This is a genomic window from Streptomyces sp. NPDC059861 (genome assembly GCF_042731435.1).
Classification (GTDB): domain Bacteria; phylum Actinomycetota; class Actinomycetes; order Streptomycetales; family Streptomycetaceae; genus Streptomyces.
In genome coordinates, this window is the sequence record NZ_JBHWJQ010000006.1 from 111,736 (window position 1) to 168,637 (window position 56,902).

The following is a 56,902-nucleotide window of genomic DNA, read 5'->3' on the forward strand; positions in this document are numbered from 1 at the left end:
GCCGGACGGTGATTTGGTGAGACGGGTGGATCCGGGGGCGTTAGTGGAGCAGACTTCCTTGCAGTTCGGCGCGGAGGTCCGGCGTGAGCACTGCTCCCGCGCGGTCCACCAGCAGCGCCATCTCGTAGCCGACGAGGCCGATGTCGCACTCGGGGTGTGCGAGAACGGCGAGGGACGAGCCGTCAGAGACGGACATGAGGAAAAGGAATCCTCGCTCCATCTCCACGACGGTCTGTGCCACGTCGCCGCCTTCGAAGATCCGGGACGCCCCGGCTGTCAGCGAGGTGAGTCCCGACGCGACCGCCGCGAGTTGGTCGGCTCGGTCGCGCGGAAAACCCTCCGACATCGCCAGGAGGAGACCGTCGGCGGACACGACGACGGTGTGGGACACCCCGGGGGTGTTGTCCACGAAGTTGGTGATCAACCAGTTCAGGTTCTGTGCCGCCTGGCTCATCGGACTCAACTAACGCTCCTGCTGGTGAGTGGGGCTCTGGAAACTGCCCGTCTGGCCGGACCCGGCCTGACGGCCCTGTGCGATACCCCGACGGAGGTTGGTCAGCCGGCCGCGCACGTCCTGTGGGGCGCGCGAGACCTGCGGACCGCTCTGGTGCGGCTGCTGCTGTGCGGTGCCCGGGACGAGATTCGCCCGGGGTACGCGGCGCGGCAGACCGGAGGTGGTGACGCCGCCCGCAGCTGGCTGCCGCACACGCTCTGCCTGCCGGACGAGTTCGTCGTTCGGCGAGCTGCGCCATGCGGGGGCGGCGGGACGCTGGGGGGCCGGGGGACCCTGCTGCGCCTGCGGGGCCGGCGCGGAGCCGTTGCCCTGCGGACGCTGGGCCCGGACCGGCGGGGACTGCTGGCCGGCCTGGCCCTGCGGACCCGCCTGACCCTGGGGAGCCGGCTGGCCCTGCTGGCCGTGGAACCAGTTCGTCTCCAGCGTGTCGTACAGCGGCGTACGCCCGTCGCCGGGACCCGAGGCCGGTGGCAGTGCCTCCGGCTCCTGGCGGGCGTGCCGCTGCTGGGGACGCTGCGGGGCCGGCGGCCGCTGGCCACCGAAGTCACCCTGCGGACGCTCGAACTGGCCGGTGGCCGACGGGTTCTGGTGTCCGGGCAGCGAGTGCTGTCCCGTGGACGAGCCGTCGTACCCGGCGTACTGGCCGGTAGCCCCGTTGTCGTAGCCCGACGGAGCCGGGAACTGACCCGTGGACCCGTTGGCGTAGCCCTGCGGCGCGTATTGACCGTTCGCGCCGTTGTCCTGCCGCTGCTGCGGCGCCGGGTACTGACCGGTCGAGCCGTTGTCGTACGCCTGCGGTACGGCGAACTGGCCCGTGTTGGACGGGTTGTTCGGGTTGTTCTGGCCGCCCGGGTTGCCGAAGACGTCCGGGCGGACGAACTGCCCGCCGCTTTGCTGGTTGTTCGCGCCCTGGCGCGGGAAGTCCGCGGGGCCGCCCGGGTTCTGGCGGTCGTCCATGCGGGGAACCGCAGGGATCTCCGCGGTGGCGCCCGGGCCGTGCCGGTCGTCGATCCTCGGCATCGGGGCCGTCTGGGACGGGTCCCGCTGCTCGTCGTGACCGCGCGGGGTGTCGAGCGCGGCACGCGGCACCGGCGGCTGCGCGTTCTCGTCGCTCCAGCTCGGACGCTGCTGCTCGTTGCTGCCAGGCAGTTCGGCCCGTGCTCCGCCACGCGGCGGGAGCTGCGCCTGACGGCCACGCCGGCCGCGCTCGCCACCGGCGTTCCCGTTGCCGCGCTGCGGCCCCACGGGACCGCGGGTCTCCTGGCCCTGCGGGGGAACCGGCGCCTGGGCGTTGCCCGCACCGGCGCCGGGCCGGCCCTGCTGCGGGGCCGGGGGAGTCTGCGGTCCACGTGCCCCGCCCGGGGCACCGCCCGAGTCGCGGCCCGGCAGTGCGGCCCGCGGACCCTGTCCGGCACCGAGCCGGCCACCGCCGGACGCACCGGCGCCGAGAGCCCCGCCGCCCGGCGCACCCGCGGCCAGCGAGGAGCCGTTGCCACGGCGGGCCGCGGCCACACCGGCGGCGGCCTGCGCCGCGGCCGGTCCGCCCGGGCCACCGGGGCCGCCCTGACCGGGCTTGCCCTGCGGCTTGCGGCCGCCCTGGGCCACGTCGACCGGCAGCATGACCAGCGCGGTCGTACCACCGGAGTCGGACGGGCGCAGCTGGATGCGGATGCCGTGGCGCTGCGAGAGGCGGCCGACCACGAACAGACCCATGCGGCGGGAGACGGAGACGTCCACGGTGGGCGGCGAGGCGAGCCGCTCGTTGATCTGGGCGAGGTCCTCGGGGGAGAGGCCGATGCCGGTGTCGTGGATCTCGATCAGCACGCGGCCGTCGGGCAGCGCGTGACCGGTGACCTTGACCTTGGTCTGCGGCGAGGAGAACGAGGTCGCGTTCTCCAGCAGCTCGGCGAGCAGGTGCACGAGGTCGTTGACCACACGGCCGGCCACTTCGGTGGTCGGCACCGAGGCCAGCTCGATGCGCTCGTACTGCTCCACCTCGGACGCGGCGGCGCGGAGCACGTCGACCAGCGGGACCGGACGGGTCCAGCGGCGGCCGGGCTCCTCACCGGCGAGGACGAGGAGGTTCTCACCGTTCCGGCGCATACGGGTGGCGAGGTGGTCCAGCTTGAACAGCGAGGCCAGCTGGTCCGGGTCCGCCTCGCGGGACTCCAGCTCGGAGATCAGCGACAGCTGGCGCTGGATGAGACCCTGGGAGCGGCGCGAGAGGTTGGTGAACATCGCGTTGACGTTGCCCCGCAGCAGGGCCTGCTCGGCGGCGAGGCGGACCGCCTCGCGGTGCACGTCGTCGAAGGCGGTGGCCACACGGCCGATCTCGTCGCGGGAGTGCACACCGACCGACTCCACGGACGTGTCGACGTCCTGCGGGTCGGACTCGGACAGCTGCTTGACCAGCTCGGGCAGCCGCTCCTGGGCGACCTTGGTCGCGGTGTCCTCCAGGCGCCGCAGCGAGCGGATCATGGAGCGGGCCACCACGAAGGCACCCACCAGTGAGACGCCGAGCACGATCAGGACCAGCGCACCGGAGATGATCGCTTCGCGCTCCGACTCGCTGCGCAGCTCGCGCGCCTTCTGCTCCATGTCTTCCAGCAGCGTGCGCTCGATGTTCTTCATCTGCTGGATCTTGGTGGAGCTGTCGTCCAGCCAGTCCAGGTACGACCGCTTCTCCAGGCCCGCCAGGCCGTTCTCACGGCTGAGCGCGCGGCTGGCGTACTTGTCGGTGGCCTCGATGGTCGCGTTGCCCTGGTCGATGGGCTTGAGCAGCTCCTCGGCGCCGTCGCCGTAGATGCTGGAGAAGCTGCGCAGTTCGGAGACCTGGCTCTCCAGCCCCGACTCGGCGTACAGCCGGTCGTTCTCGGAGAGGTCACCGAAGGTCTTTTTGTTGGCGGGCAGGGCCGCCGCCAGGACCGCGCGCTGGATCGACGCGTACTCCTTGGCGGAGGAGAACGCGGACAGGGCGCGGGTGCGCTGGATCATGTCCGGGTTGCTGGTCGCCTCGGCCATGTCCTGCGAGAGGTCCAGCAGGTGCGTGATGAGGCGGTGGTAGGCCTCCACGGTCTGCGTGGAGTTGTCCTCGGCCTCGTAGGCGTTGTTGCGGATCTCGTTGAGGCTGTTCAGGTCGCGGGCGAGGCCGACGAGGCTGTCGCGCACACCCTGGAGGTTGCCGTCCTTGCTGGCGGAGTCGACCTCCTCGGACGCGGCGAGGAAGTTGTCCAGCGCCCGGTCCGTCTTGTCCTGGAAGCCCTTGACCGTGATCGCGCTCGCGGTCGAGCCGTGCGCCAGCGGGCCGGCGGACTGGTCGCGCTCCTCCTGGAGCGCGGCGGCCAGTTCGGTGGCCTGCTTGGTCATCTCGGTGAGCAGCTTCATGTTGTCGAGCTGCTCGATGTCGTCCATGGACTGGCTGATGCGCAGCGCGCCGAGCGAGGTGGCCGCGACCACCGGGAGCGTCAGCAGAGCCACCAGGCGGGTCGAGATGCGCCAGTTGCGCAGCGCTATTCGTGGCCCTGGACCCGTCGCGCCCTGCGGTGGCTTCACCGCCGGAGCGGACGCCGGTGAGCCCGTGGACGCCGAGGCGCCTGGGCGACCGGAGGCCGTGGACGCACCGGAGCGCCCGGAGCGCGGACCGCCGTCACCGGACGAGGCCGGGCCCTGGCCCTGGGCGTGCTGGGGCGAGGAACCGCGGTCGGTCCCGCCGTGCGGCTCCGGCTCCGCCGAAGCACTGCCATCCCTCTTGAAACGTCCCTGCACTAGCGTCGCAACCTCTGGACCAGGCGCCCCTCCGCGTGAACGGAAGGACGGTGTCGGCGTAGTCGGGAGCGCCCTGAATACGCACCCGGGTGGTCGTGAGTGACCGGCGCTGGATTCCCCCTCTCGCCGCTCACTCGTCAGGGGCGACGCTGATTCGCGCCCCCTGCGCGCCGGCTCGATCCTGCGGCGGTCCGTGGAATTCCAGCACAGTGCAGGATCTCCAACAAGGCCAGTTGGTCAGGCTGTGACCTCCGTGACACCACGTGAGGGTGACGTCACGACTTGTAGAGCGGGCTCCGCCTTATAGCGGACATACCCCAACGAGTCGTCGGAGCTCGCCGGGTGTCCCAGTCGCCATGATCAGGAGCGGAATGCGCGCTTCAGGGATCCAATGTCCGTTTCGTTGGTATGAGTTGCGAGCCGGAATTGACCGTTTTGGGCTCAGGTTCGTGAGGAAACTCACACCGAACTCGGGGACCCTTCCCGCCGTCGGCGGGGAAATCGGATGTTTAGCCTGACGCTTTACAAGAGACAACGTTCTGCCAACCGGCGCTTCCGGCGCCCCGCACACGACAGGGTCGAGTACAACCGTGAAGACGACGACGATGTTCCGCACGACTGCCAACCCGCGGCGTACCACCCTGGCGCACCTCGAGGGCACCGACGACCTGGAGCCCCTGGACCTCCCCGAGCACTCCGTCGACCTCCCCGCCCAGACGGCCAACCCCCGGCGCACGATCCTCATGGACGTCCCGGTCGGGGCCGCGGTGGCCGAGTAGCGCCGACCACCCCACCGGGCGCCCCGCACGGCAATTGCGCGGGGCGCCTGCCCTTTGCCGCGTTAGCCTGGAGCGATCAGACTCCACCCAGCTCAGGTAAGGGGCGCAAGGATCCCGTGCGCATCGCCAGGTTCTCCATCGACGGGAACGTCGCCTTCGGCGCGGTCGAGGGCGACAAGCCGGACGAGCTCGTTCTCGACATCATCAGGGGCATCCCGTTCGCGGACTTCGAGCTCTCCGGCACCAAGGTGCCGCTGAGCAAGGTACGGCTGCTGCCGCCGGTCCTGCCCAACAAGGTCGTCGCCTTCGGCCGCAACTACGCCGAGCACGCGCGTGAACTCGGCAACGACGTGCCCGACGCGCCGTTCGCCTTCTTCAAGCCGTCCACCTCGGTGATCGGCTCCGGGGACGAGATCCAGTACCCCTCCTTCTCCGAGGAACTCCACCACGAGGCCGAGCTGGCCGTCGTCATCGGCCGCCTGTGCCGCGAAGTCCCGCGCGAGCGCGTCAGGGAAGTCATCCTCGGCTACACCTGCGCCAACGACGTCACCGCCCGTGACGTCCAGCGGCGCGAGAAGCAGTGGGCCCGGGCCAAGGGCTTCGACACCGCCTGCCCGCTCGGCCCCTGGGTGGAGACCGACCTGGAACCGGGCGACCTGACCATCCAGCTGACCGTCAACGGGCAGCAGCGCCAGCTCGGCCGCACGAGCGAGATGATCCACCCGATCGAGGATCTGATCGTCAACATCTCCGAGGCCATGACGCTGCTCCCCGGCGACGTGATCCTCACGGGCACCCCCGCGGGGGTCGGCCCCCTCGCTGTCGGCGACGAGGTCTCCGTCAGCATCGAAGGCATCGGCACTCTCACCAACAAGGTTGTCAAGCGTGGCTAGCGCACCCGGCTCCCCCTCCCCCAAGTCCTCGACTCCGCTCGGACAGGGGGTACCCCCACGCGTCCGTTTCTGCCCCTCGCCCACCGGTAACCCGCACGTGGGCCTGGTCCGCACCGCCCTGTTCAACTGGGCGTTCGCCCGGCACCACGGCGGCACCCTGGTCTTCCGCATCGAGGACACCGACGCGGCCCGCGACTCCGAGGAGTCCTACGAGCAGCTGCTCGACGCGATGCGCTGGCTCGGCTTCGACTGGGACGAGGGCCCCGAGATCGGCGGCCCGCACGCGCCGTACCGCCAGTCGCAGCGCATGGACCTGTACCAGGACGTCGCCCACAAGCTCCTCGACGGTGGCTACGCCTACCACTGCTACTGCTCCCAGGAGGAGCTCGACAGCCGCCGCGAGGCAGCCCGCGCCGCCGGCAAGCCGTCCGGCTACGACGGCCACTGCCGCGAGCTGACCCCGGCGCAGGTCGAGGAGTACAAGGCCCAGGGCCGCGCGCCCATCGTCCGCTTCCGGATGCCCGACGAGGTGATCACCTTCACCGACCTGGTCCGCGGCGAGCTGACCTTCACCCCGGAGAACGTCCCGGACTACGGCATCGTCCGCGCCAACGGCGCCCCGCTCTACACGCTGGTCAACCCGGTCGACGACGCCCTGATGGAGATCACCCACGTCCTGCGCGGCGAGGACCTGCTCTCCTCCACCCCTCGGCAGATCGCCCTCTACAAGGCGCTGACCGAGCTGGGCATCGCCAAGCGCACCCCGGAGTTCGGCCATCTGCCGTACGTGATGGGCGAGGGCAACAAGAAGCTCTCCAAGCGTGACCCGCAGTCGTCGCTCAACCTCTACCGCGAGCGCGGCTTCCTCCCGGAGGGCCTTCTCAACTACCTCTCCCTCCTGGGCTGGTCGCTCTCCGCCGACCAGGACATCTTCACGACGGACGAGATGGTCGCGGCCTTCGAGGTCACGGACGTGAACCCCAACCCGGCCCGCTTCGACCTCAAGAAGTGCGAGGCGATCAACGGCGACCACATCCGGCTGCTGGACGTGAAGGACTTCACCGAGCGCTGCCGTCCGTGGCTGCAGGCCCCGTTCGCCCCGTGGGCCCCGGAGGCCTTCGACGAGCTGAAGTGGCAGGCCGTCGCGCCGCACGCGCAGACCCGCCTGAAGGTCCTGTCCGAGATCACCGACAACGTCGACTTCCTGTTCCTGCCGGAGCCGGTGTTCGACGAGGCCAGCTGGACCAAGGCCATGAAGGAGGGCTCCGACGCCCTGCTGCGCACCGCGCGCCAGAAACTGGACGCGGCCGAGTGGGCCGACCCGGAGTCGCTGAAGACGGCGGTCCTCGAGGCCGGCGAGGCCCACGGCCTCAAGCTCGGCAAGGCCCAGGCCCCGGTCCGCGTCGCCGTCACCGGCCGCACGGTCGGCCTGCCGCTCTTCGAGTCCCTGGAGATCCTCGGCAAGGACAAGACCCTGGCCCGCATCGACGCGGCGCTGGCGAAGCTCGCGGCGTAGCCCCCGCACAGGTGAGGGGCGGCACCCGGCAGCGGGTGCCGCCCTTTCGCCGTATCCGCCCGGAACCCGTGGTCGCCGGGTTACCGTCGGACGATGAGCATTCGGGCCGTGGTCTGGGACGTCGACGACACGCTGTTCGACTACACGACCGCGGACCGCGCCGGTATGCGCGCACACCTGGCGGCCGAGGGCCTGCTCGACGCGTACGAGAGCGCCGAGCAGGCCCTCGCGCAGTGGCGGGCGGTCACCGACACCCAGTGGGCGCGGTTCGCGGCCGGCGAGGTGTCCTTCGAGGGGCAGCGATGCGACCGGGTGCGGGTGTTCCTGGACCGGGAACTCACCGACGCCGAGGCGGAGGCCTGGTTCGAGCGGTACATCGGGCACTACGAGGCCGCCTGGGCGCTCTTCCCGGACGTCCTGCCCGTCCTGGACACCCTCGCCGCCAGTCACCGGCACGCGGTGCTGTCCAACTCCAGCCTGCACGTCCAGGACCGCAAACTGCGCGTGCTCGGCGTCCACGACCGCTTCGAGGCCATCCTGTGCGCCGCCGAGCTCGGCGTCTCCAAGCCGCAGGCCGGCGCCTTCCTCGCGGCCTGCGAGGCACTGGACCTGCCGCCGCACCTGGTCGCGTACGTGGGAGATCACCCGGAGATCGACTGGCGCGGCGCCGCCGACGCCGGACTGGTGTCCGTGTGGATCGATCGCGACGGCGCGCACACCTGGGCCGACGCTCCGGCCGGCCCGCACCGGATCGCCTCGCTCGCCGAACTCCCCGCCATCCTCGGCTCCGATACTCGTTTTGGAGCCCTGTCCACCTTCAGGTAATGTTCTTCCTGCGCCGCCGGGGAGCGGGCCGAGAGGCCGGAATCCGGGGGAGCAAACTAGAACAAGATCCCCCGCAGGGGCTTGCGTTCCAGTGGCCTATGGTGTAATTGGCAGCACGACTGATTCTGGTTCAGTTAGTCTTGGTTCGAGTCCAGGTAGGCCAGCTCGCAGAGCTCATCTGCAAAGCCCCCGTTGTGTAGCGGCCTAGCACGCTGCCCTCTCAAGGCAGTAGCGCCGGTTCGAATCCGGTCGGGGGTACAGATCCTTCCCGCGAGGGCGGTCCGGGTAGCTCCCGCCGCCCTTGATGCAGGATCGCTAGGGCCCCCGTTGTGTAGCGGCCTAGCACGCCGCCCTCTCAAGGCGGTAGCGCCGGTTCGAATCCGGTCGGGGGTACTGACTGGTCTAAACCACATTGGTCTATGGTGTAATTGGCAGCACGACTGATTCTGGTTCAGTTAGTCTTGGTTCGAGTCCAGGTAGACCAGCTCGGGCCTGCGGCAACGCAGAGTCCACGCCCCCGTTGTGTAGCGGCCTAGCACGCCGCCCTCTCAAGGCGGTAGCGCCGGTTCGAATCCGGTCGGGGGTACGTGATCGAGGGGCCTCCACTTCGGTGGGGGCCCCTCGTCGTGTGGTCAGTGCGTGCCGAACCTGCGGCGTGACTCCTCCGCCTCCGCCAGCCTGCGCAGCGCGAGCAGCACCGGCTCGTACAGCACGGTCAGCGCCACCGCCGCCTCCACCTGCTCGTCCGCCGTCCCGCCGTACCGTTCCACGAGGTCCAGATCGTTGACGGCGAGCTGTTCCATGGCGCGGGCGTACGGCTCCAAGTCCTCGATGGCGCAGGGGTATCCGAGCCGCTCCAGGGTGGCTATCGCGTTCACCAGCATTCCGTACGCCGGGGGCGTCACATCGGCCAGGGGGCCGTAGCCCCAGCCGAGCCGTTCCAGCAGACGGTCGGCACGCTGCCGGGCCGTCTCGGTCGCCGGGTCGTCGGGGTCGGCGGGCTTGCCGTGGGGGAGTGCCCAGACGGCGGTGCCGAGGCGGTCGTTCTGATCCAGGGAGTCGTTGTCCAGCGCGGCGAGCACCTCGCGGGCGGAGGCCACGGAGACCCCGCCGACCTGGATCAGGGCCCGCACCAGACGCAGCCGGCGTAGGTGCTCCTCGCCGTACTCGGCCTGGGTGGCGGTGATCCGGCGGCCCGGCGGCAGCAGCCCCTCGCGCAGATAGAACTTCACCGTGGCGGTGGCGACGCCGCTTCGTCTGCTCAGCTCCGACAGCCTCATGGCCGTGCGACTCCCTTGCTCTTTCCCCTTGCGGTGCGCGTTGGAGAGTGTCACTATCCAATCATGGATAGCGGCACTATCCAATCGCTGTCCTCAAGGACCATTCGCTGGGGGAAGGTGGGTTTCGTCATGGCTGACAAGCCGATCGCGGGGCGTATGACCGCGGACGCGCAGGGGGACGTCGTGGTGTTCCTGATCGGGATGCGCTTCAACAGCCTTCTGGCGGTGCGCAGTTGGTTGCCGGTGATGCGCGCCATGCCGCGCATGCTGCGGGAACTGTCACGGGAGCGGGAGCGGGGCATGCTCGGCGCGCAGACACTGCTGGGGCCGCGGGTGCTGTACGTGGTGCAGTACTGGGAGTCGACCGACAAGCTCTTCGCGTACGCCTCGGCCGCGGACATGGAGCACCGGCCTGCCTGGGCGGCGTTCAACCGGCGGATACGCGAGGGGAAGAACAAGGTCGGTTTCTGGCACGAGACGTACGTCGTGCCGGCGGGCGGCTACGAGTCGGTGTACGTGAACATGCCCGCCTTCGGGCTGGGTCGGGCGACCGGCGTGGTGCCGGTCGGGCGACGCGGCGAGCGGGCGGCCGAGCGGCTTCGGCCGGTCTGAGCAGAACCCGAGGCGCTGGGCGGGCTTGGAGGCGCCGGCGGAAGTGCCGCCCGCGGCGCCGCCGGAACCGCTGAAGCACTGGGCGCCCTGGAGGCCTGCCGCGGCGTTGAGGCCGGCCCCCGGGGCGCCTTTCGTGCGCTCCGTCCTGCTGTGTGTGTGGCTGGTGTGACGGGTGCGTCCTGTGCGTCCTGTGCGTCCTGCGTGGCTGTGTGGCTGATGCGATTGGTGCGTGCCGACCGGCCTGTGTGTCCCGTGCGGCATGCGGCTCGTGCGGTCTCTGCGCCCCGCGTGGCCGTGCGGTTGGTGCGTCCCGCGTGGCCGTGCAGCTCGTCTCGGTCGCTGCGTCCCGCGTGGTCTTTCGGTCCCGAGCCGGCTCGTGTGGTCCCGTGCGGCGTGCGGCTCGTGTGTCACTTGCCGCCCGCGCGTGACCGTGCACCTCGTCTCGGTCGCTGCGTCCCGCGTGGTCTTTCGGTCCCGAGCCGGCTCGTGTTGTCCCGTGCGGCGTGCGGCTCGTGTGTCACGTGCCGCCCGCGCCAGGCCTGTTCGTCCCGCGTGGCCTGGGCGTCGTGCGGCCTGTGCGACCCGTGCCGCCCGCGCGACCGGTGCAGCCTGTGTCTCCGCGCGGCCTCTGTGGCCTCGCTGCGCGGCCCATGCGGCCTCGGTCTGGCTTATCTCCCGGGTCAGCCGGTGCGGCGCAGGGCCTCGGAGAGGCGGGCCGCGGAGTCGATGACCGCCTGGGCGTGCATCCGGCCGGGGTGGCGGGTCAGGCGCTCGATGGGGCCGGAGACGGAGACGGCGGCCACCACGCGGTTCGACGGGCCGCGCACGGGCGCGGAGACGGACGCGACGCCCGGCTCCCGCTCGCCGATGGACTGGGCCCAGCCCCGGCGCCGCACGCCGGACAGTGCCGTCGCCGTGAAGCGGGCGCCCTGCAGGCCCCGGTGCAGGCGCTCCGGCTCCTCCCAGGCCATGAGGATCTGTGCGGAGGAGCCCGCCTTCATCGTGAGCGTCGAACCGACCGGGACCGTGTCCCGCAGTCCGGACAGGCGTTCCGCGGCGGCGACGCAGATGCGCATGTCGCCCTGGCGGCGGTAGAGCTGCGCGCTCTCGCCCGTGATGTCACGCAGGTGCGTGAGCACCGGCCCGGCGGTGGCCAGGAGGCGGTCCTCGCCGGCGGCCGCGGCCAGCTCGGCCAGGCGCGGTCCGAGGATGAATCGGCCCTGCATGTCGCGCGCCACCATCCGGTGGTGTTCCAAAGCCACGGCCAGGCGGTGAGCCGTGGGTCGTGCCAGTCCGGTGGCCGCGACCAGACCCGCGAGGGTGGCCGGACCTGACTCCAGAGCGCTCAGGACGAGTGCCGCCTTGTCCAGAACGCCGACGCCGCTACTGTTGTCCATGAAACGATACTTGCGTCTCACTCTGTGAAACGCAAGTTCAATTTTCGGTGGAACGCGCCACCCTTGATGTCACGAAGTCACAGCGGCCCGGTGGATGAAAGGGCCTCGCGGCGGACGCGCGGAAACCGGTGCGCCGACCGCCGCTCCTCAAGATCTCTAGTTGGGTCGGCACACCTTATGTGCCGTCCGGAGGGAAAGCGATGGGTAGGACACTCGCGGAGAAGGTCTGGGACGACCATGTCGTCCGGCGCGCCGAGGGCGAGCCCGACCTCCTCTACATCGATCTGCACCTGCTGCACGAGGTGACCAGCCCGCAGGCCTTCGACGGCCTTCGCAAGAGCGGCCGGAAGGTGCGCCGTCTCGACCTGACCATCGCGACCGAGGACCACAACACCCCGACCCTCGACATCGACAAGCCCATCGCCGACCCGGTCTCCCGCGCCCAGCTGGAGACGCTGCGCAAGAACTGCGCCGACTTCGGGGTGCGCCTGCACCCGCTCGGCGACGTCGAGCAGGGCGTCGTCCACGTCGTGGGCCCGCAGCTGGGTCTGACCCAGCCCGGCACCACCGTGGTCTGCGGTGACTCGCACACCTCCACGCACGGCGCCTTCGGCGCGCTGGCGTTCGGCATCGGCACCTCGCAGGTCGAGCACGTGCTGGCCACGCAGACGCTGCCCATGGCCCGCCCGAAGACCATGGCGATCACGGTGGACGGCGACCTGCCCGAGGGCGTCACCGCCAAGGACCTGATCCTGGCGATCATCGCCCGGATCGGCACCGGCGGCGGCCAGGGCTACATCCTGGAGTACCGCGGCGAGGCCATCGAGAAGCTCTCGATGGAGGCCCGGATGACCATCTGCAACATGTCGATCGAGGCCGGCGCCCGCGCGGGCATGATCGCCCCCGACGAGACCACGTTCGCCTACCTCAAGGGCCGCCCGCACGCCCCCGAGGGCGCCGACTGGGACGCCGCGGTCGCGTACTGGAAGACCCTGAGGACCGACGACGACGCCGAGTTCGACGCCGAGGTCGTCATCGACGCCGCCGCGCTGTCGCCGTTCGTCACCTGGGGCACCAACCCCGGCCAGGGCGCGCCGCTTTCGGCGTCCGTCCCCGACCCTGCTTCGTACGAAGACGCTTCGGAGCGCTTCGCCGCCGAAAAGGCCCTGGAGTACATGGGGTTGGAGGCCGGGCAGCCGCTGCGGTCCATCAAGGTGGACACCGTCTTCGTAGGCTCCTGCACCAACGGCCGCATCGAGGACCTGCGCGCCGCCGCGGACCTGCTGCGAGGCCACAAAGTCGCCGACGGCGTACGGATGCTGGTCGTGCCGGGCTCCGCACGGGTGGGTCTGCAGGCCGTCTCGGAGGGCCTGGACGTCGTCTTCAAGGAGGCCGGCGCCGAATGGCGGCACGCGGGGTGCTCGATGTGCCTGGGCATGAACCCCGACCAGCTGGCCCCCGGTGAGCGCTCGGCGTCCACCTCCAACCGCAACTTCGAGGGCAGGCAGGGCAAGGGCGGCCGTACGCATCTGGTGTCGCCGCAGGTCGCCGCCGCGACGGCGGTCCTGGGGCACCTGGCCTCCCCGGCCGACCTGGCCCACGTCGAGACCCGTACGCCCGCTGGAGTCTGAGGATCATGGAAGCATTCACCACGCACACCGGCCGGGCCGTCCCGCTGCGCCGCAGCAACGTCGACACCGACCAGATCATCCCCGCCCACTGGCTCAAGAAGGTGACCCGGGACGGGTTCGAGGACGGGCTGTTCGAGGCCTGGCGCAAGGACGCGGAGTTCGTGCTCAACCGGCCCGAGCGCCAGGGTGCGACCGTGCTGGTCGCCGGCCCCGACTTCGGCACCGGCTCCTCCCGTGAGCACGCCGTCTGGGCGCTGCAGAACTACGGCTTCAAGACCGTGATCTCCTCCCGCTTCGCCGACATCTTCCGTGGCAACTCGCTGAAGAACGGCCTGCTCACGGTCGTGCTGGAGCAGAAGGTCGTGGACGCGCTGTGGGAGCTCACCGAGCGCGACCCGCAGGTCGAGGTGACCGTCGACCTGGTCGAGCGTGAGGTGCGGGCGGAGGGCGTCACCGCCTCCTTCGAGCTGGACGAGAACTCCCGCTGGCGGCTGCTGAACGGGCTGGACGACATCTCCATCACGCTGCGGAACGAGGACGACATCGCCACCTACGAGGCGGTGCGGCCCGCCTACAAGCCGCGCACGCTGAAGGTCTGAACCTTCGCCCCCCCGGCGGTCGACTTTCGGCCACCCCAACACCCCGGCTGTACCCCCGATCGGCCCGATCGGGGGTACAGCCTTTTTTCGCACCCGGATGGCCGCACCCGGCACCCCCTGTTCCTTCAACTCGCCACGTTATGACGGTTGTTGTTGGGGTACGCGAGACTTGACAACGTGGCTTCGGCCGCGTGCCGGAGGGCCGTTCGCGGCGCCAGTTGCCCCCCGGGCAGGCGACAACTCGCCCCAGATGGCACAATCTGTGCATGGAACACGACGGCCAACTCAAGCTCTATGCGGCGGTCGCGGACCAACTCAAGGAAGCGCACGCAAGGGTGCGCGCACTGCAAGTCCCGGAGGGCGTACGGATGGCGCTGACCCGGAAGCTGCTGGTCATCACGGCCGCGGCCAAGCACGACCTCGCCGATGCAACAAAGCGTCTGGAGCGGTTCATCGCCGACCTCGACGCGGGGCGATTCCCCGAAGAGGAAGGCTGAATCACGTCAGAAGCAGCCGAGTCGGTTGCGGCACAAGGGTGATTAGCCCGTTTCGTGTTTGATTTGCGGTATATATCTGCCTAACGTGCGAAAAAGCTTGAACACTTTCGTTCTGGCGATGTCTCCGAAGGGGAAGACGTGAACAAGGCGCAGCTCGTAGAAGCGATTGCCGACAAGATGGGCGGCCGCCAGCAGGCCGCCGAAGCTGTCGACCATGTACTGGACGCCATCGTCCGCGCCGTTGTCGCAGGTGAGCGGGTGTCGGTCACCGGTTTCGGCTCGTTCGAGAAGGTCGACCGTCCGGCTCGCTACGCCCGCAACCCCCAGACGGGCGAGCGGGTTCGGGTCAAGAAGACCTCGGTGCCGCGATTCCGCGCCGGCCAGGGCTTCAAGGACCTGGTGAGCGGCTCGAAGAAGCTCCCGCGCGGTGGCGAGGTGGCCGTCAAGAAGGCGCCCAAGGGCAGCCTGACCGGCGGTGCCGCGGCCACGGTCAAGAAGGCCGCGGCCAAGAAGACCACCAAGGCGGCCGCGAAGAAGGCAGTCACGGCGAAGAAGGCGACGGCCAAGAAGACCACGGCCGCCGCGAAGAAGACCACCCCCGCGAAGAAGACGACCGCCAAGAAGACCTCGGCGACCGCCAAGACCACCGCCGCGACGAAGACCACCGCCAAGAAGGCGACGGCCAAGAAGGCCCCGGCGAAGAAGGCGACGGCCAAGAAGGCCCCCGCCAAGAAGACGTCGGCACGCAAGACCACCGCCAAGAAGGCCACCGCCCGCAAGTAGACGAGGGCGCAGGGTACTCACGCGCCGGGCCGGACTCCGTCGAGGAGCCCGGCCCGCGGCGTGTTCAGGGGCAGGTCAGAGGGTCTGCAGCGTCACCAGCGTGATCCTCGGGCTCTCCTTCGGCCCCTCCACCTCGATCCGGACCCGCTGCCCGGGCCGCAGCAGCCGCAGCCCGCCCGCGTCGAACGCGGCGGCGTCGAAGGGCACCGGAGTCCCGTCGTCGAGCAGAACCTGCCCGCTGCGCGTCCCGGCGTCGTAGGTGTAAGCGGTGGCGTGCATGACCGCAGCCTACTGCCCGGAAATCAGCAGCCGCGCGGTCGCCGCGGTCGTACGCGGCCCCACCCCGAGCGCGAGTGCCGTGCGCAGGTCGTCGGCGGTGTCCACGTCCTGGCGTACGGAATCCACGCCCGCGAGACCGAGTTCCACCGCTCCGCCGCCGCGATGGCGGGCCCGCGAATCCGTACCGAATGCCGGGAGCAATTCCCGGCCCGGTGCCGCCGCCAGCAGGGTCGTACCGATTGCCGCCGCATCCGCGAGAAATGCCCGCGGAAATTCCGCGGCCGCGGTCAGGACCTGGGCCAATTCCGCCGGGCGCAGTGCCGGGAGATCGGCGTTCAGGACCGCGACCGGGCTTTCCGGACGCCAGGCCCGTACGGCCGCCGCCCCGTGCGTCAGAGCCGCGTTGAGACCGCCGCCCGGTTCGTCGGAGACGATGCGGGCGCCCAGCGCGGCCAGCTCCCGGCCGGCCAGTTCGTCGTCCGTGACAACTGCCACATCGCGCACCGCCGGGCTGGCCAGCGCCGCGGCCACCGTGTCCTGGGCGAAGGCGAGGGCGAGGCCCGGACGCAGGGCGTCGGCCGCGGCGTCCGCGAGCCTGCTCTTGGCCCGCGCCAGCGACTTCACAGGTATCACCAAGGTCCACAGCACGGGCGTTCGTCCCTCTCTTGTCACGGTCATTGTCACCCGGCCCACCCGGCGGGCGCAGGGTCGGGGCGTACGGTGTTCTCGACAGACCGACGGCCTGGGGCGACACTTGTGCGGCCCCCAGGCCCCAGAAGGAAGGTGTCCGTGTGCCCCGCCGCAGAATCGGCTTCTGGTACCGCCTCGCAGCGGTGATCTGTAAACCGCCGCTGGTGGTTCTGCTCAAGCGGGACTGGCGCGGAATGGAGCACATTCCGGCCGCGGGTGGCTTTATCACCGTGGTGAACCACAATTCGCACGTCGACCCCTTCGCGTACGCGCACTTTCAGTACAACACCGGACGGGTTCCGCGATTCCTGGCGAAGAGCGGCCTTTTCAGGAAGGGATTCGTCGGCACCATGATGCGTGGCACCGGCCAGATCCCCGTCTACCGGGAGAGCACGGACGCGCTGAGCGCCTTCCGGGCCGCGATCGACGCCGTGGAGCGCGGTGAATGCGTCGCTTTCTATCCCGAGGGCACCATCACCCGGGACCCGGACGGCTGGCCCATGACCGGCAAGACAGGTGCCGCGCGCGTCGCGCTGAAGACCAGGTGCCCGGTCATCCCGGTCGCCCAGTGGGGCGCCAACGAACTGCTGCCGCCGTACGCCAAGAAGCCCAACCTCCTGCCGCGCAAGACCCACCAGGTGCTGGCGGGCCCTCCGGTGGACCTCTCGCGTTTCTACGGCAAGGACATGACCGCGGACGTCCTCAAGGAGGCCACCGAGGTCATCATGGCCGCGATCACCGGCCACCTGGAGGAGATCCGCGGCGAGCGGGCCCCCGAGTCGCCGTACGACCCGAGGGGCGAACGCATCGAGCAGCGGCGCCGGACGGAGGCGCAGAAGCTCGGCCGGGCGGCCGTCATCGAGACGGGCGGGGACGCGCTCGGGCGGCCGATCCGGGAGACTGCCGGGGACACCGGCCGTGAAGCGGCTGGTCAGGCGGGTCGGGAAGCGGCCGGGCAGGCCGGTGGCGAAGAGGGGCAGGGCAAGTGAGCAAGCCGGTCAAGGCGGCGGTCTTCGCCGCCGGTTCGTGGGGTACGGCCTTCGGAATGGTGCTCGCCGACGCGGGGTGCGAGGTCACCCTGTGGGCGCGCCGGGCGGAGGTCGCCGAGGCCGTCAACTCCGGCCGGACCAACCCCGACTACCTCCCTGGCTTCGAACTCCCCGGCAACCTGCGCGCCACCACCGACCCGGCGGAGGCGGCCGCCGGTGCCGACTTCACGGTGTTGTCCATCCCCTCGCAGACGCTGCGCGGCAATCTCGCCGCCTGGGCGCCGCTGCTCGCCCCCGACACCGTGCTGGTCTCGTTGATGAAGGGCGTCGAACTCGGCTCCGCCATGCGGATGAGCGAGGTCGTGATGGACGTCGCCGACGTGCCCGCCGAGCGGGTCGCCGTGGTCACCGGGCCCAACCTCGCGCGCGAGATCGCCGCCCGGATGCCGGCCGCCTCCGTGGTCGCCTGCACCGACGAGGCGGTCGCCCAGCGGCTCCAGACCGCCTGCCACACGCCGTACTTCCGCCCGTACACCAACACCGACGTCGTCGGCTGTGAACTCGGCGGCGCGGTCAAGAACGTCATCGGCCTGGCCGTCGGCATCGCGGACGGCATGGGGCTCGGCGACAACGCCAAGGGCTCGCTGATCACCCGCGGCCTCGCCGAGACGACCCGGCTGGGCCTGGCGATGGGCGCGGACCCGCTGACCTTCTCCGGGCTCGCGGGCCTCGGCGACCTGGTGGCCACCTGCTCCTCGCCGCTCTCGCGCAACCACACCTTCGGCACCAACCTCGGCAAGGGCATGACCCTGGAGGAGACCATCGCGGTCACCAAGCAGACCGCCGAGGGCGTCAAGTCCTGCGAGTCGGTGCTGGATCTGGCGCGACGGCACGGCGTCGACATGCCGATCACCGAGACGGTGGTCGGAATCGTGCACGAGGGCAAGCCTCCGGTCGTCGCCCTCAAGGAGCTGATGTCGCGCAGCGCGAAGGCGGAACGACGCTGAGCGACGCGGGCGTACGGACGCTGTATCCGGCCCTTACCACCGGGTACTCTCAACGCGATATGAGCACCGAGAACCTCCCCCAGAGCCCCGAGCAGCCGTCTCGCAAGCCGCGTGTGGCCGTCGTGTTCGGCGGGCGCAGCTCCGAACACGGGATCTCCGTGGTCACCGCCGGCGCCGTACTGCGGGCTGTCGACCGGACCAAGTACGAGGTCCTGCCGATCGGCATCACCCAGGACGGCCGGTGGGCGCTCACCGCCGACGAGCCGGAGCGGATGGCGATCAGCGACCGCCGTACGCCCACCGTCGAGGACCTCACCGACTCGGGCGAGGGTGCCGTCGTGCTCCCCGTCGACCCCGCCAACCGCGAAGTCGTCTACAGCGAGCCGGGTTCGGTGCCCAAGGCCCTGGGTGAGGTCGACGTGGTCTTCCCCGTGCTGCACGGCCCCTACGGCGAGGACGGCACCCTCCAGGGCCTCCTGGAGCTCTCCGGGGTCCCGTACGTCGGTTCGGGCGTGCTCTCCTCGGCCGTCGGCCAGGACAAGGAGTACATGAAGCGGGTGTTCACCTCGTTCGGGCTGCGAGTGGGCCCGTACCTGGTGGTCCGGCCGCGCGAGTGGCAGCAGTCCGGCCCGGACGGGCAGCAGGGCGCCGGGGCGCGGCGGCGGATCGCCGAGTTCGCCGGCGAGCACGGCTGGCCGCTGTTCGTGAAGCCCGCGCGCGCGGGGTCGTCTATCGGCATCACCAAGGTCGAGTCCTTCGAGGGCCTCGACGAGGCGATCGCCGAGGCCCAGCGCCACGACCCGAAGATCATCGTCGAGGCGGCGCTGCGCGGCCGCGAGATCGAGTGCGGCGTCCTGGAGTTCGAGGACGGCCCCCGGGCCTCCGTCCCCGCGGAGATCCCGCCGCCGGACACGCACGCGTACTACGACTTCGAGGCGAAGTACATCGATTCGACCCCCGGCCTCGTCCCGGCCCCCCTCACCGACGAGCAGACCGCCGAGGTGCAGAAGCTCGCGGTGGACGCCTTCGAGGCCGCGTCGTGCGAGGGCCTGGTCCGCGCGGACTTCTTCCTCACCGAGGACGGCGAGTTCGTGATCAACGAGATCAACACGATGCCCGGCTTCACGCCGATCTCGATGTACCCGCAGATGTGGCAGGCGAGCGGTGTGACGTACGCGGAGCTGGTGGACCGCCTGATCCAGGCAGCCCTGAACCGCTCGACGGGCCTGCGCTGACCCGCCCCTGAGAGGTGCGGCTCGGTCAGTCGGCGATTCCCTCGGGGATCGCCGACTTCACCGCCGGGGCCAGATCGACGAGAACCCCCGCGCTGTCCTGCCCCTCGGGCACGCTCACCTCGACGTACGCCTTGCGGTTCGCGCTGGTGAACCGGTAGCCCCCGTCGTGCTCCTCCTGCAGCCAGTCGACGCCGTTCACACCGCCCGCCACGGCATCGGGATCCCCGCCCTCGGCCACCTTCGGGTCGACCATCTTCGGCGGCCGGACGACCCCGCAGCGCAGTATGATCACCGGGCTTCCCCAGCCCGCCGTGAGTACGGAACCGGGCTCGGGGTCGTTCCGGCTCAGACCGTCCACCTTGCGGGGCAGCGCCCCGTCCAGGTTCTGGCACAGCTTCGTGACCGCCGGGGAGGGGCTGGGAACCGCGACGCCCGCGCTGTCGTCTGCTGAGGAGCAGCCCGCGACAGTGATCAGCAGCGCGGACGCGGGCAGACCGATGAGCCGGTGACGGGAAATCTTCACCGGCCAAGGGTAGACGGGGACTACAGATGGACGACCGGGCAGGTCAGGGTGCGGGTGATGCCTTCCACTTGCTGGACCTTGGCGACCACCATGCGGCCCAGGTCGTCGACGGTGTCGGCCTGGGCGCGCACGATGACGTCGTACGGTCCGGTCACGTCCTCGGCCTGGATCACCCCAGGGATCTTGCTGATTGTCTCGGCAACAGTCGACGCTTTGCCGACCTCGGTCTGGATCAGGATGTACGCCTGTACCACGGAACCTCCAGGGCGGCCACGAGGATCATGTGGGGAAAAGGAACGCCACGGTATCGCGTCCCCGCTCGCCGCGGGGAGACCTGCGGTGTCCGGGGCACGCGCGCCGGGTACGGGCACGACGGATGTTGACGTACGGGTGGGCCGGAAAGACCGCCATGGGGGGCCGGTCGGCGGTCACTACGACCGTATCGAGGACACTGATGGCCCGCGACCGGGCACGCACAGGGACAGAAGGGGCGTAAGGGACATGAAGGGGACTGTTGGTGAGCTCGGGGAGTTCGGGCTCATCAGGGAGCTCACCTCCCGCCTCACCACCACCCCGGCGGTGCGGGTCGGGCCGGGGGACGATGCCGCCGTGGTCGCCGCACCCGACCGCCGGGTCGTGGCCAGCACCGACATCCTGCTGGAGGGACGGCACTTCCGCCGCGACTGGTCCACGGCGTACGACGTCGGGCGCAAGGCGGCCGCGCAGAACCTCGCGGACATCGCCGCCATGGGTGCCGTGCCGACCGCGCTGCTGCTGGGCCTCGTCGTGCCGGCCGAACTCCCGGTGACCTGGGCGACCGAGCTGATGGACGGGCTGCGCGACGAGTGCCAGGTCGCGGGCGCGTCCGTGGTAGGCGGCGATGTCGTCCGCGGGGACACCATCACGGTGTCGATCACCGCGCTCGGCGATCTGCGCAACCAGGAGCCCGTGACGCGGGCCGGCGCACAGCCCGGCGACCTCGTCGCGGTGACCGGCTGGCTGGGCTGGTCGGCGGCCGGATACGCGGTGCTCTCGCGGGGTTTCCGCTCGCCGCGCGCCTTCGTCGAGGCCCATCGGCGCCCCGAACCGCCGTATCACGCGGGTCCGGCGGCCGCCGGGCTGGGCGCGACGGCGATGTGCGACGTCAGCGACGGGCTGATCGCTGACCTCGGGCACATCGCGGAGGCGAGCAAGGTCCGGATCGACGTGCGGTCCGGCGCGGTCGACATCCCCTCGCAGATGCACGACATCGGGCAGGCGGTGGGCGTCGACCCGCTCCAGTGGGTGCTGACCGGGGGAGAGGACCACGCGATCGTGGCGACCTTCCCGCCGGACGTGAAGCTGCCCGCCCGCTGGAAGGTGATCGGCGAGGTGCTCAACCCGTCCGCGCTGCCCCAGGTGACCGTCGACGGGGCACCCTGGACCTCCAAGGGCGGTTGGGACCACTTCGGAGGGATCGAGTCATGAACGCACCACCCAGGGTGCTGACCGTCGCCGGATCCGACTCGGGCGGCGGCGCCGGCATCCAGGCCGACCTGAAGACCATGCTCGCGCTCGGCGTCCACGGCATGAGCGTGATCACGGCGGTGACCGCGCAGAACAGCCTCGGCGTGCAGGGCGCCTGGGAGCTGCCCGTGGAAGCCGTGCGGGCCCAGTACCGCAGTGTCGTCGACGACATCGGCGTACAGGCCGTGAAGACCGGCATGCTGGCCTCGGCGGAACTGGTCGAGGCGGTGGCCGAGTTGATCACCGGTACGGACGCGCCGGCCGTCGTCGACCCGGTGGGCGTCTCCAAGCACGGCGACTCGCTGCTGGCGGCCTCCGCGCTGGACTCGGTACGGACCAAGCTGCTGCCGGCCGCGACCGTGGTGACACCGAACCTCGACGAGGTGACGCAACTGACCGGGGTACGGGTGGAGTCCGAGGCCGGGATGCGCGAGGCGGCCGCGGCCGTGTTGGCGTACGGGCCGCGGTGGGTCGTGATCAAGGGCGGACATCTGCGCGGGGAGGCGGTGGACTTGCTGTCCGACGGCTCCGAGGAGCTCTGGCTGCGCGCGCCCCGCCACGACAACCGGCACACGCACGGGACGGGCTGCACGCTGGCCTCGGCGATCGCGTCCGGGCTGGCGCGGGGGCTGGCCGTGCCGGAGGCGGTACGGGCGGCGAAGGAGTACGTCACCGGGGCGATCGCGGCCGGCTTCGCGCTCGGCGGCGGGATCGGGCCGGTGGATCATGGCTGGCGGTTCCGGAACTGAGCCGGCCGCACTTGAAGCACCCGGCGGAAGAGCACGGGGGGAAGAGCACGTCGGCAGAGCACGCCGGGAGAACACAGCAAAAAGCCGGCCCACCTGAGGTGGACCGGCTCATGCAGCGAACCAGCAGTGGCCGCGCGCGATGGGGGTCCCCCTGCTCGAGCGAAGCCGAGAGCCAGGGGGATGTGCGTCAGCGCGAGACCTTGCCGGCCTTGATGCACGAGGTGCAAGCGTTCACGCGCTTCGGCGTCCCGCCCACCACGGTACGCACACGCTGGATGTTCGGGTTCCAGCGGCGGGACGTACGGCGGTGCGAGTGCGAGATGTTGTTGCCGAAGCCCGGCCCCTTGCCGCAGACGTCGCAGTTGGCAGCCACGGGTCACTCCAAAGACTTCAGATGCACTTACGGATGATCCCGGCATGCCGGGACCGAAATCTTAGACTCTTGCGAGCCGTCTGAGATCCGAGTGGCGCTGCCAGGGGAATGGCCCGATCAGGATCGGGCAACCGGAGCAGCATACAACGGCTGCGCCCGTACAACGAAATTACCATGGCTGCTCAGGGGCCCGCCCCGCCCTCTTCCGGTGGTCACGGGCCCCAGGGCTACGCTGCGTCCCAGTCCAGCAGTCAGACTCCGCGTCTGCGACATGATCGGCCGGGCAGGTCCTAGGAGGCGCAGGTGGCGCAGACGTTCCTCGATGCTCTCGCGGTGCGCACCTGGTGCGGTCTCGCGCTGGAGACGCTCGGGCGCGCGCGTGAGGAGATCGACGCGATCAACGTGTACCCGGTCGCGGACGGGGACACCGGCACCAATCTGTACCTGACCGTCGAGTCGGCCGTGGCCGCCGTCGAGGCCGTGTTCGCCGCCCACGAGGTCGACGCGGGCAACCCCGGGCGGCCCTCGCTGGCCGAGGCCGCGCAGGCGATGGCCCACGGGGCGCTGATCGGCGCGCGGGGCAACTCCGGGACGATCGTCGCGCAGCTGCTGCGCGGCATGGCGCAGGTGCTCGCCGCCGGCAGTGACGACGCCCACACCGACGGGGAGGGCCTGCGACTCGCCCTGCGCCGCGCGGCGGACGCCGCCCGCCAGGCCGTGGCACACCCCGTGGAGGGCACGGTCCTGTCGGTGGCCTCGGCCGCCGCCGACGCGGCCGGGGGAGCGGAGGGCGACTGCGGGACGGTAGCGCGGGCCGCCTACGAAGGGGCCCGAGCGGCCCTGGCGGCGACCCCGGGGCAGCTGGCCGTGCTGGAGCGTGCCGGGGTGGTGGACGCCGGTGGGCGCGGGCTGGTCGCGGTGCTGGCGGCGCTGGTGGAGACGTTCACCGGGGAGGTGCCCGGGGCGGTCGCGGTGGCGGCCGAAGCACGGCACACGCGCGTGCGGACGCCTCACGACGACGAGAGCCCCGGCGACGGGACGACGGAATGCGCGGACGGCGCCGAGGAGGACGGTCCGGCGTACGAGGTGATCTACCTCCTGGAGGCCGGCGATCTCGCCGTGGCGCGCCTGAAGAAGCGACTCGACGCCCTCGGGGACTCGCTCGTCGTGGTCGGCGGCGACGGGCTGTGGAACGTCCACGTGCACGTGGACGACGCCGGAGCGGCGGTCGAGGCGGGCGTCGAGGCCGGACGTCCGTACCGGATCAGGATCACGCACTTCGGCGCCGGCGACGTGCACACGGTACGAGGCGAAGTGCGCCCCCGGGAGCGCGTCCAGCGGGCCGTGGTGGCCGTCGTGCCGGGGGAGGGGCTGGCCGGGCTGTACGCCGAGGCGGGTGCCACGACCGTGCTGGCGCGCCCCGGGGAGCCGCCCGTGAGCGGGGAGCTTGTCGAGGCCCTGCGGCGGGCCCACGCGCGCGAGGTCGTGCTGCTGCCCAACGATCCCGAGCTGCGCCACACCGCCGCCGCGGCGGCCGAGCAGGTCCGTGCCGAGGGCATCCGTGTCTCCATGATCCCGACCCGGTCCGCGGTGCAGGGCATCGCGGCGCTCGCGGTGCACGAGCCGGAGCGCCGCTTCGACGAGGACGTCGTGTCCATGACCTCCGCGGCGGGAGCGACCCGGTACGGCGAGGTCGCCCTCGCGGAACGCCAGGCCTGGACCATGGCGGGCATCTGCCAGGCCGGTGACGTCCTCGGGCTCATCGACGGGGATGTGGCCATGATCGGGACGGATGTCACGAGCGTCGCCGCGACGGTGCTGGACCGGATGCTCGCGGCCGGCGGGGAACTGGTGACGCTGGTGGTCGGGGACGAGGCCCCGGAGTCCGTCGCCGAGCACCTGGAGGGCCGGGTACGGGAGGCCTATCTCGCCGTCGACACGGTGGTGTACCGGGGTGGGCGGCAGGGGGCGTTGCTGCTGATCGGGGTGGAGTAGACCGGCTCGCCGGGTTGCTGCCCGCCGGGGTGCTCGCCAGTGGGCGGGCCGACGGCCGGCGCTCGGCCTGCTCGTCAGCAGCCTTCCTCCTGTCCCTCCCGCACGACCCGCAGCATCTGCTCCGCCTCCGCCTGCCGCTCTCCTGCCCCCTCGTCGTCCTCGTCGGTGTCGGCGTACTCCTCCAGGACCGCCCGCGCGCGGGCCGCCGCCTCGCTGGTGCGGCCCAGGTCGGCCGCCAGCCAGCCCGCGGCGAGCTCCGCGCCGGTACGGGCGTGCCGGGCGTCGGCGCCGAGCGAGGCGAACACCGAGATGGCCTCCTCGACCTCCGTCAGCGCGTCCTCGAACGTGGCCCGGATCGAGCCGTCCTCGGCGTCCTCGGCCGACGAGCGGGCGAGCAGGTCGCCGAACTGACGGTGGGTGTGCCCGAGTTCGGCGGTGAGCCGCTGCCGGGACTCCTCGTCGCCCGCGGTGCTCAGGGCGCCGGCGCACTCGCGGACGGCCGCCGCCATCAACTCCCGCGCGGCCTCCGTGCCGTCGTCCGTGCGCAGCGCGAGCCACGCGCGGGCCCGCAGGGAACGGACGAGGCCGTGGACGTTGCCCAGGGAGCGCCACAGCTCACCCGCGCGCGCGTAGGCCTGGTCCGCCTCGGCCGGCATCCCGGCGTGCCCCAGGGACTCGGCGGCGAGGTGGGCCAGGGTGGCGTGGTCGTGCTGCTCGGGCCAGTGCCGGGCGATCGCGGCGGCCTGCAGGCGGCGTTCGGCCGACGCGCGGTGCTCGCCGAGCTCGCTCAGGCAGTCACCGAGCCACCACTGCGTCTGCACGATCGCGCCGTCGCCGTGCGTCTCGGCGCTCAGATCGGGCAGCGCCGACTCCAGCACCTCCGCGGCCTCGGCCCACCGGCCCTGCCGCAGCAGGAACCCGCCGAGCAGGTGCCGGGCCCAGACGCCGAAGGTCGGGCCCTCGCCCGCCTCGTCGGCCCAGTGGGCCGCCTCCAGGGCGTGCTCGGCGGCCTCGCCGGACTGCCCCCGGCCACCGAGGACCTCGGCCAGCTGAAGATGCAGCTGGGCCCGTCCGGTGGCCTCCAGATGCGGTCCCCCGTGCTCCAGGGCCGCCCGCAGCGCCCGCTCGGCCTCCGTGGTGTCCCCCAGGTGCTGGGCGAGGCCGGCCAGCCGGGCCTCGTACTCCACCGCGAACCACGGCAGCCCCGCCTCCACGTACGCCGTCGCCGCCCGCGCGAACAGCACGGCGGCCTTCTCGACGTCCCCGTGGTGCACGGCCAGCTCGGCGAGCATCGCCCGCGACTCCGCCGCCCGCGAGGCCAGCCGGACGTCGTCCCCGCTGTGGCCCTCGACGAGCGCCAGCACCTCCCGTACGGCGGTTTCGGCCTCCGCGAGGACGGTTTCCTGCGAGGCTCCGGCCGCGTCGTCGGCCTCGTGCACCCGCCGCATCAGGATCCGCGCCCGGCCCATCAGGACGGACGCGGTCTGCCGTACGCCGGTGCCGTCCTCGGCGTACAGGGCGAGGACCTCGTCGTAGGGCCCGGCGACCGCCTCGACGGCCTCGTCGACGCGGCCGGCGAGCGCGCGGACGTACGCCGCACGCGCGCGTGCCGCCAGGGCCTCGCCCGGGTCGCCGGCCGCCACGTACAGGCCGGCGGCCTCCTCGAAGAGTTCGGCGCCGGCGGGACCCAGGTCCATCGCCTCGTGGTCGGCGATCTCCGCCCGGTCACGGGCGTCCAGCTCGGCCCCCTCGGCGGCCCGCGCGACGGCCGCCCAGGCCTCGACGGCGTTCGGCCGCAGGGTGTCCGACAGGTGCCGCGCCTCGGCCAGCAGCGCGGCCAGGTCGGGCTCCTGCCCGGACGAAGCGGACGCGGGCGTCACGGGCGCCGGGGTGACCGGACGCGCGGTGTACCCCAGCCGGTCCGAGCGCACCCCCAGGGCGAGCCGCTCCACCAGCGGACGTTGCCCCATGCGCGCGCGTACCCGCTCGGTGACGTGCGCCGTGCCGTTGCGCACGTCGAACCGCGCCGCCAGGGCGAAAGCCTCCCCACGGGCGTGGGCGGCCAGTTCGCGCGCGGTCCACGACCGGTCGGCCGGCCCCGGCACGCCCTGGTCGCCGAGGCCCAGCTCGGTCAGCCGGTCCATGAGCAGGGCCACCACGCTCATGAAGTCCATCCGGCTGCGCGGATGCCCGGTGTCGGTGAAGTACGCCGGGCGCTCGGCCAGCAGCTCCAGGCCACGCGCCTCGTTGCCGGTGAGCGCGCAGAACTCGACGTGGTCCGCGTACGCGCCGCGCATGCTCTCCATGGCCCGCACGAGCCGGAACCCTCGCAGATGGTGGGCGCGCGCCTCGTCGAGGCGGCCCAGCCGCAGCAGGGGCGACAGGGAGGACGCCAGGACGGTGTGCGGCTCGTGGGCGCACGCGAACTCGCCCTCCAGGACCGGCGCCCACAGCTGAAGGGCCACGGCGTCCCGGCCGCGCTCCACCTGCCACCAGCCCTGCCCGTGCAGCTCGCAGGCGTGGCAGTCGGCCATGCCGTCCCGGTCCGCCGCCAGCCACGCCGCGTACGCCCGCTCCGCGCGGTCCACGTCACCGACGTGCGCGGCCACGCTGAACTCGGCGCTGCGTACCGCCCGTTCGGAGTGCCCGGCGAGGCGGTAGCGGTGCTCCATCTCGCCGAGCCACTTCTCGATGGAGGCCAGCGGCACATGCGGCTGGTCGAGCATCCCGGCCGACATCCACTTGAAGACCCAGTGCAGCGACAGGGTCTCGTACTCGTCGAAGTCCTCGGGATGCTCGTCCCACATGCGCAGCAGGCGCGCGAAGGGGACGAACATCTTGTCCTTCTCCAAGCTGTAGTTGTAGACCTTGAGCTGGTGTCCGAGCGCCTCGATCACGGCGAGCGGGACGTTCAGCTTCTCGGCCTGGGCGAGCAGCTGCTCCGCGCGTGCGTTGCGTGCGGGCCCCTCCGGCTGCTCGGAGTTCTCCGCCATCGCCCGGCGCAACGCGTCGAAGTCCGTGATCTCACTCATCGGTGACCGTCCCCCGGGGAGTCGGAGTCGCTGTGGGTGGCCCATTCCAGCAGGCCGATGAACGCCCGGTTGAGCAGCGCGGAGTCGGCGGGCCGCAGCGGGCGCTGCGCCATCAGCAGGGCCTGGCCGTACAGCGACTCCGTGGCGGTGCCGACGAGTTCCGGATCCTTCACGGAACTGATCCTGCGGATCAGCGGGTTGAGGTGGTTCAGCACCAGACGTGCGCGGGGGGCGCTGCCGCGCAGCGAGCCCAGGATGCCCGCCCACAGGTCGTCGGCCTCCTCCTCGGCCACCGCCCGGGCCTGCTCGTGCCGGGCCGCCCGGTCGTCCAGGTGCAGCGCGGGCACGGACAGCGGGTGGAAGGCGCGCAGGACGACGTCGCAGCCCAGCGGGTCCAGCTTGGCCCGCGCGGCCGCCAGGAAACCGGACAGGGCCAGTTCCTCGGCCGGGTCGACGGCGTCCAGGTGGGCGGTCACGGTGTCCGCGTCCAGCTCGGCGACGACCGTGCCCGGGCGCACCGACGGCAGCGCCTGGACCAGCTCGCTGTCGTAGGTGTAGCCGCCGTTGACGACCCCGACGCCCTGCGCGGAGGCGATCGGGGCGACCTGCCGGTACTCCTCGACCGTGCGCGTGAAGTGCACCACCGGGTGGCGCAGCGCGAACTCCTCCAGCGACAGCTGCCCGTCCGTCGTCTCGAACGGCAGCCATGGCAGCATCGTGCGCAGCATCTCCGTGTCGTGCCGCGCCAGGGACTTCACCCCCAGGTGATGCACCGACAGGAAGGCCGCCAGCCGCTCCGGGTCACCGGCGGCGAGGCCGGTCAGCCAGGACCGGATCCTTTCGCCCAGGGCGTCCCGTACGGCGGCCAGCGTCTCGTCCTCGTACAGCGACTCGCGCGAGGCCGTGGGCCGCAGGCTGTCGGTGTCGAGCACACAGCGCACGAAGAACGCCCAGTCGGGCAGCAACTGCTCGGCCCGCTCGGTGAGCAGCATGCCCTTGAGGTGGACGCGGTGCCGCGCGCGCTGCGCCGGACTGACCGCGGAGGGCAGCACGTAGGCCACCCCGCGGATCCCGGCGAGCGGCACGTTCAGCTCGATCGCGTCGAGCGGGGTGAAGCCGAACAGGTCGTGACAGTGCCGGGCCAGGGCCACCCGCCGGGTGGCAGGGGAGGGGTAGGGCCGGTCCCATGGCGCGGGCAGGTCGGTGACCTCCTCGTCGCCCACCCGCACGTCGTACGGCAGCAGCGAGCCGAAGTCCCGCGCCAGCGCGAGCACCCGCTCCTCGCTGAGCCACTCTCCGGCGCCCGCCCGCGCCTCCAGGTACACGGTGGTGCCCGGCTCGGGCCGGGCCGCGTCCGGCAGCGTCCGCACGGTGTACGAGCCGTCGTCCGTCGCCGTCCACTCCACGGGCCGGGCATCCGGCGTACGGGCGCTGCGGCTGACGACCCGGATCCGCTCGGCCACCACGAAACAGGCGAGCAGCCCGATGCCGAACTGCCCGAGGAACTCGGCGCGCACCTCCTGGATGCCGTCGGCCCGCTTGGAACTGCGCCCGATGGTCGCCAGCAGGTTGTGCACGTCGGCCTCGGTGAGCCCGATGCCGGAGTCCTCCACCCGCAGGGCGCCCTCCTCGGCGTGCAGCCGCACTCGCGCCGGGGCGTCGGGCTGCTCGGCCCGGCGGGCGGTGATGGCGTCGACCGCGTTCTGCAGCAGTTCGCGCAGGTAGACCTTGGGGCTGGAGTAGAGGTGATGGGAGAGCAGGTCCACCAAGCCACGCAGGTCGACCTGGAACGTATGAGGTGAAGGGGAGGCCTGTGATGCCTGTGAGGTCTGGGAGTCCATCGTCACAGCGCCGGTGGGGGGAGCGCTTCGGCGCGGGGTCGGGCGGTCCCGGTGAGGCGGTGACCGCGAAAGGATGGCCGGAGCGCGTCATCCTAGAGCCGGAGCGAACCGTCTGACCAGGGGTTTCCCAAGACGTATACGGATCTGCGGCCGGGGCGTATGCGCCGTTGTCAGTGCCGTGGTGTGCAATGGATCTCGTGCCCGCACTGGAAGAACCACTGAAGAAGGTGCTCGGCCCCGCCACCGCGAAGGTGATGGCCGAGCATCTCGGCCTGCACACCGTCGGCGACCTCCTGCACCACTACCCGCGCAGATACGAGGAGCGGGGCCAGCTCACCCACCTCGCCGACCTCCCCATGGACGAGCACGTCACGGTGGTCGCCCAGGTCGCCGACGCCCGTCTGCACAGCTTCGCCTCCGCCAAGGCGCCCCGCGGCAAGGGCCAGCGCCTGGAAGTGACGATCACCGACGGCAGCGGCCGGCTCCAACTGGTCTTCTTCGGCGCCGGAGTGCACAAGCCCCACAAGGAACTGCTGCCGGGCACCCGCGCGATGTTCGCCGGCAAGGTCTCCGTCTTCAACCGCCGTCTCCAACTGGCACATCCGGCGTACGAGTTGCTGAAGGGGGACGCCGAGGAGGCGGTCGACACCTGGGCGGGCGCCCTTATCCCGATGTACCCGGCCACCGCCAAGCTGGAGTCCTGGAAGGTCGGCAAGGCCGTCCAGACCGTGCTGCCCAGCGCCCAGGAGGCCCTCGACCCGCTCCCGGACTCCTTGCGCGAGGGCCGTGGCCTCGTCTCCCTCCCCGAGGCCCTGCTCAAGATCCACCGCCCGCACACCAAGGCGGACATCGCCGCCGCCCGTGACCGCCTCAAGTGGGACGAGGCCTTCGTCCTCCAGGTCGCCCTGGCCCGCCGCCGGTACGCCGACGCCCAGCTCCCGGCGGTGCCCCGAAGCGCCGCCCCGGACGGCCTCCTCGCGGCCTTCGACGACCGCCTGCCGTTCACCCTCACCGAGGGCCAGCAGAAGGTCTCCCGAGAGATCTTCGACGACCTGGCCACCGACCACCCGATGCACCGACTGCTCCAGGGCGAGGTCGGATCGGGCAAGACGATGGTGGCCCTGCGCGCCATGCTGGCCGTCGTCGACGCGGGTGGGCAGGCCGCCATGCTCGCGCCCACCGAGGTGCTCGCCCAGCAGCACCACCGGTCGGTCACCGAGATGATGGGCGAGCTGGCCGAGGGCGGCATGCTCGGCGGCACCGAGCACGCCACCAAGGTCGTGCTGCTCACCGGCTCGATGGGGGCCGCCGCCCGGCGCCAGGCCCTGCTCGACCTGGTCACCGGTGAGGCCGGGATCGTGATCGGCACGCACGCGCTGATCGAGGACAAGGTGCAGTTCCACGACCTCGGCCTGGTCGTCGTGGACGAGCAGCACCGCTTCGGGGTCGAGCAGCGCGACGCCCTGCGCGGCAAGGGGAAGCAGCCGCCGCACCTGCTGGTCATGACGGCGACCCCGATCCCGCGCACGGTCGCCATGACGGTCTTCGGTGACCTGGACACCTCGGTCCTCGACCAGCTCCCGGCCGGCCGCTCCCCGATCGCCAGCCATGTCGTCCCGGCCTCCGACAAGCCGCACTTCCTGGCCCGGACCTGGGAGCGGGTGCGCGAGGAGGTCTCCCAGGGGCACCAGGCGTACGTCGTCTGCCCACGCATCGGCGACGAGGAGGACGACCCCAGGGCCGCGAAGAAGAAGTCCCCCGAGGACGACGCCGAGAAGCGCCCGCCGCTCGCCGTCCTCGACATGGCCGCCCAGCTCGCCGGCGGCCCGCTCCAGGGGCTCAAGGTCGAGGTGCTGCACGGCCGGATGCAGCCGGACGACAAGGACGCCGTGATGCGCCGGTTCGCCGCCGGTGAGACGGACGTGCTGGTGGCCACGACGGTCATCGAGGTCGGTGTGAACGTGCCGAACGCCACCGTGATGGTGATCCTGGACGCGGACCGCTTCGGCGTCTCCCAGCTCCACCAGTTGCGTGGCCGCGTCGGCCGTGGCTCGGCCCCCGGACTCTGTCTGCTGGTCAGCGAGATGCCCGAGGCGAGCCCGGCCCGGCAGCGACTGAACGCGGTGGCGGCCACGCTCGACGGCTTCGAGCTCTCCCGGATCGACCTCGAACAGCGGCGAGAGGGCGACGTCCTCGGCCAGGCCCAGTCCGGCGCCCGCACCAGCCTGCGGGTGCTCGCCGTCATCGAGGACGAGGAGATCATCGCCGAGGCCCGCGAGGAGGCCGCCGCCCTGGTCGCCGCCGACCCCGACCTCACCGGTCTCCCGGGCCTGCGCACGGCACTGGACGCCCTGCTGGACGAGGAGAGGGAGCAGTACCTGGAAAAGGGCTGAGCGGTGTCGTCGTCGCCGGGTCGGGCGGCGTCCCCGGAGGCGCGCGGAACCGCGCGAGCAGCCACGACGGAGCCGCGGAAGCCCACGACGGAGCGAGCGGAAGCCCACGACGGAGCGAGCGGAAGCCCACGACGGAGCCGCCGACGCCCACGACGGAACCCACCCCCTTCCCCCGCCTGCCAGACTGAACCCGTAAAGGCACCCACCTCAAGGACCCAAGATGACCCGCGTGATCGCCGGTGCCGCCGGCGGACGCCGCCTGGCCGTCCCGCCGGGGACCGGCACTCGCCCCACCTCCGACCGCGCCCGCGAGGGGCTCTTCTCCACCTGGCAGTCCCTGCTCGGCGGCCCCCTCGACGGCGAACGTGTGCTGGATCTCTACGCAGGTTCCGGCGCCGTCGGCCTGGAGGCGCTCTCGCGCGGCGCCGGCCACACCCTGCTGGTCGAGGCAGACGCCCGGGCCGCGCGCGTCGTCCGGGAGAACGTGCACAACCTCGGCCTGCCCGGCGCCGAGGTCAGGTCGGGCAAAGCGGAACAGATCATCCGTACCTCCCCGCCGAGCGAACCGTACGAACTCGTGTTCCTCGACCCGCCGTACGCGGTCACAGATCACGATCTCCGGGAGATCCTGCTCACACTCCGTTCGGAGGGGTGGCTCGCCGGAGAAGCCCTCGTCACCGTGGAGCGCAGCACCAGAGGCGGCGAATTCGGGTGGCCGGAGGGCTTCGAAGCCCTGCGTACCCGTCGGTACGGTGAGGGAACGTTTTGGTACGGTCGCGCCGCCTCCACGTGCGAAGACGCACCATGACCGGACCTGAGAGCGAGGGATCTCAAGTGCGCCGAGCCGTCTGTCCCGGGTCGTTCGACCCGATCACCAACGGTCACCTGGACATCATCGCCCGCGCGTCCCGTCTTTACGACGAGGTCTACGTCGCGGTGATGATCAACCAGTCGAAGAAGGGCCTCTTCGAGGTCGAGGAGCGGATCGAGTTGATCCGCGAGGTCACCGCCGACTACGGAAACGTGCGGGTCGAGGCCTTCCACGGCCTCCTCGTCGACTTCTGCAAGCAGCGCGACATCCCCGCCATCGTCAAGGGCCTGCGCGCGGTCAGCGACTTCGACTACGAGCTGCAGATGGCCCAGATGAACAACGGCCTCTCCGGCGTGGAGACCCTCTTCGTGCCCACCAACCCGACGTACAGCTTCCTGTCGTCCTCCCTGGTCAAGGAGGTCGCGGCCTGGGGTGGCGACGTCTCCCACCTGGTGCCGCCGCAGATCCTGGCCGCCCTCACCGAGCGCCTCCGGAAGGACTGACCCCGCGGGCCCCGGCTGACACCCCGTCACCCGGTGTCCCGCGGGTACCCCGTGGCCGTACAGTCGTCCCGTCCGTCTCCAACACAGCTGTAGAGAGTGGCGAGCAACCGGTGGACGTACAGAAGAAGCTCGACGAGATCGTGGCGGCGGTCTCCACCGCCCGGGGCATGCCCATGTCGGCCTCGTGTGTGGTCAACCGCGCCGACCTGCTCGCCCTGCTGGAAGAGGTGCGCGCGGCGCTGCCCGACTCCCTGGCCGAGGCCCAGGAGCTGATCGGCGGCCGAGAGCAGATGGTCGAGCAGGCCCGCCAGGAGGCCGACCGGATCATCCAGGGCGCGCACGCCGAGCGCGGCTCGCTGATCTCCGACACCGAGGTCGCCCGCCGTTCCCAGGCCGAGGCCGACCGGATCCTCGCCGAGGCCCGCCAGGAGGCCGAGGAGATCCGCGCCGAGGCCGACAACTACGTCGACTCCAAGCTCGCCAACTTCGAGGTCGTCCTCACCAAGACCCTCGGCTCCGTCGGCCGCGGCCGGGAGAAGCTGCTCGGCACCGGCCCCGGCCTCGACGAGCAGGGGTACGAGGACGAGGACGCCCCCGAGCGCAGCCACGACCCGGAGACGCTGCGCCGCACCGCCGACGAGTACGTCGACATCAAGCTCGGCGCCTTCGAGGCGGTCCTCGCCAAGACCCTGGAGGCGGTGGGCCGCGGCCGGCAGACGCTGCACGGCCGGATCGCCAGCGACGACCTGGGTTCCCTGGACACCGGCACCGTCCAGCACAGCAGCGACGCCGACTACCTCGCCGACCTCGCCGCCATGGCCGAGACCCCGGCCGAGCCCGCCCCGGCCCCGGCGATCCCCTCCCAGCAGCCCTACGCGCCCCAGGACGCCTACGCCTACCAGCAGCCGCAGCAGCAGGATCCCTACGGCTACCAGCAGCAGTACGCCCAGCAGGACCCGTACGGCTACCCGCAGGCCGATCCGTACGCCGCGTACCCGCAGCAGCCCGCCTACGATCCGCATCAGGGCCAGGCGCACCCCGGCTACCAGCAGCAGCAGGCGCTCGACGAGATCAGCCTCTTCGACACCGGCATGATCAGCGCCGAGCAGTTGCGGGCCTACGAACAGGGTCGCGGCAACGGCTGAGGCCTCCGATTGGGCCGTCAGCGAAAGGTCCAGTATCCTGGCTGTTCGGTCGCGCCTACGTCCGCGATCAGCGCTGCCCCGGGCCATCGCAGGGCGGCGTCTCCAGTGAGTTCACAAGATCGAAAGCAGGAATGGCTCTGAACGCCCGCCTCGACCACCGCAACCCTCTCGTGTTCGACACACACGAGCTGGGGCGGCGTCCTGGTGCGCTCCAGCGCCTGACCCGCACGGTCGACGCCCCGAAGGATCTCGGTCTGAAGGACGTCATCGGAGTGCCGGAAGGCGCGCCGGTGGAGCTCGACCTCCGTCTGGAGTCCGTCATGGAGGGTGTGCTCGTCACAGGCACCGCCCGTGCACGGGCGGAGGGGGAGTGCGTAAGGTGTCTGGAGCCGGTCGAGCAGCAGCTCGAAGCGGCATTCCAGGAGATGTTCTCGTACCATGACGCCGACGACCGGGGCCGTGTGATCGCGGAACCCGGCGACGACGCCGAGGACGACGAGGGCAGGCTCTTCCTCGAGGACGGCATGTTCGACCTCGAGCCCGTGCTGCGTGATGCGGTGGTGCTCGCACTGCCGATGCAGCCGGTGTGCCGGGAGGACTGCCCGGGTCTGTGCTCCGAATGCGGAGCACGGCTCGCGGACGACCCGGACCACCACCATGACGCCGTCGACATCCGTTGGGCGGCATTGCAGGGACTCGCCGGTTCACTCGAAGACGGCGAGAAGGACGAGATGAGCGGCGGCGCGCTTCCATCAGCGCACGCCGACGAGAAGCAGGAGAAGTAGCCGTGGCTGTTCCGAAGCGGAAGATGTCGCGCAGCAACACGCGCCACCGCCGGTCGCAGTGGAAGGCTGCGGTCCCCACCCTGGTTGCGTGCGAGCGCTGCCACGAGCCCAAGCAGCAGCACATCGCGTGCCCGTCTTGCGGCACCTACAACAAGCGCCAGGTCCTCGAGGTCTGAGCGGCTGGTGAGAGGCACTGTGTCCACACCGAAGAAGCAGTCTTCCCGCGCGAGCGGGGGTGGACCGGACAACCAGGCCTCGTCCCACACCCTTCTGGAAGGGCGGCTCGGCTACAAGGTCGAGTCCGCCCTTCTGGTGCGAGCGCTGACCCACCGTTCCTACGCGTACGAGAACGGCGGTCTGCCGACGAACGAGCGGCTGGAGTTCCTCGGGGACTCCGTGCTCGGCCTCGTCGTCACCGACACGCTGTACCGCACCCACCCCGACCTGCCCGAAGGCCAGCTGGCCAAGCTGCGGGCCGCGGTGGTGAACTCGCGTGCGCTGGCGGACGTGGGGCGGACGCTGGATCTCGGCGCCTTCATCCGGCTCGGCCGCGGTGAAGAGGGCACGGGCGGCCGGGACAAGGCGTCCATCCTCGCCGACACCCTTGAAGCGGTGATCGGCGCGGTCTATCTCGACCAGGGCCTGGACTCGGCGGCGGAGCTGGTGCACCGCCTGTTCGACCCGCTGATCGAGAAGTCCTCCAACCTCGGAGCCGGCCTGGACTGGAAGACCAGTCTCCAGGAGCTCACCGCGACCGAGGGGCTCGGCGTACCCGAGTACCTGGTCACGGAGACCGGCCCCGATCACGAGAAGACCTTCACTGCTGCCGCCCGCGTCGGAGGCGTCTCGTACGGCACCGGCACCGGCCGCAGCAAGAAGGAGGCGGAGCAGCAGGCCGCCGAATCCGCCTGGCGGTCCATCCGCGCGGCAGCGGACGAGCGTGCCAAGGCCGCCGCGGACGCGGGCGTCGGACCGGCCGTCGACGCGGTCCCGGTCGACGGTGTGCCGTCCGGCGAGGCCGTCGACGCGGCGGTCGACAGGGCGGCAGCGGCCGGCCGGGCCCCCGAGGCCCCAGCCTCCAGGACCGTCGTGAACGGCGACAGCACGGACGCCCCCTCGGCGTCGGGCTGACCCGCTCCGGCGGTACGACACCCGCGGGAACGCGGGGAGAACAGCAGACCCGAGCGCCCGCCCCAGCCCCGGGGCGGGCGCTCGGCTCGTACGACCGTATGGACGGGGGAGGCGCGATGCCCGAGTTGCCCGAGGTGGAGGTCGTCCGGCGCGGACTGGAGCAGTGGGTCGCCCACCGGACGGTCACCGACGTCGAGGTGCTGCACCCGCGTGCCGTGCGCCGTCACCTCGCCGGCACCGACGACTTCGCGCACCGCCTGAAGAGCCACGGCGTCGGCATCCCGAGCCGGCGCGGCAAATACCTGTGGCTGCCGCTGGAGGACACCGGCCAGGCGATCCTGGCGCACCTCGGGATGAGCGGTCAGCTCCTGGTCCAGCCGCACTCGGCGCCCGACGAGAAGCATCTGCGCATCCGCGTCCGGTTCGCCGACGCCCTCGGCACCGAGCTTCGCTTCGTCGACCAACGCACCTTCGGTGGGCTGTCGTTGCACGACACCACTCCCGACGGCCTGCCCGACGTCATCGCGCACATCGCCCGCGACCCGCTGGATCCGCTGTTCGACGACGAGGCGTTCCACCAGGCGCTGCGCCGCAAGCGCAGCACCGTCAAACGCGCCCTGCTGGACCAGTCGTTGATCAGCGGCGTCGGCAACATCTACGCGGACGAGGCCCTTTGGCGCTCCCGCCTCCACTACGACCGTCCGACCTCCACCTTCACCCGCCCCCGCACGCTCGAACTCCTCGGCCACATCAGGGACGTGCTGAACGCGGCCCTGTCGGTGGGCGGCACGAGCTTCGACAGCCTGTACGTCAACGTCAACGGCGAGTCGGGCTACTTCGACCGCTCGTTGGACGCGTACGGACGCGAGGGGCTGCCGTGCCGGAGGTGCGGCACGGCGATGCGCCGGCGCCCGTGGATGAACCGGTCCAGCTACTACTGCCCTAAGTGTCAGCGACCGCCCCGCATCTCGTCGTAGCGCTCCCGGGCGGCGAGTACGTCGCCCATCCGCCCCTCCAGGTGACGGATGAGCGCCAGCAGGCGCTCGGTGACCTCGTGCCCGAGGGGCGTCAGCTCGTAGTCGACGCGGGGCGGGTTGGTCGGCTGGGCCTCTCGGTGCACCAGGCCGTCGCGCTCGAGCGCGTGCAGGGTCTGGGAGAGCATCTTCTCGCTCACCCCGTCGACCCGGCGCCGCAACTCGTTGAAGCGCAGCGACCCCTCGTGCAGCGCGCCGAGGGTGAGCGCGCCCCAGCGTCCCGTCACGTGCTCCAGGGTGCCCCGGGAGGGGCAGGCCTTGGAGAACACGTCGTACGGGAGATCCTGCTCCGGTGCGCGCTCGGCGGTCATGCCTGAAGCGTACGCGTGCACAGCGCTGCCCGACAGGTTGCGCTCACCAGGAGTAAGCGCGGGGCGGCTAGTAACCGAAGTTCTGCGTCCACCAGGGCCCGCCCGACCCGTAGTGCACACCGACGCCGAGCGTCTTGAAGTCGCAGTTCAGTATGTTGGCGCGGTGGCCGGGGCTGTTCATCCAGGCTTCCATGACCGCTGCCGCGTCCGCCTGGCCCCGGGCTATGTTCTCGCCGCCGAGGTTGCTTATGCCCGCGGCCTCGGCCCGGTCCCACGGCGTGTTGCCGCTGGGGTCGGTGTGGTCGAAGAAGCCCTGCTCGGCCATGGCCTCGCTGTAGTCCCCGGCCAGATCCGCGAGCGCGCTGTTCGCGGCCAGCGGGCTGCACCCGGCCTGGGCGCGCTCGTTGTTGACGAGCCGGAGCACCTCGGTCTCGACGGCGGTCTCCGGGGAGATCGTCACCGGCGGGGTGGTCTGCTGCGTGGGCACCTTCGAGGGCGTGCGCGACGGGGTGGGCTTCGGCGCCGGCTTCTTCGTCGAGGGGGTGGCCGACGGCTTCTTGGAGGGAGCCTTGCGAGCCGGCGCCTTGGTGGTGGGCCTGGCCGACGGGGTCGACGCGGACGGCGAGGTGCTGCGCTCGGCGTCGCGGCTGGTCGATGGGCTGCCCTCGCGGCTGCCGGCCTCGGCGGTGCCGGAGGTGCCGCCCTGCTGGGACTCGGTGTTGCTCGGCGAGTCCCCGACCTGCACCTTCTCGGCGCCGCCCCCGCCCAGCGTGTAGGTGTCGCTGCCGGGCAGGACGCCGGTGGCGACGGCGACCGTGCCGATGGCGACCGCCGCGGAGACACCGAGCAGGCCGTTGCGGACGGGCGCCATGTTCTTCTTCTTGCGGCGGCGCGAGCTGCCGTGCCCGGATCCGCCGTCGAGGCTGGGGCCGTCCGGGCCGTAGCCGCCCAGGCCGTGGGGCTCAGGGCTTCGGCCGCCCGGGCCGTAGCGCTCAGGGCCGAGGCCGTCGTGGCCGTAAGCGTCAGGGCCGAGGCCGTCGTGGCCGTGACCGCCGGAGCCGTAGCCGTCGTGGCCGTAGCCGCCAGAGGTGTAGCCGGCCTGGCCGTGGTCGCCGAAGCTGGGGCTGTGGTGGCGGTAGCCGTCGGCCACCGGGAAGGCCGCCGTGTCGGAGGACGCGGCGCCGGCGTGGGCGCCGACCGGGGCGTGCGGGCGGTCCGGAGCGAAGAGGTAGGCCTCGCTCTTCGAGACCGTCTCTGCGTACGCCTCGGGGTTGAGATACGGCGCGATGCCCCGGGCGGGGCCGGCGTCGTGCGAGTGCTGCGGGTCGAGGCCCCCCACGTCGGAGCCGTGCGTCTCGTGGTCCCCCGTGGTGGCGCGGCCGGCGGCGGAGCGTCGGTGGCGTCCCATGTGATGGCCTTCCTCTGTCTCGCGGTCGACTCGTCCCCCTCGGTCAACCAAACCCACTCGATCGAGTGAGTTTCATATGAGATTCATTGGGGCTGGACGGTACCGCATGGCGCTCGGGGAGGAAGTGTCCCCAGGGACATTGGCCGGTTAGGTTGCAGCCATGAGTGAGGATGTGCGACTGGTCGCCTGGGTGCGAGGACGTGTCCAAGGTGTGGGTTTTCGCTGGTTCACGCGGGCCAAGGCCCTGGAGATCGGCGGCCTGAGTGGTTTTGCTCTCAATCTGGGCGACGGTCGGGTCCAGGTGGTCGCGGAGGGGCCTCGTCAGGGCTGCCAAGGGCTCCTTGACTGGCTCCAGGGGGACGACACGCCCGGGCGGGTAGATGGCGTCACCGAGATCTGGGACACACCTCGCGGCGGCTACGACGGCTTCGCCATCCGCTGACATCACGCGGGCGCGGTGACCGCAGGCCGGTCCGGAGTGCGCCGGCGGCAGCCGCCCGGAGGGGAAACGAGCAGGTGATTGCCGAGAACCGCTTGCCTTGGCAGGCGCCACACGCAAGGATGATCGCCACGCCCTGAGTGCCCCGCGGAAGTCACCGCGCCGCCGTGTCCGGCCGCGCGCCAGCGGGTTGCCCCCCAATACAGGGCGTGATCGTGTTGACCGTCAAACTTTTTGGTGAGACGCTGAAAGCCCCGCGCACCTTAGCTGTTTGGCATGTATGAACGCCAGCACAACTCCACAGTGCCAAGCGGCCGCGGGTGCGAATCCCTCACGACCCACACCGCATCGGTCGGTCACTCAGTGTGGAGGACCATCCATCATGGCAAAGGCGCTTCTCGGTTACGTCGGCGGCTCCGACCCTCGACTCCTCGCCGAGATGCGACGGCTCCAGCAGCGCGTACAGGACCTGGAATCCGAGCTTGTACGGATCCAGGCCGAGAACGAGGCGCTGACGGCTGCCGCTTCTCACCACGACAGGATCATGGAGAGCGTCGACGCACACCAGGCGGAGCCTGCGCTCACCTGATCACTGCATCGCACGACGACACGCAGTGGTTGGGCTGCCCGTATCAACCGCTAAGTTGTCAGAAGTCGCAAGGGACGCTTCGGCGTCCCTTCTTTCTTGCCCTGTGCGCTTTCTTGCCCTGCGCATCCTTTCACCGTCTTTAACGTTTGGTGTGCCCTGCGCGTTGAGCGGTGAAACCGTGGGTTCATGGAGTGAGACAACCCCGGAAGGTAGAGTCCAGCGGCGTGCACCTCAAGGCCCTGACCCTCCGAGGGTTCAAGTCGTTCGCCTCCGCGACCACGCTCCGGTTCGAGCCGGGCATCACGTGCGTCGTCGGACCGAACGGCTCGGGCAAGTCCAACGTCGTGGACGCGCTCAGCTGGGTCATGGGCGAGCAGGGCGCCAAGTCGCTGCGCGGCGGCAAGATGGAGGACGTCATCTTCGCCGGCACCACCGGCCGCCCGCCGCTCGGCCGCGCCGAGGTGTCGCTGACGATCGACAACTCCGACGGGGCGTTGCCCATCGAGTACGCCGAGGTCACCATCACGCGGATCATGTTCCGCAACGGCGGCAGCGAGTACCAGATCAACGGCGACACGTGCCGGCTGCTCGACATCCAGGAACTGCTCTCCGACTCCGGCATCGGCCGCGAGATGCACGTCATCGTCGGCCAGGGCCAGCTCGACTCCGTTCTGCACGCCGACCCGATGGGCCGCCGCGCCTTCATCGAGGAGGCCGCCGGCGTCCTCAAGCACCGCAAGCGCAAGGAGAAGGCGCTGCGGAAGCTGGACGCGATGCAGGCCAACCTCGCGCGTGTGCAGGACCTGACCGACGAACTGCGGCGCCAGCTGAAGCCACTGGGCAGGCAGGCGGCCGTCGCCCGCAGGGCCGCCGTCATCCAGGCCGATCTGCGCGACGCCCGTCTCCGGCTGCTGGCCGACGATCTCGTCCGGCTCAAGGAGGCGCTCCAGGCGGAGGTCGCCGACGAGGCCGCGCTGAAGGAACGCAAGGAGGCCGCCGAGCAGGAGCTGCGCAGGGCGCTCCAGCGCGAGGCGCTCCTGGAGGACGAGGTCCGCCGCCTCACCCCGCGTCTGCAGCGTGCGCAGCAGACCTGGTACGAGCTGTCCCAGCTCGCCGAACGCGTCCGCGGCACCATCTCGCTGGCCGAGGCACGGGTGAAGAGCGCGACCTCCGCCCCGCCCGAGGAGCGGCGCGGCCGTGATCCCGAGGACATGGAGCGCGAGGCCCACCGCATCCGTGAGCAGGAGGCCGAGCTGGAGGCCGCCCTGGAGGCGGCCCAGCGTGCCCTCGACGACACGGTCGCCCACCGCGCCGAGCTGGAGCGCGAACTGGCGTCCGAGGAACGCCGCCTGAAGGACGTGGCCCGCGCCATCGCCGACCGTCGCGAGGGGCTTGCCCGGCTGAACGGCCAGGTCGGCGCGGCCCGTTCACGCGCGGCCTCGGCCCAGGCCGAGATCGACCGGCTCGCCGCCTCCCGCGACGAGGCACAGGAGCGGGCGGTTGCCGCGCAGGAGGAGTACGAGGCGCTCAAGGCCGAGGTCGACGGCCTCGACGCCGGCGACGCCGAACTCGCCGAGCGGCACGAGGCGGCCAAGCGGGAACTGAACGAGGCGGAGTCCGCCCTGGCCGCGGCCCGGGAGGCGGCCACGGCGGCCGAACGCAGTCTCGCCGCGACGCAGGCCCGCCACGACGCCCTCGCCATGGGCCTGCGCCGCAAGGACGGCACCGGAATACTGCTGGGAGCGCGCGACCGGCTCACCGGAGTCCTGGGCCCTGCGGCGGAACTGCTTTCGGTCACACCCGGCTACGAGGTACCGCTCGCCGCGGCATTCGGCGCGGCGGCCGACGCGATCGCCGCCACGACCCCGGCCTCGGCGGCCGACGCGATCCGCCTGTTGCGCAAGCAGGACGGTGGCCGGGCGGCCCTGCTGCTCGCGGGCGCACCGGAAGAGCCGACGCCGGGGGCCGAGGGCCCGCAAAGGGGCGCCGGGAACGGCGCGGACGGCTACGACGGGCCCGCGCACGACCGCCGGCCTGCGACGGCGCCGTCTTCGCGGCCCTTCGCCGCCGACCTTGTCCGGGGCCCGGCCGAGCTGATGCCCGCGGTACGGCGGCTGCTGCGGAACATCGTCGTCGTCGGCACCCTGGAGGACGCCGAGGACCTCGTCTACACGCGGCCGGACCTGACCGCCGTCACCGCCGAAGGGGACCTGCTCGGGGCGCACTTCGCGCACGGCGGTTCCGCCGGCGCGCCGAGTCTGCTCGAAGTGCAGGCGTCCGTCGACGAGGCCGCCGCCGAGCTCGAAGAGCTGGCCGTCCGGTGCGAGGAGCTCGCCGAGGTACAGCGGGCGGCCGGTGAGCGGCGCAAGGAAACCTCAGCGTCCGTCGAGGAGCTGGGGGAGCGGCGGCGGGCCGCCGACCGGGAGAAGTCGGCCGTGGCACAGCAGCTCGGGCGGCTCGCCGGGCAGGCCAGGGCCGCTGCCGGGGAGGCCGAGCGGAGCGTGGCCGCGGCCACGCGGGCGCAGGAGGCGCTCGACAAGGCCCTCATGGACGTCGAGGAACTCGCCGAACGGCTCGCCGTCGCCGAGGAGATGCCGATCGAGGAGGAGCCGGACACCTCCTCGCGGGACCGGCTCGCCGCCGACGGCGCCAACGCCCGGCAGACCGAGATGGAGGCCCGCCTCCAGGTCCGTACCCATGAGGAGCGGGTCAAGGGGCTCGCCGGACGGGCCGACTCCCTCGACCGGGCCGCACGCGCCGAACGTGAGGCACGCGCGCGTGCCGAGCAGCGCAGGGCGCGTCTTCGGCACGAGGCGGCCGTCGCGGAAGCCGTCGCCTCCGGTGCCCGTCAGCTGCTCGCGCACGTCGAGGTCTCCCTCGCCCGCGCCGACGAGGAGCGCACCGCCGCCGAGGCCGCCAAGGCGCGCCGCGAGCAGGAACTCACCGCCGCCCGTACCCAGGGCCGTGACCTCAAGGCCGAACTGGACAAGCTCACCGACTCCGTGCACCGGGGTGAGGTGCTCGGCGCCGAGAAGCGGATGCGGATCGAGCAGCTGGAGAGCAAGGCGCTGGAGGAACTGGGCGTCGAACCGGCGGGGCTGATCGCGGAGTACGGCCCGCGTCAGCTCGTACCGCCCTCCCCGCCCGCCGAGGGCGAGGAGCTGCCGGAGGATCCCGAGCACCCGCGCAACCAGCCGAAGCCCTTCGTGCGCGCCGAGCAGGAGAAGCGGCTGAAGTCGGCGGAGCGGGCCTACCAGCAGCTCGGCAAGGTGAACCCGCTGGCGCTGGAGGAGTTCGCGGCGCTGGAGGAACGCCACAAGTTTCTGAGCGAACAGCTGGAGGACCTGAAGAAGACCCGCGCCGATCTGCTGCAGGTCGTCAAAGAGGTCGACCAGCGGGTGGAGCAGGTGTTCACCGAGGCCTACTGGGACACCGCCCGGGAGTTCGAGGGCGTCTTCAGCCGGCTCTTCCCGGGCGGCGAGGGGCGGCTGGTGCTGACCGATCCCGACAACATGCTCACCACGGGTGTGGACGTCGAGGCGCGGCCCCCGGGCAAGAAGGTGAAGCGGCTGAGCCTGCTCTCCGGCGGTGAGCGGTCGCTGACCGCCGTCGCGCTGCTCGTGTCGATCTTCAAGGCGCGCCCCAGCCCGTTCTACGTGATGGACGAGGTCGAGGCGGCGCTCGACGACACCAATCTGCAGCGGCTGATCCGGATCATGCAGGAGCTGCAGGAGGCCTCGCAGCTCATCGTCATCACGCACCAGAAGCGGACGATGGAGGTCGCCGACGCGCTGTACGGCGTCTCAATGCAGGGCGACGGTGTGTCGAAGGTCATCAGCCAGCGGCTGCGGTGAGGCCGACGAGGCTCAGTCGTTCAAGTTTTGAACACAAGCTCTCCACTCTTAGGGCTGCGCTTCTTAACATCGTCTTATTGACTTCGAAACTTGAACGCATAGTCTCTGCAGCGTTGTTTTCACCTTCAGGTTCCGCCACCTGCGAGGGCTGACCCCCCACTCCGGCAGTGTCGCCGGTGGCCCGAGGAGTACACGTGACCAGCACACCGCAGGCACCCCAGTCAGGAGCCAAGCCGGCTCAGCCCGAACACCTCGGGCACGTCATCTTCATCGCGGCGGCGGCCGCGATGGGCGGCTTCCTCTTCGGCTACGACAGTTCCGTGATCAACGGCGCCGTCGAGGCCATCAGGGACCGCTACGACATCGGCTCCGCGGCGCTGGCGCAGGTCATCGCCGTCGCGCTGATCGGGTGCGCGATCGGCGCCGCGACGGCGGGCCGGATCGCGGACCGTATCGGCCGTATCCGGTGCATGCAGATCGCCGCGGTCCTGTTCACCGTGAGCGCCGTCGGATCCGCCCTGCCCTTCTCGCTGTACGACCTCGCCTTCTGGCGGGTCATCGGCGGCTTCGCCATCGGCATGGCCTCCGTGATCGGCCCGGCCTACATCGCCGAGGTCGCCCCGCCCGCGTACCGTGGCCGTCTCGGCTCCTTCCAGCAGGCCGCGATCGTGGTCGGCATCGCCATCTCGCAGCTGGTCAACTGGGGCATCCTGAACGCGGCCGACGGCAACCAGCGTGGTGAGCTGCTTGGCCTGGAGGCCTGGCAGCTGATGCTCGGCGTCATGGTCGTCCCGGCCGTCCTCTACGGCCTGCTCTCCTTCGCCATCCCCGAGTCCCCGCGCTACCTGCTCTCCGTCGGCAAGCGTGAGCGCGCCCGCGAGATCCTCGCCGAGGTCGAGGGCCACGAGATCGACCTCGACGTCCGCGTCGCCGAGATCGAGCACGCCATGACGAGCGAGCACAAGTCGACGTTCAAGGACCTGCTCGGCGGCAGCTTCTTCTTCAAGCCGATCGTCTGGATCGGTATCGGCCTGTCGGTCTTCCAGCAGTTCGTCGGCATCAACGTCGCTTTCTACTACTCCTCGACGCTGTGGCAGTCGGTCGGTGTGGACCCGGCGGACTCGTTCTTCTACTCGTTCACGACGTCGATCATCAACATCGTCGGCACCGTCATCGCGATGATCTTCGTCGACCGCATCGGCCGCCGGCCGCTCGCGATCATCGGCTCGGTCGGTATGGTGGTCGGCCTCGCGCTGGAGGCCTGGGCCTTCTCCTTCGATCTCGTCGACGGCAGGCTCCCCGAGACCCAGGGCTGGGTCGCGCTGATCGCGGCCCATGTGTTCGTCCTCTTCTTCGCCCTGTCGTGGGGTGTGGTCGTCTGGGTCATGCTCGGCGAGATGTTCCCGAACCGGATCCGTGCCGCCGCCCTGGGTGTGGCCGCCGCCGCGCAGTGGATCGCCAACTGGGCCATCACCGCGAGCTTCCCGTCGCTGGCCGACTGGAACCTGTCCGCGACCTACGTGATCTACACCGTCTTCGCGGCGCTCTCCATTCCGTTCGTCCTGAAGTTCGTGGAGGAGACGAAGGGCAAGTCGCTGGAGGAGATGGGCTGAGCCTCACCCGAGGCCCCCGATCCCGAGGAGAAGGGCCAAGTCCCCGCTGCCCCTCTCCTCGTCTCGTGAGAGACGTGCCGCCCCGGCTCAGCCACTGAGCCGGGGCAGCACGTATTCGCAGAACAGCCGAAGACTGCGCCAGCCCTCCTCCAGCGGCATCCCGCCGACCAGCGGATGCAGTACGAGGTTGTTCAGGCCCTGCGCCACGCACTCGTCCGGCGTGAGCACCCGGTAGACGCCCTCGGCGCGCAGCTCCGCCACGGTCGTGGCCGCCGACCGCACGGCCGAGCGGATGTCCGCCGACTGCCAGGAGGCGTACGTGCGCGCCTCGTGCAGGAAGTGCCCGCCATGCTCCGCCCACGTCCGGTCCGGGTCCTCGGCGAGATGCAGCAACGGCGTCTGCGCGGCGGGCATCATGGTCCAGCCCTCGGTGCCGTACTCCACCAGGCGTTCCTTGTAGTACGCCTCCAGCTCGGGCAGGTGCGCGCTGGGGAAGAACGGCAGGCCGAGGCGGGCGGCCCGGCGGGCGGCGGCCCGCGAGGAGCCGCCGACCAGCAGCAGCGGGTGCGGGTCGGAGTACGGGCGGGGCGTGACGCGCACCGTCCGCCCCCGGTAGGTGAACTCCTCCCCGGTCCAGGCCTTCAGGACCGTCTCCAGCACCTCGTCCTGCAACCGCCCGCGCCGTGCCCATTCCACGCCGAACAGCTCGTACTCCTGCGGCCGGTACCCGATGCTGGCGACGGTCACCAGCCGCCCGCCGCTCAGCAGGTCCAGTACGGCGATGTCCTCGGCCAGCCGCAGCGGGTCGTGCAGCGGGCCGATCACCGCCGAGACGGTGACCGCGAGGTGCTGGGTGGCGCCGAGCACCGCTCCCGCGAACGCGAACGGCGAGGGCAGCCAGTTGTTCGGCACACCGTGGTGCTCCTCCGTCTGCACGGTGGTGATCCCCTGGTCGTCGGCGTACCTGGCCATCTCCAGGGCCGTCCGGTACCGATCGCGCAGGGACGCGGGGGTGGCGTCGGGTTCGACGAGGTTGAAACGGACGACCGAGACGGGCATGGGGGTCCCCTTCGCCGGGCGGGTGTGGAGGGGGACGGTAGCTGACGGGGCGTCAGGTCGCCAGATGTGAGGCGCCGGGCGGGGCCGCCGGGGCCACACGTCACTTGTACGAACGCACAAACTGGGTCCGCCGGAGCCCCATGGCTGATACTGGACGGGTTATGGAAATCGTCATCCTTGCTGTAGTCATCGCCGTGGTCGTGATCGGCGCGATCGGCGGGCTCGTCATCGGCAGCCGGCGCAGGAAGTCGCTGCCCCCGCCGCCGCCCACGACGCCCGACATCACCGCACCTCCGGCCGAGCCGCATGTCGGCGACGAGGCCGAGACGCCGCGGGAGGAACCGCGCCGCACGATAGAGGAGGTGGACCTCCCCGACGGCTCGGCCCCGGTCGCCGTCGAGGAACCGCCCGTCGTCGAGCTCCCGCCGACCGAGATCGAGGTCCCGGAGCCCACCGCGGGGCGGCTCGTCCGTCTCCGCGCCCGTCTGTCCCGCTCCCAGAACGCCCTCGGCAAGGGGCTGCTCACGCTGCTCTCGCGCGAGCACCTCGACGAGGAGACCTGGGAGGAGATCGAGGACACCCTGCTCACCGCCGACGTCGGTGTGCAGCCCACCCAGGAGCTGGTCGAACGGCTGCGCGAGCGGGTGAAGGTGCTCGGCACCCGCACCCCCGTGGAGCTGCGCGGCCTGCTGCGCGAGGAACTGCTCACCCTGGTCGGCACCGACCTCGACCGGGTCGTGAAGACCGAGCCCGAGACCACCAAGCCCGGCATCGTGATGGTCGTCGGCGTCAACGGCACCGGCAAGACCACCACCACCGGCAAGCTCGCCCGCGTCCTGGTGGCCGACGGCCGCAGCGTCGTCCTGGGTGCCGCCGACACCTTCCGGGCCGCCGCAGCGGACCAGCTCCAGACCTGGGGCGAGCGGGTCGGCGCGTACACCGTGCGCGGACCGGAGGGCGGCGACCCCGCCTCCGTCGCGTTCGACGCCGTCAAGGAGGGCAAGGAGATGGGCGCCGACGTGGTGCTCATCGACACCGCCGGACGACTGCACACCAAGACCGGCCTCATGGACGAACTCGGCAAGGTCAAGCGCGTCGTCGAGAAGCACGCCCCGCTGGACGAGGTGCTCCTCGTCCTCGACGCCACCACCGGCCAGAACGGTCTGGTCCAGGCCCGCGTCTTCGCCGAGGTGGTCGACATCACCGGCATCGTCCTCACCAAGCTGGACGGCACCGCCAAGGGCGGCATCGTCGTCGCCGTGCAGCGCGAACTCGGCGTCCCGGTCAAGCTCATCGGGCTCGGCGAGGGTGCCGACGATCTGGCACCGTTCGAGCCGGAGGCCTTCGTGGATGCGCTTATCGGAGAGTGAGCCCCCACGGACATCCGTACACCAGGAAGCGCCCGCCCCAGTTGTCATCGGGGGTGGGCGCTTCGTCGTGGACGGGGACTGTCGGCGCGGGCGCCGGGCAGGGACGCGGGGCCCGCACGGGCGTCGGGCGTGTTCGCGAGGCCCGCACGGGCGTCGCGCAGGGGTGCCGTGCCCGCCGGGCGTCACGTCCGGCCGCGATCGTGGCACAGGGGAGCCGTCTGTCCGAGCCGGGGGCGAGGGGCCATCCCCCCGCCTCCGGGGGCGAGGGGGCCCGCCCGCCCGGAGCCGGGTAGGACTACGCCCGCGACCGGTGTGCCACGTAGGCCAGCGTCCCCAGCAGCAGCCGTGCCGCCGGCGGCTTGCGTGCCGAGTCCAGATCCGGCGGGCGCAGCCAGCGCACCGGGCCGAGGCCGCCGCGGTCCGAGGGCGGGGCCGTGATGTGCGTACCCCGGCCGAGGCCGCGCAGGTCGAGGTGCGGGTCGTCCCAGCCCATGCGGTACAGCAGCGCGGGCAGCTCGGGCGCGGAGCCCGGGGCGACGAGGAAGTGGGCGCGGCCGTCGGGGGTGGCGGCGACGGGGCCGAGGGGGAGGCCCATGCGTTCCAGCCGGACCAGGGCGCGCCGCCCCGCGGGCTCGGCCACCTCGATCACCTCGAACGCCCGCCCGACGGGCAGCATCACCGCCGCGCCCGGGAACTGGGCCCAGGCGGTGGTCACCTCGTCGAGCGTCGCCCCGGCCGACACCTCCGGCGCGAAGTCCAGCGGATGCGCGCCCGGCGCGCGGCAGTCGGCGCGCCCGCAGGAACAGGCGCCCGCGGCGGCCCGTGCGCCCGGGATCACGTCCCAGCCCCACAGCCCGGTGTACTCCGCCACGGCGGTGCACTCCGACGTGCGGCCGCGGCGGCGCGAGCCGGACCGGATGTCGCGGATCCCCCGACTGCTGCCGATCGTGAAGCCCATGCCCCCTCCAACGGGTCCGACACATCGGTGGTTACGAGGCGGAACCAGAACGTGACTCTCCGTTTCCGACTTCCCGCCTGCCACACGATCCAGACGGCTTGCAGAAGCATCACGGGTGGTGTGCTCAGGGCTGCGCGCCCCTGCGCGCACCCGTCCGCCCATTTCCGTCCGGCCTATGTCAAGTGAATCGTGCGGAGGCGACTGCGAGTTCATTCGAAGGGGTGGCGAATGGTGGCGTTTCCGGGATCGCCGTGGCCGGGCGGGTGATCGTAGGATTACCGTGTGTGCACGGCGACCGGGGCACATGCATTTGTGGGTATGCCGGAGGCAAGCAGGTTCCTCGTTCGAAGACTGAGAAGTACCGGACGGGCGACCGTACTGACGGGCATTCTGATAGGGCTTGGCGCAGTTGGTGGCAGGCGATCCGAGGGATGGGGGCGTTCCAGTGGGCGGCAGCGGCGGAAGCGGGACGAACGCTGAGAAGCGCCCGAATGAGCTGTTGGGCTCGTGGTTCGTGCGCAGTGGCTGGTCGAAGGGCGAGCTGGCGCGTCAGGTGAACCGCAGGGCACGCCAGTTGGGCGCCAACCACATCTCCACCGACACCTCGCGCGTCCGCCGCTGGCTGGATGGTGAGAACCCCCGCGAGCCGATCCCGCGCATCCTGTCGGAGCTGTTCTCCGAGCGGTTCGGCTGCGTCGTCTCCATCGAGGACCTCGGCCTGCGCGCCGCCCGCCAGTCGCCCTCCGCCCACGGCGTGGACCTGCCCTGGACGGGCCCTCAGACGGTCGCGTTGCTCGGCGAGTTCTCGCGCAGCGACCTGATGCTCGCCCGCCGCGGCTTCCTCGGCACCTCGCTGGCGCTGTCCGCCGGACCGGCGCTGATCGAGCCCATGCAGCGCTGGTTGGTCCCCGCGCCACCCTCCCCGCGGCCGGAGCCCTCCTCGGTGCCGTCCACCCGCGCGCGGGGCCGGCTGTCCAAGCCGGAGCTGGATCTGCTGGAGTCCACCACGGTGATGTTCCGGCAGTGGGACGCCCAGTGCGGCGGCGGCCTGCGCCGCAAGGCGGTCGTCGGCCAGTTGCATGAGGTGTCCGACCTGCTCCAGGAGCCCCAGCCCGAGTCGACCACCCGCAAGCTGTTCAAGGTCGCCGCCGAGCTGGCCGAGCTGGCTGGCTGGATGTCGTACGACGTGGGACTCCAGCCCACCGCCCAGAAGTACTTCGTGCTCGCCCTGCACGCCGCCAAGGAGGCCGGTGACCGCCCCCTCGGCTCGTACGTGTTGTCCAGCATGAGCCGCCAGATGATCCACCTCGGGCGCCCCGAGGACGCGCTGGAGCTGATCCACCTCGCGCAGTACGGCAGCCGGGACTGCGCGAGCCCGCGCACCCAGGCGATGCTGTATGCGATGGAGGCCCGCGCGTACGCCAACATGAGCCAGCCCGGCAAGTGCAAGCGGGCCGTGCGCATGGCCGAGGACACCTTCGGTGAGGCCGACGACTGGGACGAGCCGGATCCCGACTGGATCCGCTTCTTCTCCGAGGCCGAGCTGTTCGCCGAGAACAGCCACTCCTTCCGCGACCTCGCCTACGTCGCAGGCCGCAGCCCCGCCTACGCCTCCATGGCCGAACCCCTGATGCGGCGGGCCGTGGAGCTGTTCGCGCAGGACAGCGAGCACCAGCGGTCGTACGCGCTGAACCTCATCGGCATGGCCAGCGTGCACCTGCTCCAGCGGGAGCCCGAGCAGAGCGCCGTCTTCGCCGATCAGGCCATGACCGTCGCCAAGAACGTCCGTTCCGAGCGCGTCAACACTCGTATCCGAAAGACCGTCGACACCGCGGCCCGTGACTTCGGTGACGTCGCCGAGGTCGTGGACCTCACCGACAAGCTCGCGATCGAGCTGCCGGAGACCGCCGAGGCGGTCTGAGCACAGCGGCGAAACCCCTGACCCCGGCCGCGGCCGGCCCTCCCGAACTGCCCGACTCGGCTCCCCCATGCCAGGTCGTCGGAAGGCCGCCCGCGGCCGGTCCTTCCCCCCGGAAACGCAGCGGGGAAAGGTTGCGCCACGATAACGATCGCGCGGCCCGGTAGCAGGCAGTTCATTGACGCGTAACACGCGCGGCGCCTTCGTCACCCCGGCGAAACATCGAGGGGCTTCCACCGAAACGGCGCTGCGCCAATGTCGTGGCGCATAACCGGCCCACCCCTCATCCCGCTCAAGGCTTCGCCCGCACGGGCCGTATCCAACGACGAGGAGACGCCGATGGCTCCAGCCATCACGCTTGCGGCGGACGCACCCACGCTGTCGTCCGCGAACACAGGCTTCATGCTCATCTGTTCCGCCCTGGTGATGCTCATGACCCCGGGCCTGGCCTTCTTCTACGGAGGCATGGTCCGCGTCAAGAGCACCCTGAACATGCTGATGATGAGTTTCATCAGCCTGGGAATCGTCACCATCCTGTGGGTGCTGTACGGCTTCTCCATGGCGTTCGGTACGGATTCCGGCAGCCTCATCGGCTGGAACTCCGACTACGTCGGCTTCACGGGGATCGGCATCGGCGACCTGTGGGACGGCTACACCATCCCGGTCTACGTCTTCGCCGTCTTCCAGCTGATGTTCGCGATCATCACGCCCGCCCTGATCAGCGGCGCCCTCGCGGACCGCGTGAAGTTCACGGCATGGGCGCTGTTCATCACCCTGTGGGCCACGGTCGTGTACTTCCCGGTCGCCCACTGGGTCTGGGGCGCGGGCGGCTGGGCCTTCGAACTGGGCGTGATCGACTTCGCCGGTGGTACGGCGGTGCACATCAACGCCGGTGCCGCGGCTCTCGGCGTGATCCTGGTGATCGGCAAGCGCATCGGCTTCAAGCGGGACCCGATGCGTCCGCACAGCCTGCCGCTGGTGATGCTCGGCGCCGGTCTGCTGTGGTTCGGCTGGTTCGGCTTCAACGCCGGCTCCTGGCTGGGCAACGACGACGGCGTCGGCGCGCTGATGTTCGTCAACACCCAGATCGCCACCGCGGCCGCCATGCTGGCCTGGCTGATCTACGAGAAGGTCCGCCACGGCGCGTTCACCACGCTGGGCGCCGCCTCCGGCGCGGTCGCCGGTCTGGTCGCCATCACCCCGGCCGGTGGCGCGGTCGACCCGCTCGGCGCGATCGCGGTGGGCGCCATCGCCGGTCTGCTGTGCGCGATGGCGGTCGGCCTGAAGTATAGGTTCGGTTACGACGACTCCCTCGACGTCGTCGGTGTCCACCTGGTCGGCGGTGTGCTCGGCTCCCTGCTGATCGGCTTCTTCGCCAGCGGCAAGGGCCAGTCCGAGGTCGAGGGCCTGTTCTACGGTGGCGGCCTGGACCAGTTCTGGAAGCAGTGCGCCGGTGTCTTCGCCGTCCTCGCCTACTCCCTGGTCGTCTCCGCGATTCTCGCCTTCCTGATCGACAAGACGATCGGCATGCGGGTACCGGAGGACGACGAGGTGACCGGCATCGACCAGGCCGAGCACGCCGAGACCGCATACGACTTCAGCGGTGCCGGCGGCGGTGCCTCCCGCACCACCCCGGTCCCGCCCACGGCCGCCGCAGCCGCGAACAAGAAGGTGGACGCATGAAGCTCATCACCGCCGTCGTCAAGCCCCACCGGCTCGACGAGATCAAGGAAGCCCTCCAGGCGTTCGGAGTACACGGACTCACGGTCACCGAGGCCAGCGGCTACGGTCGCCAGCGGGGGCACACCGAGGTCTACCGCGGCGCCGAGTACACCGTCGACCTGGTCCCCAAGATCCGTATCGAGGTGCTGGCCGAGGACGACGACGCCGAGCAGCTGATCGAGGTGATCGTGAAGGCGGCGCGCACCGGCAAGATCGGTGACGGCAAGGTCTGGTCCCTTCCCGTCGAGACCGCGGTCCGGGTCCGCACGGGCGAGCGCGGACCGGACGCGCTCTGACACACAGAAGAACAGGAGTCGCTGGGTGACGAGCACGGGCGTACGGACGGAAGCAGAGGACTCGGGACCCAGCGGCTACGCGGCGGCCCGGCTGCGTCTCCTCACGGAGGGGGCGCGGTCCGGGCCGCCGCGCCGTGCCGCCCTGGCCGGGCTGACCGACGACTGGCTGGCGGGGCTGTTCGGCGCGGGAGCGGAAGGGCTTCGTGGGGTCTCCCTCGTGGCGGTCGGCGGCTACGGCCGCGGCGAGCTGTCCCCGCGCAGCGACCTGGACCTCCTCCTGCTGCACGACAACGGCGACCCTGCGGCGATCGCCGCCCTCGCCGACCGCATCTGGTACCCGGTCTGGGACCTGGGTCTGGCACTCGACCACTCCGTCCGCACCCCGGCCGAGGCGCGCAGGACGGCCGGGGAGGACCTGAAGGTCCAGCTCGGCCTGCTGGACGCCCGCCACCTCGCCGGCGACCTCGGCCTGACCGCGGGCCTGCGCACGGCGGTCCTCGCCGACTGGCGCAACCAGGCGCCCAAACGCCTCCCCCAGCTCCAGGAACTCTGCGCCGAACGCGCCGAACGCCAGGGCGAGTTGCAGTACCTGCTGGAGCCGGACCTCAAGGAGGCCCGCGGCGGCCTGCGGGACGCCACCGCCCTGCGCGCCGTCGCCGCCTCCTGGCTGGCCGACGCCCCGCGCGAAGGCCTCGACGACGCCCGGCGCCGGCTGCTCGACGTCCGCGACGCCCTGCACCTCGCCACCGGACGCGCCACCGACCGGCTCGCCCTGCAGGAACAGGACCAGGTCGCGGCCGAGCTGGGACTGCTCGACGCCGACACCCTGCTGCGGCAGGTCTACGAGGCGGCGCGGCTCGTCTCGTACGCCAGCGATGTCACCTGGCGTGAAGTGGGGCGCGTGCTGCGGTCGCGGGCCGTGCGGCCCCGCCTGCGGTCCATGCTGGGCGGGGGGAGGCAGGTCGCCGAGCGGTCCCCTTTGGCCGAGGGCGTGGTGGAGCAGGAGGGCGAGGTGGTGCTCGCGCGGGCCGCGCGACCCGACCGCGACCCCGTACTCCCGCTGCGCGCCGCGGCCGCCGCCGCGCAGGCCGGACTGCCGCTCTCCCTGCACGCCGTGCGGCGCATGGCGGCCGGTGTGCGCCCCCTGCCCACGCCCTGGCCCGCCGAGGCCCGCGAGCAACTGGTCACGCTGCTCGGCTCCGGGCCCCCGACCATCGAGGTCTGGGAGGCCCTGGAGGCGGAAGGCCTGATCACCCGGCTCATCCCCGACTGGGAGCGGGTGCGCTGCCGGCCGCAGCGCAACGCCGTGCACATCTGGACGGTCGACCGGCATCTCATCGAGACCGCCGTCCGTGCCTCCGAGTTCACCCGCCGGGTCAGCCGGCCCGACCTGCTGCTGGTCGCCGCGCTGCTGCACGACATCGGCAAGGGCTGGCCGGGCGACCACTCGGTGGCGGGCGAGATCATCGCGCGCGACGTGGCGGGCCGGATCGGCTTCGACCGCACCGACGTGGCCGTCCTCGCCACCCTCGTACGCCATCACCTGCTGCTCATCGAGACCGCCACCCGGCGTGATCTGGAGGACCCCGCCACCGTGCGCTCCGTCGCCGAGGCGGTCGGCTCGCAGGGCACGCTGGAGCTGCTGCACGCGCTCACCGAGGCCGACGCCCTGGCCACCGGGCCGGCCGCCTGGTCGTCCTGGCGGGGTTCGCTCGTCGCCGACCTGGTGAAGCGGGTCTCGGCGGTGCTGGCCGGGGACTCCCCGGCAGATCCGGAGGCCGCGGCGCCCACCGCCGAGCAGGAACGGCTCGCCATCGAGGCGATCGCGACGGGCAGCCCCGTGCTGGCGTTGCGGGCCCAGACCGAGGCGCCCACCGAGGAGGCGACCGGCGAGCCCGAGCCGCTCGGCGTGGAACTCCTCATCGCCGTACCGGACCAGCCCGGTGTGCTGCCCGCCGTGTCCGGCGTGCTCGCCATGCACCGTCTGACCGTGCGCGCGGCCGAGCTGCGGTCCCTGCGGCTGCCGGACGGCGTCGACGGCTCGGTGCTGCTGCTGGACTGGCGGGTCGCCGCCGAGTACGGCTCCCTGCCGCAGGCCGCCCGGCTGCGCGCGGACCTGGTCCGGGCCCTGGACGGCTCCCTCGACATCGCCGGCCGCCTGGCCGAGCGCGACGCCGCCTACCCGCGCCGCCGGGGCGTCGTTGCGCCCCCAGCGCGCGTGACGGTCGCCTCGGCGGCGTCCCGTCTCGCCACGGTGATCGAGGTGCGTGCCCAGGATGCGCCTGGGCTCCTGTTCCGCATCGGGAGGGCCTTGGAGGACGCGGGCGTGCGGGTGCGCAGCGCGCATGTGTCGACGCTGGGCGCGAACGCGGTCGACGCGTTCTATGTCGCAGGCCCGCAGGGAGCCCCCCTGCCGGGCGAGGAGGCGGTGGCGGTGGCACGGAAGCTGGAGGAGATGCTGCGGGGGTGACCCGGGCCACTCGTGGAGCTCCTTCATGTGCTGGACGAGGACGATTCCCTTGGCGGGGCAGATACCCTGGAGGGCGATCCATACTGTCGCCTACTGCCGAGGACCGACGCCGCCGTGTTCGATACCCTTTCCGACCGCCTCTCAGCCACCTTCAAGTCCCTCCGGGGCAAGGGGCGACTCAGTGAAGCGGACATCGACGCCACGGCTCGCGAGATCCGGATCGCGCTCCTCGAGGCGGACGTGGCGCTGCCGGTCGTCCGGAGCTTCATCAAGAACGTCAAGGAGCGCGCGCTCGGCGCCGAGGTCTCCAAGGCGCTGAACCCCGCCCAGCAGGTCCTGAAGATCGTCAACGACGAGCTCGTCACGATCCTCGGCGGCGAGACCCGGCGGCTGCGCTTCGCCAAGCAGCCGCCCACCGTGATCATGCTGGCGGGTCTCCAGGGTGCCGGTAAGACCACCCTCGCGGGCAAGCTCGGCTGGTGGCTGAAGGAGCAGGGCCACTCGCCGCTGCTGGTCGCCGCCGACCTCCAGCGCCCGAACGCGGTGAACCAGCTGAGCGTGGTCGCCGACCGCGCGGGCGTGGCCGTCTACGCGCCGGAGCCGGGCAACGGCGTCGGTGACCCGGTCAAGGTCGCCAGGGACTCCATCGACTTCGCGAAGTCCAAGGTCCACGACATCGTGATCGTGGACACCGCCGGCCGCCTCGGCATCGACCAGGAGATGATGCAGCAGGCCGCGGACATCCGCGACGCCGTCTCCCCGGACGAGATCCTCTTCGTCGTCGACGCGATGATCGGTCAGGACGCGGTCAACACCGCCGAGGCCTTCCGCGACGGCGTCGGCTTCGACGGCGTGGTGCTCTCCAAGCTCGACGGTGACGCCCGTGGTGGTGCGGCGCTGTCGATCCGCCAGATCACCGGCAAGCCGATCATGTTCGCGTCGAACGGCGAGAAGCTCGACGAGTTCGACGCCTTCCACCCTGACCGGATGGCCTCCCGCATCCTCGACATGGGTGACCTGCTCACCCTGATCGAGCAGGCGGAGAAGACGTTCAGCCAGGAAGAGGCCGAGAAGATGGCCTCCAAGCTGGCGTCCAAGAAGGGCCAGGACTTCACCCTGGACGACTTCCTGGCCCAGATGGAGCAGGTCAGGAAGATGGGCAGCATCTCCAAGCTGCTCGGCATGCTGCCCGGCATGGGCCAGATCAAGGACCAGATCCAGAACCTCGACGAGCGGGACGTCGACCGCACCGCCGCGATCATCAAGTCGATGACGCCGGGCGAGCGCCAGGATCCGATGATCATCAACGGCTCGCGCCGCGCCCGTATCGCCCGCGGTTCCGGTGTCGAGGTCAGCGCCGTGAAGAACCTGGTCGAGCGGTTCTTCGAGGCCCGCAAGATGATGTCCCGCATGGCGCAGGGCGGCGGCATGCCCGGCATGCCGGGGGTCCCGGGCATGGGCGGCGGTCCCGGCCGGGCGAAGAAGCAGCAGAAGAAGGCCAAGGGCAAGCAGCGCTCCGGCAACCCGATGAAGCGCAAGCAGCAGGAGCAGGACGCCGCCGCCCGCCGTGCGGCCGCCGCCCAGGGCGGCAACGCCTTCGGGGTCCCGCAGCAGGGCGCGCAGGACTTCGAGCTGCCGGACGAGTTCAAGAAGTTCATGGGCTGACGGCCACTTCTTGTCGTGACGGCGCCGGGGGCACCCCTTTCCGAAGGGGTGCCCCCGGCGCCGTATCCGCACATGCTTGCGGGGCCCCTGTGTCGTAACGTCCCGATATGACCAACGC

General features: G+C 71.3%; 49 protein-coding genes and 5 tRNA genes (1 of these 54 cut by a window edge). 39 read left to right on the plus strand and 15 right to left on the minus strand.

Translation table 11 applies throughout. The annotated features are described in order from the left end of the window. Positions 1–40: 40 nt before the first annotated feature. Together ACFV6X_RS07420 and ACFV6X_RS07425 are read right to left on the minus strand one after the other, a co-directional pair. Positions 41–454, minus strand: coding sequence for a roadblock/LC7 domain-containing protein (locus tag ACFV6X_RS07420; RefSeq protein WP_005479910.1), 414 nt, complete (start codon positions 452–454; stop codon positions 41–43). A gap of 9 nt (positions 455–463) precedes the next feature. Further along, a complete protein-coding gene (locus ACFV6X_RS07425) occupies positions 464–4,279 on the minus strand; it encodes a nitrate- and nitrite sensing domain-containing protein (RefSeq protein ID WP_385378995.1) in 3,816 nt (1,271 codons plus the stop codon). Between the two features lie 590 nt (positions 4,280–4,869). Here ACFV6X_RS07425 and ACFV6X_RS07430 point away from each other — a divergent pair. The 9 genes from ACFV6X_RS07430 (at position 4,870) to ACFV6X_RS07470 (ending at position 8,878) form a co-directional block, all read left to right on the plus strand. Continuing rightward, on the plus strand, positions 4,870–5,058 hold the full coding sequence (locus ACFV6X_RS07430; RefSeq protein WP_385378998.1) for a hypothetical protein: 189 nt from the start codon (positions 4,870–4,872) through the stop codon (positions 5,056–5,058). Positions 5,059–5,174: 116 nt separating this feature from the next. Continuing rightward, a complete protein-coding gene (locus ACFV6X_RS07435; protein ID WP_385379001.1) occupies positions 5,175–5,951 on the plus strand; it encodes a fumarylacetoacetate hydrolase family protein in 777 nt (258 codons plus the stop codon). Beyond that, a complete protein-coding gene (gene gltX / locus ACFV6X_RS07440) occupies positions 5,944–7,467 on the plus strand; it encodes a glutamate--tRNA ligase (RefSeq protein ID WP_385379004.1) in 1,524 nt (507 codons plus the stop codon). The genes ACFV6X_RS07435 and gltX overlap by 8 nt, the downstream gene beginning before the upstream one ends. Before the next feature lie 93 nt (positions 7,468–7,560). After that, complete coding sequence (locus ACFV6X_RS07445; protein ID WP_385379007.1) at positions 7,561–8,292, plus strand: HAD family hydrolase; 732 nt, start codon at positions 7,561–7,563, stop codon at positions 8,290–8,292. A 92-nt stretch (positions 8,293–8,384) separates the two neighbouring features. Further along, positions 8,385–8,456 (plus strand) — tRNA-Gln (locus ACFV6X_RS07450). 21 nt (positions 8,457–8,477) lie between these two features. Then, a tRNA-Glu gene (locus tag ACFV6X_RS07455) sits at positions 8,478–8,550 on the plus strand. A 62-nt stretch (positions 8,551–8,612) separates the two neighbouring features. Beyond that, a tRNA-Glu gene (locus ACFV6X_RS07460) sits at positions 8,613–8,685 on the plus strand. 20 nt (positions 8,686–8,705) lie between these two features. Next, positions 8,706–8,777, plus strand: a tRNA-Gln gene (locus tag ACFV6X_RS07465). 28 nt (positions 8,778–8,805) lie between these two features. Beyond that, positions 8,806–8,878 (plus strand) — tRNA-Glu (locus ACFV6X_RS07470). A 46-nt stretch (positions 8,879–8,924) separates the two neighbouring features. On the opposite strand, the gene ACFV6X_RS07475 is transcribed toward ACFV6X_RS07470, so the two are convergent. Next, a complete protein-coding gene (locus ACFV6X_RS07475) occupies positions 8,925–9,572 on the minus strand; it encodes a MerR family transcriptional regulator (RefSeq protein ID WP_385379010.1) in 648 nt (215 codons plus the stop codon). 129 nt (positions 9,573–9,701) lie between these two features. Between ACFV6X_RS07475 and ACFV6X_RS07480 the strand changes: the two genes are divergently transcribed. Next, a complete protein-coding gene (locus ACFV6X_RS07480) occupies positions 9,702–10,184 on the plus strand; it encodes a DUF4188 domain-containing protein (protein ID WP_385379013.1) in 483 nt (160 codons plus the stop codon). 680 nt (positions 10,185–10,864) lie between these two features. Here ACFV6X_RS07480 and ndgR read toward each other — a convergent pair. Beyond that, positions 10,865–11,581, minus strand: a complete 717-nt coding sequence (ndgR, locus tag ACFV6X_RS07485) for an IclR family transcriptional regulator NdgR (protein WP_014048551.1) — start codon at positions 11,579–11,581, stop codon at positions 10,865–10,867. A 200-nt stretch (positions 11,582–11,781) separates the two neighbouring features. Here ndgR and leuC point away from each other — a divergent pair, with 200 nt between their 5' ends. The 4 genes from leuC (at position 11,782) to ACFV6X_RS07505 (ending at position 15,091) form a co-directional block, all read left to right on the plus strand. Beyond that, positions 11,782–13,212, plus strand: coding sequence for a 3-isopropylmalate dehydratase large subunit (leuC, locus tag ACFV6X_RS07490; RefSeq protein ID WP_385379016.1), 1,431 nt, complete (start codon positions 11,782–11,784; stop codon positions 13,210–13,212). Positions 13,213–13,217: 5 nt separating this feature from the next. Continuing rightward, positions 13,218–13,811 carry a 3-isopropylmalate dehydratase small subunit gene (gene leuD, locus ACFV6X_RS07495; protein WP_385379019.1) on the plus strand — a complete coding sequence of 198 codons (594 nt, stop codon included), beginning with the start codon at positions 13,218–13,220 and terminating at the stop codon, positions 13,809–13,811. A gap of 266 nt (positions 13,812–14,077) precedes the next feature. Further along, on the plus strand, positions 14,078–14,308 hold the full coding sequence (locus ACFV6X_RS07500) for a hypothetical protein (protein WP_365450672.1): 231 nt from the start codon (positions 14,078–14,080) through the stop codon (positions 14,306–14,308). A gap of 138 nt (positions 14,309–14,446) precedes the next feature. Beyond that, positions 14,447–15,091, plus strand: coding sequence for an HU family DNA-binding protein (locus ACFV6X_RS07505; RefSeq protein WP_385379022.1), 645 nt, complete (start codon positions 14,447–14,449; stop codon positions 15,089–15,091). 75 nt (positions 15,092–15,166) lie between these two features. On the opposite strand, the gene ACFV6X_RS07510 is transcribed toward ACFV6X_RS07505, so the two are convergent. Beyond that, positions 15,167–15,370 carry a hypothetical protein gene (locus tag ACFV6X_RS07510; protein WP_365450676.1) on the minus strand — a complete coding sequence of 68 codons (204 nt, stop codon included), beginning with the start codon at positions 15,368–15,370 and terminating at the stop codon, positions 15,167–15,169. 9 nt (positions 15,371–15,379) lie between these two features. Then, complete coding sequence (gene cofC, locus ACFV6X_RS07515; RefSeq protein ID WP_385379025.1) at positions 15,380–16,018, minus strand: 2-phospho-L-lactate guanylyltransferase; 639 nt, start codon at positions 16,016–16,018, stop codon at positions 15,380–15,382. A gap of 143 nt (positions 16,019–16,161) precedes the next feature. Here cofC and ACFV6X_RS07520 point away from each other — a divergent pair, with 143 nt between their 5' ends. The 3 genes from ACFV6X_RS07520 to ACFV6X_RS07530 are packed head-to-tail and all read left to right on the plus strand — an operon-like array spanning position 16,162 to position 19,291. Continuing rightward, on the plus strand, positions 16,162–17,049 hold the full coding sequence (locus tag ACFV6X_RS07520; RefSeq protein WP_385379028.1) for a lysophospholipid acyltransferase family protein: 888 nt from the start codon (positions 16,162–16,164) through the stop codon (positions 17,047–17,049). Then, positions 17,046–18,056: an NAD(P)H-dependent glycerol-3-phosphate dehydrogenase gene (locus tag ACFV6X_RS07525; RefSeq protein ID WP_385379031.1), complete on the plus strand. Its 1,011-nt coding sequence runs from the start codon at positions 17,046–17,048 to the stop codon at positions 18,054–18,056. The genes ACFV6X_RS07520 and ACFV6X_RS07525 overlap by 4 nt, the downstream gene beginning before the upstream one ends. 59 nt (positions 18,057–18,115) lie before the next feature. Then, entirely contained in the window at positions 18,116–19,291 is a 1,176-nt protein-coding gene (locus ACFV6X_RS07530) for a D-alanine--D-alanine ligase family protein (protein ID WP_385379034.1), read from the plus strand. A gap of 25 nt (positions 19,292–19,316) precedes the next feature. On the opposite strand, the gene ACFV6X_RS07535 is transcribed toward ACFV6X_RS07530, so the two are convergent. Together ACFV6X_RS07535 and ACFV6X_RS07540 are read right to left on the minus strand one after the other, a co-directional pair. Further along, entirely contained in the window at positions 19,317–19,814 is a 498-nt protein-coding gene (locus ACFV6X_RS07535; RefSeq protein WP_385379037.1) for a DUF3515 domain-containing protein, read from the minus strand. Positions 19,815–19,834: 20 nt separating this feature from the next. Further along, positions 19,835–20,068: an Lrp/AsnC family transcriptional regulator gene (locus ACFV6X_RS07540; RefSeq protein WP_019889749.1), complete on the minus strand. Its 234-nt coding sequence runs from the start codon at positions 20,066–20,068 to the stop codon at positions 19,835–19,837. Between the two features lie 247 nt (positions 20,069–20,315). Between ACFV6X_RS07540 and ACFV6X_RS07545 the strand changes: the two genes are divergently transcribed. Continuing rightward, positions 20,316–21,281: a thiamine-phosphate kinase gene (locus tag ACFV6X_RS07545; protein ID WP_385379040.1), complete on the plus strand. Its 966-nt coding sequence runs from the start codon at positions 20,316–20,318 to the stop codon at positions 21,279–21,281. Then, the gene (thiD, locus tag ACFV6X_RS07550) at positions 21,278–22,069 is read left to right on the plus strand and encodes a bifunctional hydroxymethylpyrimidine kinase/phosphomethylpyrimidine kinase (protein WP_385379042.1); all 792 of its coding nucleotides are present in this window, start codon (positions 21,278–21,280) and stop codon (positions 22,067–22,069) included. The genes ACFV6X_RS07545 and thiD overlap by 4 nt, the downstream gene beginning before the upstream one ends. 187 nt (positions 22,070–22,256) lie before the next feature. Here thiD and rpmB read toward each other — a convergent pair whose 3' ends face one another. Beyond that, positions 22,257–22,442 (minus strand): 50S ribosomal protein L28, encoded by a 186-nt coding sequence (gene rpmB / locus ACFV6X_RS07555; protein ID WP_003993230.1) that lies wholly within the window; start codon positions 22,440–22,442, stop codon positions 22,257–22,259. A 303-nt stretch (positions 22,443–22,745) separates the two neighbouring features. On the opposite strand from rpmB, the gene ACFV6X_RS07560 reads away from it, so the two are divergent. Then, the gene (locus ACFV6X_RS07560; RefSeq protein ID WP_385379045.1) at positions 22,746–24,437 is read left to right on the plus strand and encodes a DAK2 domain-containing protein; all 1,692 of its coding nucleotides are present in this window, start codon (positions 22,746–22,748) and stop codon (positions 24,435–24,437) included. A gap of 74 nt (positions 24,438–24,511) precedes the next feature. Here the strand turns inward: ACFV6X_RS07560 and ACFV6X_RS07565 are convergent, their stop codons facing one another. Both ACFV6X_RS07565 and ACFV6X_RS07570 read right to left on the minus strand, forming a co-directional pair. Further along, positions 24,512–27,469, minus strand: a complete 2,958-nt coding sequence (locus ACFV6X_RS07565; protein ID WP_385379048.1) for a tetratricopeptide repeat protein — start codon at positions 27,467–27,469, stop codon at positions 24,512–24,514. Then, positions 27,466–29,310: an HSP90 family protein gene (locus tag ACFV6X_RS07570; RefSeq protein WP_385379051.1), complete on the minus strand. Its 1,845-nt coding sequence runs from the start codon at positions 29,308–29,310 to the stop codon at positions 27,466–27,468. Before ACFV6X_RS07570 ends, ACFV6X_RS07565 begins: the two co-directional genes overlap by 4 nt. A gap of 188 nt (positions 29,311–29,498) precedes the next feature. Between ACFV6X_RS07570 and recG the strand changes: the two genes are divergently transcribed. The 8 genes from recG (at position 29,499) to mutM (ending at position 37,055) form a co-directional block, all read left to right on the plus strand. Further along, a complete protein-coding gene (recG, locus tag ACFV6X_RS07575) occupies positions 29,499–31,703 on the plus strand; it encodes an ATP-dependent DNA helicase RecG (RefSeq protein WP_385379054.1) in 2,205 nt (734 codons plus the stop codon). A 220-nt stretch (positions 31,704–31,923) separates the two neighbouring features. After that, complete coding sequence (gene rsmD, locus ACFV6X_RS07580; protein ID WP_385379057.1) at positions 31,924–32,511, plus strand: 16S rRNA (guanine(966)-N(2))-methyltransferase RsmD; 588 nt, start codon at positions 31,924–31,926, stop codon at positions 32,509–32,511. A gap of 26 nt (positions 32,512–32,537) precedes the next feature. Continuing rightward, positions 32,538–33,017, plus strand: a complete 480-nt coding sequence (gene coaD / locus ACFV6X_RS07585; protein WP_385379060.1) for a pantetheine-phosphate adenylyltransferase — start codon at positions 32,538–32,540, stop codon at positions 33,015–33,017. 110 nt (positions 33,018–33,127) lie between these two features. Further along, complete coding sequence (locus ACFV6X_RS07590) at positions 33,128–34,162, plus strand: ATP synthase F0 subunit B (protein ID WP_385379063.1); 1,035 nt, start codon at positions 33,128–33,130, stop codon at positions 34,160–34,162. Between the two features lie 131 nt (positions 34,163–34,293). Further along, the gene (locus ACFV6X_RS07595) at positions 34,294–34,947 is read left to right on the plus strand and encodes a YceD family protein (RefSeq protein ID WP_385379066.1); all 654 of its coding nucleotides are present in this window, start codon (positions 34,294–34,296) and stop codon (positions 34,945–34,947) included. A 2-nt stretch (positions 34,948–34,949) separates the two neighbouring features. Then, positions 34,950–35,123, plus strand: coding sequence for a 50S ribosomal protein L32 (gene rpmF, locus ACFV6X_RS07600; RefSeq protein ID WP_003951102.1), 174 nt, complete (start codon positions 34,950–34,952; stop codon positions 35,121–35,123). Positions 35,124–35,130: 7 nt separating this feature from the next. Next, entirely contained in the window at positions 35,131–36,078 is a 948-nt protein-coding gene (gene rnc, locus ACFV6X_RS07605; protein ID WP_385379069.1) for a ribonuclease III, read from the plus strand. 116 nt (positions 36,079–36,194) lie between these two features. Further along, positions 36,195–37,055, plus strand: a complete 861-nt coding sequence (gene mutM, locus ACFV6X_RS07610; protein ID WP_385379072.1) for a bifunctional DNA-formamidopyrimidine glycosylase/DNA-(apurinic or apyrimidinic site) lyase — start codon at positions 36,195–36,197, stop codon at positions 37,053–37,055. Here mutM and ACFV6X_RS07615 read toward each other — a convergent pair. Beyond that, the gene (locus ACFV6X_RS07615; RefSeq protein ID WP_385379075.1) at positions 37,028–37,423 is read right to left on the minus strand and encodes a winged helix-turn-helix transcriptional regulator; all 396 of its coding nucleotides are present in this window, start codon (positions 37,421–37,423) and stop codon (positions 37,028–37,030) included. The two genes, mutM and ACFV6X_RS07615, sit on opposite strands and share 28 nt — an antisense overlap. 67 nt (positions 37,424–37,490) lie before the next feature. Continuing rightward, positions 37,491–38,831 carry a CAP domain-containing protein gene (locus tag ACFV6X_RS07620; protein WP_385379078.1) on the minus strand — a complete coding sequence of 447 codons (1,341 nt, stop codon included), beginning with the start codon at positions 38,829–38,831 and terminating at the stop codon, positions 37,491–37,493. Positions 38,832–38,991: 160 nt separating this feature from the next. On the opposite strand from ACFV6X_RS07620, the gene ACFV6X_RS07625 reads away from it, so the two are divergent. From ACFV6X_RS07625 to ACFV6X_RS07640, 4 genes are all read left to right on the plus strand, one after another. Then, entirely contained in the window at positions 38,992–39,273 is a 282-nt protein-coding gene (locus tag ACFV6X_RS07625) for an acylphosphatase (RefSeq protein WP_385379081.1), read from the plus strand. A gap of 379 nt (positions 39,274–39,652) precedes the next feature. Continuing rightward, positions 39,653–39,859 carry a hypothetical protein gene (locus ACFV6X_RS07630; protein ID WP_189700833.1) on the plus strand — a complete coding sequence of 69 codons (207 nt, stop codon included), beginning with the start codon at positions 39,653–39,655 and terminating at the stop codon, positions 39,857–39,859. 224 nt (positions 39,860–40,083) lie between these two features. Continuing rightward, a complete protein-coding gene (gene smc, locus ACFV6X_RS07635) occupies positions 40,084–43,713 on the plus strand; it encodes a chromosome segregation protein SMC (RefSeq protein WP_385379083.1) in 3,630 nt (1,209 codons plus the stop codon). A gap of 194 nt (positions 43,714–43,907) precedes the next feature. Continuing rightward, positions 43,908–45,326 (plus strand): sugar porter family MFS transporter, encoded by a 1,419-nt coding sequence (locus ACFV6X_RS07640; protein ID WP_385379086.1) that lies wholly within the window; start codon positions 43,908–43,910, stop codon positions 45,324–45,326. An 87-nt stretch (positions 45,327–45,413) separates the two neighbouring features. Here ACFV6X_RS07640 and ACFV6X_RS07645 read toward each other — a convergent pair whose 3' ends face one another. Further along, a complete protein-coding gene (locus ACFV6X_RS07645; RefSeq protein ID WP_385379088.1) occupies positions 45,414–46,385 on the minus strand; it encodes an LLM class flavin-dependent oxidoreductase in 972 nt (323 codons plus the stop codon). A 161-nt stretch (positions 46,386–46,546) separates the two neighbouring features. Between ACFV6X_RS07645 and ftsY the strand changes: the two genes are divergently transcribed. Further along, positions 46,547–47,755 carry a signal recognition particle-docking protein FtsY gene (gene ftsY / locus ACFV6X_RS07650; RefSeq protein WP_385379091.1) on the plus strand — a complete coding sequence of 403 codons (1,209 nt, stop codon included), beginning with the start codon at positions 46,547–46,549 and terminating at the stop codon, positions 47,753–47,755. 295 nt (positions 47,756–48,050) lie between these two features. Here the strand turns inward: ftsY and ACFV6X_RS07655 are convergent, their stop codons facing one another. Next, positions 48,051–48,713, minus strand: a complete 663-nt coding sequence (locus tag ACFV6X_RS07655) for a bifunctional DNA primase/polymerase (protein WP_385379094.1) — start codon at positions 48,711–48,713, stop codon at positions 48,051–48,053. Between the two features lie 445 nt (positions 48,714–49,158). Here ACFV6X_RS07655 and ACFV6X_RS07660 point away from each other — a divergent pair, with 445 nt between their 5' ends. From ACFV6X_RS07660 to ftsH, 6 genes are all read left to right on the plus strand, one after another. After that, positions 49,159–50,634 carry a hypothetical protein gene (locus tag ACFV6X_RS07660; RefSeq protein ID WP_385379096.1) on the plus strand — a complete coding sequence of 492 codons (1,476 nt, stop codon included), beginning with the start codon at positions 49,159–49,161 and terminating at the stop codon, positions 50,632–50,634. A gap of 336 nt (positions 50,635–50,970) precedes the next feature. Next, entirely contained in the window at positions 50,971–52,314 is a 1,344-nt protein-coding gene (locus ACFV6X_RS07665; RefSeq protein ID WP_365454720.1) for an ammonium transporter, read from the plus strand. Further along, positions 52,311–52,649, plus strand: coding sequence for a P-II family nitrogen regulator (locus ACFV6X_RS07670; RefSeq protein WP_030990174.1), 339 nt, complete (start codon positions 52,311–52,313; stop codon positions 52,647–52,649). The genes ACFV6X_RS07665 and ACFV6X_RS07670 overlap by 4 nt, the downstream gene beginning before the upstream one ends. A gap of 25 nt (positions 52,650–52,674) precedes the next feature. Beyond that, entirely contained in the window at positions 52,675–55,119 is a 2,445-nt protein-coding gene (locus ACFV6X_RS07675; RefSeq protein ID WP_385379100.1) for a [protein-PII] uridylyltransferase, read from the plus strand. A 114-nt stretch (positions 55,120–55,233) separates the two neighbouring features. After that, positions 55,234–56,784, plus strand: a complete 1,551-nt coding sequence (gene ffh, locus ACFV6X_RS07680) for a signal recognition particle protein (protein ID WP_385379103.1) — start codon at positions 55,234–55,236, stop codon at positions 56,782–56,784. 107 nt (positions 56,785–56,891) lie between these two features. Next, a protein-coding gene (gene ftsH, locus ACFV6X_RS07685; protein ID WP_385379106.1) for an ATP-dependent zinc metalloprotease FtsH crosses the window boundary here: on the plus strand, positions 56,892–56,902 show its beginning. 1,930 nt of this gene lie beyond the right edge of the window; 11 of the gene's 1,941 nt are visible here — the first part of the coding sequence; it begins with the start codon at positions 56,892–56,894; the stop codon falls past the right edge of the window.

Excerpts from the sequence above, each read along its gene's own strand:
- ACFV6X_RS07420 (WP_005479910.1), bottom strand. The coding sequence starts at position 454 with ATGAGCCAGGCGGCACAGAACCTGAACTGGTTGATCACCAACTTCGTG.
- ACFV6X_RS07445 (WP_385379007.1), top strand. The coding sequence starts at position 7,561 with ATGAGCATTCGGGCCGTGGTCTGGGACGTCGACGACACGCTGTTCGAC.
- ACFV6X_RS07475 (WP_385379010.1), bottom strand. The coding sequence starts at position 9,572 with ATGAGGCTGTCGGAGCTGAGCAGACGAAGCGGCGTCGCCACCGCCACG.
- ACFV6X_RS07480 (WP_385379013.1), top strand. The coding sequence starts at position 9,702 with ATGGCTGACAAGCCGATCGCGGGGCGTATGACCGCGGACGCGCAGGGG.
- ndgR (WP_014048551.1), bottom strand. The coding sequence starts at position 11,581 with ATGGACAACAGTAGCGGCGTCGGCGTTCTGGACAAGGCGGCACTCGTC.
- leuC (WP_385379016.1), top strand. The coding sequence starts at position 11,782 with ATGGGTAGGACACTCGCGGAGAAGGTCTGGGACGACCATGTCGTCCGG.
- leuD (WP_385379019.1), top strand. The coding sequence starts at position 13,218 with ATGGAAGCATTCACCACGCACACCGGCCGGGCCGTCCCGCTGCGCCGC.
- ACFV6X_RS07500 (WP_365450672.1), top strand. The coding sequence starts at position 14,078 with ATGGAACACGACGGCCAACTCAAGCTCTATGCGGCGGTCGCGGACCAA.
- ACFV6X_RS07510 (WP_365450676.1), bottom strand. The coding sequence starts at position 15,370 with ATGCACGCCACCGCTTACACCTACGACGCCGGGACGCGCAGCGGGCAG.
- ACFV6X_RS07530 (WP_385379034.1), top strand. The coding sequence starts at position 18,116 with ATGAGCACCGAGAACCTCCCCCAGAGCCCCGAGCAGCCGTCTCGCAAG.
- ACFV6X_RS07545 (WP_385379040.1), top strand. The coding sequence starts at position 20,316 with ATGAAGGGGACTGTTGGTGAGCTCGGGGAGTTCGGGCTCATCAGGGAG.
- thiD (WP_385379042.1), top strand. The coding sequence starts at position 21,278 with ATGAACGCACCACCCAGGGTGCTGACCGTCGCCGGATCCGACTCGGGC.
- ACFV6X_RS07565 (WP_385379048.1), bottom strand. The coding sequence starts at position 27,469 with ATGAGTGAGATCACGGACTTCGACGCGTTGCGCCGGGCGATGGCGGAG.
- ACFV6X_RS07570 (WP_385379051.1), bottom strand. The coding sequence starts at position 29,310 with ATGGACTCCCAGACCTCACAGGCATCACAGGCCTCCCCTTCACCTCAT.
- recG (WP_385379054.1), top strand. The coding sequence starts at position 29,499 with ATGGATCTCGTGCCCGCACTGGAAGAACCACTGAAGAAGGTGCTCGGC.
- rsmD (WP_385379057.1), top strand. The coding sequence starts at position 31,924 with ATGACCCGCGTGATCGCCGGTGCCGCCGGCGGACGCCGCCTGGCCGTC.
- ACFV6X_RS07595 (WP_385379066.1), top strand. The coding sequence starts at position 34,294 with ATGGCTCTGAACGCCCGCCTCGACCACCGCAACCCTCTCGTGTTCGAC.
- mutM (WP_385379072.1), top strand. The coding sequence starts at position 36,195 with ATGCCCGAGTTGCCCGAGGTGGAGGTCGTCCGGCGCGGACTGGAGCAG.
- ACFV6X_RS07615 (WP_385379075.1), bottom strand. The coding sequence starts at position 37,423 with ATGACCGCCGAGCGCGCACCGGAGCAGGATCTCCCGTACGACGTGTTC.
- ACFV6X_RS07620 (WP_385379078.1), bottom strand. The coding sequence starts at position 38,831 with ATGGGACGCCACCGACGCTCCGCCGCCGGCCGCGCCACCACGGGGGAC.
- ACFV6X_RS07625 (WP_385379081.1), top strand. The coding sequence starts at position 38,992 with ATGAGTGAGGATGTGCGACTGGTCGCCTGGGTGCGAGGACGTGTCCAA.
- ACFV6X_RS07630 (WP_189700833.1), top strand. The coding sequence starts at position 39,653 with ATGGCAAAGGCGCTTCTCGGTTACGTCGGCGGCTCCGACCCTCGACTC.
- ACFV6X_RS07645 (WP_385379088.1), bottom strand. The coding sequence starts at position 46,385 with ATGCCCGTCTCGGTCGTCCGTTTCAACCTCGTCGAACCCGACGCCACC.
- ftsY (WP_385379091.1), top strand. The coding sequence starts at position 46,547 with ATGGAAATCGTCATCCTTGCTGTAGTCATCGCCGTGGTCGTGATCGGC.
- ACFV6X_RS07655 (WP_385379094.1), bottom strand. The coding sequence starts at position 48,713 with ATGGGCTTCACGATCGGCAGCAGTCGGGGGATCCGCGACATCCGGTCC.
- ACFV6X_RS07665 (WP_365454720.1), top strand. The coding sequence starts at position 50,971 with ATGGCTCCAGCCATCACGCTTGCGGCGGACGCACCCACGCTGTCGTCC.
- ACFV6X_RS07670 (WP_030990174.1), top strand. The coding sequence starts at position 52,311 with ATGAAGCTCATCACCGCCGTCGTCAAGCCCCACCGGCTCGACGAGATC.